Raw genomic sequence first — 50161 nt, 5'->3', positions numbered from 1 at the left:
CTTCGACCCGGCGACCACCGCGCTGGTCATCATCGACATGCAGCGAGACTTCCTGCTGCCCGGCGGTTTCGGTGAGAGTCTGGGCAACGACGTCACCTTGCTGCGCGAGGTCATCGAACCTCTCACCGAACTGCTGGCCTGCGCCAGAGCCGCCGACATCACCGTCATCCACACCAGGGAAGGCCACCTGCCCGACCTGTCGGACTGCCCACCGGCAAAACTGCGGCGCGGCAACCCTTCTCAGCGCATAGGAGACCCCGGCCGTTTCGGTCGGATCCTGATTCGCGGCGAATACGGCCACGACATCGTCGACGAACTGGCACCCATCACCGGTGAGACCGTGATCGACAAACCGGGCAAAGGCGCGTTCTACGCCACCGAACTAGCCGATGTGCTGCAACAGAATTCGATCGCCACCCTGCTCGTGGCCGGCGTGACCACCGAGGTCTGCGTGCACACCACCGTCCGCGAGGCCAACGACCGCGGCTACGAATGTGTGGTCGTCGCCGATTGCGTCGGCTCCTACTTCCCCGAGTTCCAGCGCGTAGGCCTGGCGATGATCGCCGCCCAGGGCGCGATCTTCGGCTGGGTCGCGGACTCCGCGGACGTCATCACCGCACTGACCACCACAGCTCCCGTCACGGCTTAACGAACAGGATCCACCATGTCGGTCGACACGTCGAAAACCACCACCGCACCCGAACCCCCACCGCCACTGGCACTTCCGTGGTGGACCAGGGGCGACACCAATGCCTTCTTCGGACTGGCATTCAACATCCTGGTCAACGTACTCACATTGACCACCCTGACCATCGCCGTGGTGAAGATCCCCAGCACCGATGTGCTCGGCACGGTCTTGCCCGCGCTCGGCGTCGCCCTGGTGCTGGGCAACCTGTACTACATGGTGCTGGCCCGACGCCTGGCCCGCCGCGAGGGACGGTCCGACGTCACCGCGCTGCCCTACGGGCCGAGCGTGCCGCACATGTTCATCGTCGTGTTCGTGGTGATGCTGCCGATCTACCTGGCAACCGGAGATCCGTTGCGGGCGTGGGCCGCCGGCCTCGCGTGGGCCTTCATGATCGGCGTGATCGTGATGATCGGCGCGTTCGTCGGCCCCTACATTCGCAAGGTCACCCCGCGTGCCGCGATGCTGGGCACCCTGGCCGGCATCTCCATCACCTTCATCGCCATGCGCCCCGCCGCGCAGATGTGGGAGGTGGCCTGGATCGGGCTGCCGGTGCTGGCCATCATCTTGATCGGCTTCTTCACCGACGTGAAACTGCCGGGCAATATCCCGGTCGGGCTGGTGGCACTGCTGGTCGGCACCGCGATCGGCTGGATCGGCGGATACATGTCTGTACCCGACGTCGCCCAGGCCGCCGGCGACATCGCACTGGGTCTACCCGATCTGCGCCTGGGTCTGCTGTTCGACGGCCTGAGCAACCTCGCACCGCTTTTGGCCACCGCCATCCCGCTGGGCATCTACAACTTCACCGAAGCGATGAGCAACGTGGAAAGCGCCGCGGCAGCGGGCGACAACTACAACCTGCGCAGCGTGCTGCTGGCCGACGGCTTCGGCGCGGTGATCGGCGCGGGCTTCGGCTCCCCGTTCCCGCCCGCGGTCTACATCGGCCACCCCGGTTGGAAGGATGCGGGCGGGCGCACGGGCTACTCACTGGCCAGCGGCGCGTCCATCGCAATCATGTGTCTCCTAGGCCTTTTCGGTGTGCTGGCGACCCTGCTACCGATCCCGGCGATCGTGCCGATCCTGCTCTACATCGGCCTGCTGATCGGCGCGCAGGCCTTCCAGGCGGTGCCGCGCATCCACGCGGTCGCGGTCGTGGCCGCACTGCTGCCCAACCTCGCGGAATGGGCCGTCACCCAGATCGACAACGCGCTGGCCGCCGCAGGGACTTCGGCGGCCGAGGTCGGTTCGGACGCACTGGGCCAAGCCGGTGTCGTCTACGACGGGCTGAAGGTGTTCGGCTCCGGGGCGGTGCTGGCCGGTCTGGTGCTGGGCGCGATCGTCACGTTCATCCTCGACAAACGATTCCGCGCGGCGGCAGCGGCGGCACTGATCGGCGCGGCGTTGAGCTGGATCGGCCTGATCCACGCGCACGCGGTCGAATGGGCCGCCGCACCCGGCGTAGCGCTGGGATACCTGCTGTTCGCGCTGGTCTGCGCGGCCTACTCGCTGGTGCCCAGCGCGGCAATCCCCGAGGCGGACACGGTCGAAGTGTGACGGGTGGCGACTACCTCAGGACTTGCCTGTCAGGGTCTCGAGGTAGTCGCGAAAGTCGGTGGCCGGATGGCCGGTCAGATGTTGGACCGCGTCGGTGACCTGGTCGAGGTCGCCCTGCGCGATCGCGGTGTAGGTGCTGACCCAGCCGTCGACTTCCCATTTCGGCGCGTTGTACTTCGCACGGGAGGCGTAAGCCTGGTCGACAGTTTGGTCGACGTAACGGTAAGGGCGGCCCAGGATTTCGGTCATGTCGGCGGTGGCGGTGGTGAGATCGAAGGCCCGTGGGCCCGTGACGTCGAAGGTCTGGCCATGATGTTCGGTCGAATCGAGCACTGCCGCCGCACAATCGGCGACGTCGCCGCGGGTCACCGCGGCGACCTTGCCGTCGCCCGCGGGGCCTTCGATCACGCCGTTCTCATCGGCGAAGTGGGGGATGATGTCCTGGTACTGGTTGTCGCGCAGGAAGGTGAAGGCCAGGCCGGAGGCGCGGATGGCTTGTTCGGTGTACCAGTGGTCGCGCCCGAACGTGAAGGTGCTGTCCGGGGCCGCACCGACAAACGACAGGTACACGATTCGTTGCACGCCCGCGTCTTTCGCGGCCCGCACGACCGCGATCTGTTGGTCTGCTCGGTCAGCGCTCTCGGTGGCGGAGACGAAGAAGAAGGTCTGCACACCGTCGAGGGCGGCGGCCACGGTGGTCGGATCGGCGAAGTCGATGGCCGCGGTGGTGGCACCGTCGATCGGGGCCATGTGGTCGACGTTGCGCCCGAGCAGTCGCAACCGCGCGCCGGACAGTGCCAGTAGGTGGGCAACGCGGCCGCCGATATGTCCGCTGGCTCCTGAAATCGCGATCGTCTCCGGCATCGGTCCAGCCTAGGGGCCAGGACGGCCGGAGACCCCGACACGCCGGTGATCGTGCGCGTCGAAGCGACGAACCGGGCAGCAGGTGGTGGAATCGGCGCGTGCGCGTATCCAGTGGAATAGCCGCCTTCGTCGCGGTAGTCACCTTGGCCCTGCCTGCGGGTCCGGCACAGGGTGCTGTGCGGGACACCGCGTGCGGGTCGACCCTGTCGCCGACCGACGTCGCCGAAGTCGCGCGCCTATCGGACACCTCGGCGATCTCCGGCGCCGGCAGTCTGGACCGGCTCGAGGACGCGGTGGCCCGGCATCATCGGATCACCGAGATCCTGGTCGAGCACCGCGATCTGCGGGGGTTGTTCGCGATCGGCCTCGACGGTGTCGAATATGCCGCGGTGATGCCGATGCAGCGCGACCCCGCGGCGTTCGCGGACCGCGAGTACGCGCACGCGATCAGCTTCGACCTGCTGCGTAGATTCCTCGACAACCTGCACGCGGAATTCACCGGCGGCACCGCGGAACCGCAATGGGCGCACTACTTTTCGCTCGCGCAAGACTGTGGTGCCTCGCGCGCCCGCACCGCCATGGCCGGGTACAACGCGCATCTCACTGTCGATCTGACGAACGCGGTGGCGGCGGTGCGCAGCAGGCCGGACAACGCCGGGGACTACTTCAAGATCGTGGCAGGCATCGCCTCGGTCGGTGACGTGATCGTCGACCGCACCAAAGCTGCCTACGGCGCCGACCTCGGCCCACTCTGGCGGTTCTACTTCGTCGGCGAAGGACTGGACCAACTCTTCGGTGCCGGTGTGGCGACCGAACAGATGCTCATCGCCGCAGACCTCGGCGCGAACACCGTGATCTTCACCAACGGCCTAGCCCTGCAAGACCCCGCGTTGGCGCCCGTGATCCGCGCCGAGATCACCGCACTGTGGCAAGCGGGCGACCTGGCTTTCGAAGCATTGGCCCGCATCAACGCGCTGTGAACCCGCTCAGCGGTGGAATCGAATATCGGCGGCAAGTGGGTCGGCACTGATGTCGTCGAGCGAGAGAAGTTGGTGGATCCAGGTGGGAGCCGACACCGGATTCCGGATCAGCGCACGAACCGTAATCGCGGCAACCACCGCCGTGGCCAGCGATTGCCCCCGACCGGTCGCGGACCTGGTCGAACCGTCCGCGGCCCGCGCCAGCGCCACCCACCGATCACTGCTGCCGGGCATGTGCGCCGGCGCCACAGCCTGCAAGAACGGCGCCCACGTCAGAGCCTCCAGGCCGAGCGTGTCCAGCCGAGAATCCAGCCGCAGGTAGGTGCGCACCGGAACCCCGAACTCGCGGGTGAGCCGGTGCTGATCGGCGAAGTCGGCGCGCACCGCCGGAAATGGCCGATACCCGGCATCGTCGGGCAGGGAAAACCGTTGCCGCCCAGTGAAATTGCGGACACTCGTGCCGTCGGCATCGGGAAAGCGCTGTCCGAGAAGCTGATACGTCCAGGCAGTCGCGGCAGGCCCGTGCGCTTCCCCGGAGCCCAGCCCGATCATGATGTCGACCGGCCCACGCTCGTGCGCGAACGCGTCCACGGCCAGCAGAGTCGTGAGCCCAGGCGCCAACCCGACACCGAGCACCACGGGACCCTCGACATCCTCGAGCGCCCGGACATAACCCGAAGTCGCCGAAATATCGACGAACACGGACCCACGCTCGACACAGAGCCTTGCGAGCTGAACATCCTCGGCACCAACACAATTGACCACCACGGTCACCCCCGCGAGCCCGGCTTCGACACTGGCACTGTCACCGATATCGACCACCCGATCCGACCTGCCCGGATCACGCCCCGCAGACTTCACGGAGACCCCCTCGCCCCGCAGCAACCGCACCAGATGCGCCCCGACCGTCCCATACCCGCCCAGCACCAGCACCGTCATCGAAGATCCTCCCGATCGTCGCCTTCGATGCTAACGAGAACGGCCCCGGCTCGCGGCATGAAACCGCAAGGCCGGGGCCGCTTTCCGCAAGAACTACCCCGCGGTCTTCTCCGAGCTACGGATCTCCACGATCGGCAGAATCAACGCGGCAGGCGCACTCGCGGGCACCACCGGCCGGTTCGGCCGAACCGCCGAGATCTTCGCGTACCCCTCGCTCTGCTCGGGCCGAGTATCGACCTCGCCCTTGTTCGGCCAGTACGCCGCCGCGCGCTCGGCCTGCGCGGTGATGGTCAGCGACGGGTTGACGCCGAGGTTGGCCGACACGGCCGCACCGTCGACAACGCTGAGTGTCGGGTACCCGTACACCCGGTGGAACGCGTCGATCACGCCGTGCTCCGGATCGGCACCGATCGCCGCACCACCGAGGAAATGCGCGGTCATCGGCACATTGAACACATCACCCCAGGTGCCACCGGCAACGCCGCCGATCTTCTCCGCGACCCGTCGGGTCACGTCGTTGCCCGCCGGAATCCAGGTCGGATTCGGTTGTCCGTGGCCCTGTTTGGAGGTCAGCTTGCGGCCGCCGAACAGGCCGCGCTTGGTGTAGGTGGTGATCGAGTTGTCCAGGTGCTGCATGACCAGCGAGATGATGGTGCGCTCGCTCCAGTTCTTCACGCTCACGAACCGGAAGAAGGTCAGCGGGTTGGACAGCACCAGCCCGAGGAACCGCAGCCAGCGCGGCACCCGGCCGCCGCCGTCGACCATCAGCGTCTGCAACATGCCCATCGAGTTGGAGCCCTTGCCGTAACGGACCGGCTCGACGTGGGTGTCGGGAGTGGGGTGGATCGACGAGGTGATCGCCACACCCTTGGTGAAGTCCTGGTCGGGCCCCAGCGTCCTGGTCGCGGCGCCGACGATCGATTCGGAGTTGGTGCGGGTGAGCAGACCCAACTGGTTCGACAGCTTCGGCAGCGCACCTTCATCGCGCATCGCGTGCAGCAACTTCTGCGTGCCCAGCGTGCCGGCCGCGAGCACCACGTGCTTGGCGGTCAAAGTCTTGGGCGCCTTGCGAACCCACGCACCGGTGCGCTCGGTGGCCACATCCCACGTGCCGTCGGGCAGCGGCCGCATTGCCGACACCGTGGTCATCGGAATAACCTGCGCGCCGGCCTTTTCCGCGAGGTACAGGTAGTTCTTCACCAGGGTGTTCTTGGCGCCGAACTTGCAGCCGACCATGCAGTCGCCACATTCGACACAGCCGGTGCGCTCGGGCCCGGCACCGCCGAAGTAGGGGTCGGCCTCGGTCTCGCCCGGCGTTCCGAAGAACACGCCCACAGGCGTCTGCACGAACGTTTCGCCCACACCCATGTCCTCGGCCACAGCTTTGAAGATCTCGTCGGCCGGAGTCATGTGGGGATTTGTCACAACACCGAGCATCTTCTTCGCCTGCTCGTAATAGGGCGTGAGCTCGGCGCGCCAGTCGGTGATCTCGCGCCACTGGGGGTCCTGGAAGAACGGCTCCGGCGGCACGTACAGGGTGTTGGCGTAGTTCAGCGAACCGCCACCCACGCCCGCGCCACCCAGGATCAACACGTCGCGCAGCGGGTGGATGCGCTGGATACCGTAGCAGCCCAGCTTGGGTGCCCAGACGAATTTGCGCAGGTCCCAGCTGGTTTTGGGCAGTTCGTCATCGGCGAAGCGGCGGCCCGCCTCGATGACGCCGACCTTGTAGCCCTTCTCCACCAGGCGCAGCGCGGTGACACTGCCACCGAAGCCGGAACCGACGATCAAGACGTCGAAGTCGGTGGTGCGCTCGGACATGGGGGCTCCTCGATCGGTGTCGACAGTGACCTGGGTAACGCTAACGCCGACAGTCGGGACTGTCAAAGTCGGTTCCGAGCCGTCCTATGCTGGTCGGGTGCCCCGATACACCAGAGCGGAACTCGCCGACGTCAGCGGCGTCGCGGCGCGCACCATCCGCTACTACCACTCGCTGGGCGTGCTGCCCAAGCCCGGCCGCGCGGGCAAAGAGGTCGTCTACACCGACGAACACCTCGACCGTCTGCGCGACATCGTGGCCATGCAGGCGCGCGGTCTGCGCCTGGACGCGATCCGCGAGGTGTTCGACACCGAACCGCAGGCCGGTGACTGGCGCACCCTGTTCGACCCGCGCGCGGGCCAGTCCGTGGAACGTTCGTCGCGGGTCGACGACGCCGAACTCATCGCGATGCTGGGCGACCGCGGCACCGACGTGCTCACCGAGTTGATCTCGGCCGGCTACCTCGAGCGCCGCGGGCTGCACTGGTTCATCGAAGACCGCACGATGTTCAAAGCCGCGCTGGTGCTCTATGACGTGGGCACCGACATCACGCTCAGCGGCGAATTGCGCACGCTGATCCAGTCGCGCATCGCCGCCCTGGCCGACGACGTGGTGCGCACGGTGCGCGACGCCGCGGGCACCGGGTACGGCGGCGAGGGCGTCGGCGTGGACCTGAGCCGCTTCCGCGACCGACTGCTGGCGATGGCATGGGAGGTCGGCGGCGCCACCCTCTCCGCCGAGATCGAACGCGCCGCCGCCGAAGACGACACGGTCCGGCACCGTGACCGGGCGCCGGCCGCGAGTGGGCGATGATCGGTGACATGAGCACCGACCAGCCGGGTCCGCGCGCACTGGCCCGCGCGCGCACGATCGCCGACATCAAACGCATCGGCCGCGAGCACCTGGCCACCCACGGCGCCGCGGCGTTGTCGTTGCGGGCGGTCGCGCGTGATCTGGGCGTGGTGTCCTCGGCGGTGTACCGGTACGTGAGCAGTCGCGACGAACTGCTGACCCTGCTGGTGGTCGACGGCTACAACGCGCTGGGCGACGCCGTGGACGCCGCCCTGGCCGACGCGCCCGACGACCCCGCGACCCGTTTCCGTGTCACCGCGCGAACCGTGCGGGAATGGGCGTTGGCCGAACCCGCTTGGTACGGACTGCTTTTCGGCACCCCCGTCCCCGGTTACGCCGCTCCCGCCGACGACACCGAGGCACCGGGCGTGCGCGTGATCGCGACCCTGCTCGGCATCATCGACAGCGCTTTCCGCCGAGGCCAACTGACGTCCGGTCAGGACCTCGCGATCTCCCCGAAGACCTCAGCCGACTTCGCCACGATCCGCGAACAGTTCGGCCTGGCCGCCCCCGACCCCGTCATCGCCGCAGCCCTCACCGCCTGGACCACCCTGTTCGGCGCCGTGAACTTCGACGTGTTCGACATGTACGGCCGCGACACCTTCGCCGATCGCGCGGAAATCTTCGACCTGAATATCGACCAGCTGCTGCGCCTGCTCGGCTTCGTCGTGCCGTGTCCACAAGGAGTGGACCGGTCGGTACGGTAGCGATCTGAAGAGTTCCCGCGGTATGTGGGGAGAGGAATGTGTGAACGGAGGTGCGGCCAGTGAATTCCCGCGAGGAGATCTTGCGCCGAGTCCGTGATGGGCTGCTCGACCTACCCGAGGACGAGCGCCGGGTGCCGCTGCGAAGATCCGCCGGTCGGCACGCGGTAGTGGACCCGACCGAGCGCGCGGAAGTGCTCGGCGGATTCATCGAACGGTTGCGCGAGCACGGATCGGTGGTGCGCACCGTCGACGTCGCGGGCCTGCCCGCCGCGGTCGCCGACGTGCTCTACGGCATGAGCGTGCTGACGGTACTGGCCGCGGTCGAACCCGGTCCGGCCTGGCTGGACCACTGGGCCAGCGCGCCCGGCCACAAGGTCGTGCACGCGGGCTCGGACGAGGTCGAACCCGGCGAGGCGATAGTGCGCGACGCGGTCGCCGGTGACGCGTCGACCGGCTCACTGGCCATGGACCTGCAGGGCGGCCCCACCACGCCGGTGGCCCTGCCACAAGTGTGCGTCGTGCGCGCCGACCGGGTGTTCGTCTCCCTGCCCGAAGCGCTGGACGACCTCGACAAACGCCGCCCCCTGATCTGGCAGGGCGGCCCCGGCGACACCGAATTGGCCCGCCAACTCGTGGTTCTGCTCGTCGAATAGTCAACTTTTGTTCAGAGGTGCTCGAGCGCCGAACCTGTTGAGCGCTGCGACAATTCAGCTCATGATTCTGGTAACAGGAGCGACCGGAAATGTCGGCGCGGAAGTTGTTCGGGCCTTGGCCTCCACAGGAGATGCCGTCACGGCGATGGTGCGTGATCCCGCGAAGGCAGTGCTGCCGGTCGGCGCGCACGCGATCGAGGGCGACCTCACCGCACCGCAGACACTGAACTTCGACGGGGTTCGCGCGGTGTTCCTGCTACCCGGCTATCCCGGAGTCGCGCAGGCTGCCGCCAAGGCGGGCGTGCGGCACATCGTGCAGCTGTCGGGCCTGTCCGCCGCCACTCGCGACACCACCAACGCCGTGACCCGCTACATGGTCGCCTCCGAAGACGAGGTCACCGATTCGGTCGCCGCATGGACCATCCTGCGACCGTGCGCCTTCGCGTCCAACGCCCTGCGCTGGCTTCCTCAACTGCGCGACGGCGACGAGATCCGCGCGCCGTTCCCCACCGTTCGCACGGCCGCGCTCGACCCGCGAGATCTCGGTGCGGTGGCCGCCACGGTCCTGCGCGCCGACAGCCATCACGGTGAAATCCTGTGGCCCACCGGCCCTGTCGCGGTGACACCCGCCGAACAGGTGGCGATTCTGGCCGAGGTGACCGGGCGCGCGCTGACCTGCCGTGGCCTCACCGATGACGAGGCTCGCGCGCAGCTGCTGGAAACAACGCCCGTGGAATACGTGGACGCCTTCTTCGACTTCTACGTCGCCGGCGTCATCGACGAGTCTATTGTTCGCCCGACCGTCGAACAGATCACCGGCCGCTCACCGCACCCTTTCGCCGCGTGGGCAGCTCGCCACGCTGACGCCTTCCGCTGAAGGCGGTCGCAAACTGTTACCCTGGACGGGTTGTCTGAGACCAACAGTCTCAGTTATTCTTGTGGCAACGGTGTGACGGCGCTAACAGCGTGGTGCGCACCCGACGCGAACCGAGGAGGCACCGATGACGCTGACCAAATCGAGCCGTGGTGGATTCATCACCGAGCAGTATCGAGATGCGTTGGCGACCCTGTCGCAGGGGTCCGTCGACCGCAATTTCGATCCGTACCTCGACATTGATTGGGATTCGCCCGAGCTCGCCCTCGACCCCAATGATGTGCGGTGGGTCCTGTCTCCGGAGGCGGACCCGCTGGGTGCCACCCAGTGGTACCGCGACCAGCCGCTGGACAAGCAGATCGCGATCGGCAAATGGCGCACCGCCAATGTGATCAAGGTCGGCGCCGCGTTCGAGTCCATCCTGATCCGCGGGATGATGCAGTACATCATCAAACTGCCCAATGGCTCGCCGGAGTTCCGGTACTGCTTGCACGAGATGACCGAAGAGTGCAACCACATCCAGATGTTCCAGGAGCTGATCAACCGGATCGGTGTCGATGTGCCGGGCATGCGACCGGTGTTCCGAGCGCTGTCACCGCTGATCGGCGTCGCGGGCGGTTACGCGCACACGATTCTGTTCATCGGCATCCTCGGCGGCGAGGAACCCATCGACCACTATCAGAAGGCCTTGATCCGCGAGGGCGCGTCGATGCCGCCGATGGTGTTGCGCACCATGCAAATTCACATCGCCGAGGAGGCGCGGCACATCTCCTTCGCCGGTGACTTCCTCGCCGCGCACGTCGCGCGGATGGGCAAGTTCAATCGTGGCGTGTGCTCGGTGGCCTTCCCGATCGCGATGCGCTGGTTGGCCGGGGAGATCATGGCGCCGGGGAAGTCGTTCGGGCGTGAGTTCGGGATTCCCGACGAGGTGATCGAGCAGGCGTTCTGGAAGTCCGACCACTCCCGCAAGATCCTGTCGGGCTACTTCGGCGACATGCGCAAACTGGCGTACGACCTGGAACTGATGAACCCCACGGCCAAGTGGTTGTGGCGCAAGCTCGGCGTCGACGGACCGGTGTCGCGGTATCGCAGCGAACCCGAACGCAGCGCGCGGCACGCCGCCTGAGATTTCAGATACCGGCGATCAGTCGCGTGATGATCTCGGTCAGCTGCTGATCGGGATCCAGCGTCAGGCCGTGGCGGCGCGCGACGCCGTCGACCACGTGCCAGGCGTAGGAGGCGACCTCCTCGATCAGCTGGTCCCTGGTCAGCGCCGGTTCGGGGTCGTTGGCCCAGCGGGTGACGGTGGCCTCGGTCATCGACACGATGGCGAAGGTCATCGTGTCGACCGAGGTGTCGTCGGTGACGCCGACCACCCCGGCCAGGCCCGAGACCAAGGCCCTGGTCGACGCCGCGATGGTGGCGATCAGGGCACTCATCCCGTCGACATCGGGATCGCTTTCCGACGGTCCGGTGCGCAGGAACTCGCGCAACCGGGGATGGTCCTGGATCCAGCTCACGACACCGTCGATCGTGCGAACCAGGATGCTGTGAATGGAACCCTCGGCGATGTCGAGAGAGTCCTCGATCTGGGCGACGAACCGGTCGGCGATCTCGCTTCTGATCCGGCGATCGAGCTCGTCGCGGCCGGCGAACTGCCGGTAGACCACCGATTTCGCCAGCCCCGCGTGCTCGGCGATCTGCACGATCGGCACCTCGACCCCGGCCGGTGCCTGCTCGATCAACTCGACCGCGGCCAGCACGATCCGCTCCCGGCGGCTGTCGTTGTGCGGCTGCCATCGGGCTTGCCTGCCGCTCACGGCACTGTCGGGACGTGACGCTGCGCTCGACACCCGCCCGAGTGTAGAGCACACATCGCCGCGTCAAACCGCTACCGCGGCACGGAGACCGGATCGGTGCAACTGGCCGGCCCGTCGACCAGCGAACACGGGGCGACGGGGCGCGTTGGTCGGTATTCGGGGCCGACGCCGCCCGCTTCGGTGATCGCGCGGTAGGCCGCCACCGCGTCGGTCGGGGTGCGGGTCAGGGTCGGGTCGGTCAGCACGTCGACGGTGTAGAGGCCGAAACGTGGTGTGTAGGAACCCCATTCGTAGTTGTCGGTCAGGCTCCAGTAGTTGTAGCCCATCAGCGGGATCCCGTCGGCGACCGCGCGCTGCAACCAGTAGACGGTGTCGCGCAACGAATCCGCGCGGGTGTAGCCGTCGGCGCGCGGGCGGCCGTTCTCGGTCGGGATGCCGTTCTCCACGATGTAGAGCGGACGGCCGGGAAACTTCCGCGCGTAATGGTCAAGGGCGTAGTAAATGCCTTCTGGCTGAAGGGGAATCGTCCACAGACGGTCCGGATCGGGGACCTGCAGTTGGGTGGGGGACAGGCCGTAGTAGTAGTCGATGCCGATGTAGTCCAGGCGCGCGGAGATCCGGTCCAGCATCGGTCCGCTGATCGCGTCGTCGACGGCGGGGATGTAGGCGACGTTGCTGGTGACCTGGGCACCGGGCTGTACGGAGTGGATGTAGTCGTAGATGGTGTTGTGCGCCTGGGCGATTCGGTCACCCATGGTGAGCACGTCGGTGATGCCGATCCCGCCGTGCCGCAGATCATTGAGCAGATAGAACGTCGGTTCGTTGAATGTCACCCACAGCGGGTCGGCGCCGGCGAACCGGTCGACGACGCGACGCGCGTTGGTCAGCCAGTTCGCGACGATGCCCGGGTCGCCCCAGCCGCCGCGGTCCGCCGCCCAGCCGGGATACACCCAGTGATCCAGGGTCAACATCGGCCGCATCCCGGCCTCGGTGATCGCGCTGACCACATCGTCGTAGAACTCGAGCGCCGCTTCGTCCCAGACGTCGGGTTGCGGTTGGACCCGCGCCCACTCGATGCCGATGCGGTACACGCGCACACCGAGTTTCGCGGCCAAGGCGATGTCGGAGCGGTAGCGAGTGCGGAAGTCGACCGAGTTCAGATACGGGTCCGCGGTACTGCCGGATTCGACATAGCGGCGCCAATTGCTGTCCGGCGCATCACCTTCGGCCTGGAAGCCGGAAGCTGCTACACCCCAGAGGAATTCGGGCCCCATCGGTGCCAGTTGGGCCGGCGCGGGTGGTCTCGCGAGAGCGGGGGAGGTGCTGGTCGTGAGCAGCACCATGGCGAGGGTGGCGAGGAGTCTGCGACCGGTGGGGGAGGGCATGGCACTCCTGGCGACTAGAGGAAGGGGAGTGGACCCAGTGTGCGACATCGAGATGGTCAGGCGGGGGAAATAGCGCGGAGCGGCGGGGTTGGGAGGCTGTCGAAATTGAAAAATACATCGGCTTACCTAGATATGCGCATCTAAACATGTGTCCGCCGATCGGCCACATTCACGCGCAACAGTCTTCGACATGTTCTCACCAAACCGAGAACTCACCAGCACAGACAGGGAAGGGCCTTGCCCGCGCCGATCGAGTGAGTTGTCTCTCAGCACCCCGTCGTGGGTGGGCGAATCAGGTTCGCTCGAGCCAAGATTCGGGGATGGTTTGGAATCCCTCGCAGCGCCTCGCCCGAGTCATTGCCGCGCAGCCGTGGGCCATGCACGGCGCCGGATTCGTCCTGCCTGCCGAGCGCCTGCTGCGCCGGATCACCAGTGGCCGCCGAGGTGTTCTCGACCTGGCCGGCCTGCCATCGATCGAGATCACCGTGGTCGGCCGCAAGTCGGGCCTGCCGCGCACCACCTCGCTGCTGTGCGTGCCCGACGGCGACGGCTTCTACCTGGTCGGTTCGAACTGGGGCAAGCCCGAACATCCCGCATGGTCGGCGAACCTGCGCGCGGCGGGCACCGCGTCGGCGCGCTTCAACGGCAGCTCCGCGTTCCCGGTGAGTGTCGCGCAGGTGCACGATCCGGAACGGAAGCGCGTGTGGGATCAGGTGGTCGCGTTCTGGCCCGGCTACGAGATGGAATACAAGCTGGCCGCCGGTCGCGAGTTCCGGATCTTCCGCCTGGACCGGATCGCCTGATCAGAGTCCGAGTTTGGTGACCGCGTTGTCTTCGAGTGGGTTCGCGGTGCGGATGTAGCCGTGGACGGTGCGCGGGTTGGACCAGCGGCCCTGGCGCATGATCTCGCGATCGCTGGCGCCGCCGAGCGCGGCCTGGGTGGCGAAGCCGGCGCGCAGGGAGTGTCCGGAGAACAAGTCGGGGTCCAAACCGGCGCGGGCCGCATACCTTTTGACGAGTTCGGCCACTGCCCGTCCGGACAGTGCTGTGTCGCCGATGCCGCCGTGTCGGTTGATCGTGGGGAACAGCGGTCGGTTTTCGTCGACGCTCAGTGGGGTACCGGTGAATCCGTGGCAGCGGTGGATCGTGGTGTCGGCGGTGAGGTTGTTGCCTAACCAGGCACGGACGTCACCGTGCGCGTGAACTTCCAGTAGTCGAACCCAATCCGCGTACGCGCAGATCGGGCACGTGCGCGGGTGCTTTCCGCGGGGTAGGGCGATGCGCTGTTCAGCAACGCCGGTCGGGTCGGTCTTCGTCGTGGGAAGGTGCACCACGAGCAGCGGTTCGCCGGTGGTGTGGTCGGTGCGCGCGTGCACGTCGCTGATCCGAAGCCCGGCGAGCTCGCTGCGACGCAGAGCGCCCGCGAACCCGACCAACAGTGCCAAAGTGTCCCTGCGACGCGCGGGTTCGGTGGGCCAGCCGGGCGCGGGGAGTTCGGCGAGCAGCTGGTCGAGGGTGTGCAGCAGGACCGGTCGTTTGCGGGTCGGCGGGGTGCGGCGCGTGCGACGGATGCCGCGCAGAGTCAGCCGGACAACATCGGATCGAGTAGGCGAGGGCAGTCCGTTGGCGGCATGCACAGCCGCGATGGCGGCGGACTTGCGATCCAGGGTCGCCGGGCTGAATGCCCAAGCGCCGGTTTCGCGTCGCGCGTCCGCGGAGGCGGCCAGATACACGGCCACATCCAGGGGGTCCGCCGGAAGTGCTTGCCGCTGTTCGACCGCGCACCATCCGGCCCAGGCGATCCAGTCGGTGCGGTAGGCGCGCAAGGTGTTCGCCGACTGCGACGCTTCCAGGTAGCGACGAAGCGCGCCTGCCTGGTTGTCGTCGAAACGTTCGCGGACCAGGCGCAATGCGGCGGTGTCGACGAGAACGCTGCGCACTCCCCGGCGCAGTTCGGTCCGCACCTGTTCAGGAAGCACGACCGATGCGTCGCTCACCCTCGCCACTCCTCGCGTGAATCAGTCTGTCGCCGATGACTGCTGGCTGTTCAGCCTAGTCACCGGCGCGACGTCACGGCATTTCCTCGAGTTCGGCGAGCTGGGTGTGGATGTAGGCGGCCAGGCGATGACGGGCCGCGCCGGTGAGGAAACTGGTGTCGCCCAGGCGCGGGAAGTGGTCGTCGACCGCTTCGGGCTGCGCCTGCGTGGCTTCGGGCGATTCGCCGACTAGTTCCAGACGTGCCGGATGTTGCTGGGGGAGAGGAACACTCGGTTCGTCCGGTTGTGTGGTTGCTGCTCCGGTACGTCCCATGCTTGAACCCTAACGTTTTGTTAGGGATTTTCGCTAGTCGGGGGTGCCCGCAACATCCCGGAAGTGCCCTTTCACCTGGCACTTCCGGGATGTGGGTTACCCGCAACTGCCCGGAGTGTCCCGCAACCACCCGGCCAAACCGTGGGACAAATGTGGGAGCGCCAAACACCCATCAGGCCCGCTTCACCGCCCCCGCGCAGCCACCATCGACAACCCACCCGACACCCCCAACAACACCAACGCCGGCCCCGCCGTCCACGCCACGAACACCGAATGGTTCGCAGCCAACCACTGCGGCGCCCACAGCAAACACCACCACACCCACCCCACGAACACGCCCCCCGGCACCAACACCGCGATCATCGAACCCACCGCCCACCCGCCAGCGGTCGCCTGCGGCGGGCTCTCGGTCACAACCCGCCTCAACGCCTTCATCAACAACACCACCACCCCGCACACCATGACCGTAAATCCCAGGGTGAAAACTGTTGTGCCCCAATCATGTAACTGAAACTCGTGCCCAACTTCCACCCGCCCCAAATCCCCGACCCGAGACGCCACCACCATGACCGCGGCCGTGATCGCCGAAAACCACGTCCACCCAATCCGATAGGACCGCTTGTCCGACATCGAGATCAGTAACACCAGCCCCAGCATCCAACAGGCCACCGCATTCAGTAACCCCGACAGTGAATCGGAAAAGTTCGGACCCACCCACGAACGAAAAGCAGGGTCCAGCCACCGTTCAGCAGCCGGGGCCCACACCAGCGAGTACGCCGCACCCACAGTGATCAGCAGCAGGGTATACAAGCGCGACAACCACTTTCGGTGATACTTCCATCTGGTAAGACGCGCGAAACCTACCAACACCGTAAAAACCGCCACAACCACCACCGCCGCAGTGTAAGACGGAAACCGATACACTGTATCGGTGTTCAGCTAATCGAAACCCAAAGCTGACCGCAACGACTTCGTTGTCGGATCATCGGTTTGATCAGGTGTAACACGCTTTTCGGCTTCGGCGATCATCTCGGTAAGGGGCGTATTGAGCAAGTCAGCAACAGCCTTCGTGATGTTCAGTGTGATCGCACGCCCGTCGCTTTCCAGCCGGCGATACGGGTTGGGTTTCATGCCCAAGGCGGTCCACATCTGTTCCTGGGTGACCCCCTGTGCCACTCGACGCTCCGCCAGGACCTTGCCGAACGCACGATTGAGACCGCCTGACCGCTCATTCACTGAACCACCGTACCCACTCGAAGCTGAACAAAACCTCAGCCGAGCAACTTTTTTGCGAACACGGTGCCAAAATGTTGCGGTACCCGATTACCGGGTACTAGTCTCAACTTGAAGCTTTAAACCGGAAGACTATCAGCGAAAGTCGCGGATCGCGGGCCAACCTGTCGGGGGACAGGCCAACGACAACCGCACCGTCAGAAGCAGGAATCAGCATGAGTGACTAGCACACACAGAGGCCACCCGAGCGGCCCAACGGACCTCGGTGACACTCAGCAACCGTGCCGAACAGGTCGGCACAACACCAACTGGCGGACGCGCAGCCGGAGAGGACACGGCCAGCGAAACCGGCAACAACCCTGCAACCGGGGCGCGTGGCGTCACCGGTTGCCGCCGCACACGACTTTCAAGGACGCAGGTCATGGACCCGGACACCGCACTCGGCTACCACGAAGCCCAAACCGAACACATCACCCACGACAACAACCGCCAACTCGCGGCAATGGGAATCGTCATCCGCGACCCCGAAGGCGAAGCCGACCTGTCCATCGACACCCACGGCAGTATGTGGGCGGACATCGGATGCGTCACCGTCCACGCCTCTGGACTGGTCGAACTCTGGCCGCGACTAGGCATCACACCCAACGCAGTCGACCTCTTACGCGGATTCGGTGTCAGCGTCTTCACCGACCCGCCCAACACCGACAGCGGCTGGCTGAACAACGGTGACGGTTGGTCCACAACCGTCACCGCAGCCGCCACAGGATCCATCGCAATCGCCAACGCGGCATAGATCAAGCACAGAGAATAACCACAGAGCACAGAGAAACAACGGAAGGCCCGCAGCCTGCTGCGGGCCTTCCGTTTTGCTTGCTATTTGTTCTTACCGACCCGGCCCTGAGCTCGGTTACGGGTCGTGGACACCGTCGGCTCCGCTTTCGTCCGCTGCGCAGTCCGCAACGCGCCGACCTCATCGCCGGACTCCTCGACGTCACCAATGATCAGATCTCGACGCAGGGATTGCCCTGGCTCCTTCGCCAACTGCTCCAAACGGCCCTGCACCAGTCGAAGTAGCTGCATGTCGCTCAGCTTGGTGATAGTCACACCATTGGTGAGGCCGACCTCGTCAGGTTCGGCATAGCCGGCCGCGACAAGGACCTCGGCGAAAGGCCGGTGGAACACCGTCGCGATATCGCGCAGCTTCTCAACCGACGGCATGACCCCCCTTCGCCAATGCGTGAGCATTCCCTTCTGGGAACCGATCAGTGATGCGAACTCGGCAGAGTTCAGTTTGTGCAGCTTCATCAGCGAGTGGACGTATTCAAGCCACGCCTCACTGTTGTGGGTGGGGGAGTCGGTCACGGGGTGGGCCTTCCCTGGGTCCCGCCGTGTCAATACTGGCGGGTAACGGTGGTTGCTACATCGATCGTATCGGTCCATGCACCCATTTGGGTAGCGGTCATGAGACCCCATCGACATGTCCTAACGGCGCCGCCACCTGATTAGCGCAGGTCATAGCCGGTTTCTGAGATCAACAATTCGTTCATCACATTAAACCCGTCCCCCGCTTGTCGTGGGGTGCAATGCGTTGTACTATCAGTGTCATGCATTAAACCCGCGGTGCAACGCATGACACCCCGGAACGGTGGTTGCAAACCCTCCGGCACCAAAAAGCCCGCCTCCCCCTGCCAGGGAAGACGGGCAGAACCCCACGCCAACGAAAGGAACGAACGTGGTGTCCACACCCGACCTTACCTCAGCAGTCGAGACCGCGAACAGCCTCGTCACCAAGGCAATCGAAGCACAAGACCGCATCGGCTACACCGACAACGACGACCTCGGCGGCGCCGTACTCAACCTCGCCCGAACCGTCACCGCCCTCGCCCGCGAAGTCAAAGCACTCGCCCTCGCCGTCGACTGGCAACAAGGCGTCATCGACGGACAAAGCATGCAACTCACCACCAGGAGCACCCTGTGAACGCCTTCCGCGGACTCATCAACGCCCTCTGGATGGAAACCGCCTGCATCCTCGCCCTCGGCGGATTCTTCGGCTTCCTTGCATGGCTCGTGAATTGGAGCGCCCTGTGACCGCATTGGCCCCCACGGACACCCGCCCCCGCCTCATCGTCCTCCCCGACATCGTCCAAGGCACCGACGACTGGCACAACCAACGCCGCGGCATGGTCACCGCCTCCGTCGTCGGCGACCTCATCACCGTCCGCCGCCTCGCCGCGATCGACTACGACTGCCCCGACTGCCGCGCCCTCGCGAACGAGCCATGCCGAAGCAAAACCCGCGCAGGCGCGCTGATCAAAACCTTGCACGCCGACCGCGCCGAGCTCGCACGCCAGAACACCTCCGTGGTGTTCAAAACCGCGAGCAACGAAACCTCTCGCGGCCTCACTGCCTTGCTTGTCGCTGAACGCATCACGGGCTGGACCGACGCAACGTTCCTGTCCGACGACATGGTGCGCGGCATGGAAGAAGAACCCCGCGCCCGCGACCACTACAGCGAACACTACGCACCCGTCCACGAGACCGGGTTCATGATCCGCGAACACAACGGCATCTGCATCGGCTACTCCCCAGACGGACTCGTCGGCGCCGACGGACTCATCGAAATCAAGTCCAGGCGCTCGAAAATTCAACTCCAACACTTCCTCACCGGAAACATCCCCGCCGACAACATGGCGCAACTCCAATGCGGCCTGCTCGTCACCGGCCGCAAGTGGCTGGACTACGTCAGCTACTGCGGCGGCATGCCGATGGCAGTCACACGCGTCCACCCCGACCCCCGCTGGTTCAAAGCCATCCTCGACGCCGTCCACGCCTTAGAGGAAAACGCTGCCGAGATGATCCGCATCTACAACGAGGCCACCGCCGGACTCCCCACCACCGAACGAGTCCTCGGCGAAATGGACATCGTCTTCTGAAAAACCGCACACCCCAACACAACTCGGCACCGCAAACACTCCGAAAGGCATCACGATGACCACATCCTTCAACCTGGCAGAAACCATCATCCCGAAATCAGACCAACTCAACGCCGAAGACGTCCTTTCCGGGCCGCGCACAGTGACCGTCGAACGCGTCAACGAGGGATCCGCCGAGCAGCCGGTGAACATCCACCTCGTCGAGTTCCCCGGCCGCCCATTCCGGCCATCGAAGACCGTCCGCCGCATCCTCGTAGCCGCATGGGGTGCAGAAGCGGCAGCGTACGTCGGCCGGCGGATGACCATCTACCGCGACCCGACCGTGAAGTTCGGCGGCCAGGAAGTCGGCGGCATCCGAATCAGCCACCTTTCCCACATCGATAAGCGACTCACGCTCGCCCTGACCGTCACCCGCGGCAAACGAGCGCCCTACATCGTCGAACCGCTGCCTGCCGGGCCGCCGCTGATCACCGAAGCCCAGGCACAGGAGATGGCAACCAACATCGAAACCGCCGCCGACCGTGCAGCACTCGACGCGCTCGGTGCACAACTCAAGACGTTCGACCTGGGACAGCACCGGGCCCGACTGGGGCAACTGTGGAAGAACCGGGCCAACACCATCAACACCGCAGCAGGGGAGACACCGCCCGCAGACGACGTCCAAGACGCGCCCGCCGACTACTACGACGGCCCGCCGGAGCAGTGATGGAACTTCGCCCCGACTACAGCGTCGGCACCTGGCTCGCCTACCCAACTTCGGGTGGGCGGGCCGGGGAAGGCGGCGACTGCTACGAAGTCGCCGCGTTCGCCGACGACGAACTCGCCTGCCTCCGCTACTGCAACACCCACGACGGATACAAAGCCGCCTACCTGCTGCCCGGACAAACCCTGCTCCAAGCAGTCAGAGCAATGGAGAACCACCGTGACTAGAGCACGAAAGACACGCTCCGACAAGCACGAACGACGCGAGTGCGGCCGCTGCTCCGCGCCGGTCAAGAGAGCAGAAACCAAGTTCTGCTCGCGTGCCTGCTGGCGGGAAAGCCTGTTCGGCAAACCGAATCCCAACAAAGTAGCCGACCCGGTCGCGCACATCATGAGCCGAGTCGAGAAGCACCCCAACGGCTGCTGGGAATGGACTCAATACCTGGACAAGGACGGCTACGGCTACGGACGGCTCACCGTCCTTGGCGGCGGGTTCCTTGTCCACCGAGCCCTCTACCAACTGCTGGTGGGTCCAGTTGACGACAGCCTGGTCATCGACCACCTCTGCCGAAACACGAAGTGCTGCAACCCAGAGCACCTGGAACCTGTGACTCAGGCCGTCAACATCGACCGCGGATACATGGAGCCACGCAAAGTGGATGCCGCCCACTCTCGAACTCACTGCCGCAACGGACACGCCTACACACCGGAAACCACTCGCAGCACGAAGCCGGGAGAGCGCAGATGCCGAACGTGCGTAGCCGCGTCGTCACAGCGATCTAGGCAGAGGAAGTCCGCCGCATGAACAGCTGGATGCATATGCCTGCCGCTGCGTTCGACCTAGAGACTTCTGGTGTCGACGTGTTCTCTGATCGTGTCGTGACCGGCTGCGTCGCCCGCATTGACGGCGCGAGTGTCGCGTGCCGCAGGTGGCTCGCGGACCCCGGCGTCGAAATCCCCGCCGGCGCGACCGAAGTACACGGCATCACAACCGAATACGCCCAAAAGTACGGGCGCCCGCACCAAGACGTCGTCGACGAAATCGTGGCCGACCTCTACGCGTGCTGGGCCGAAGGACGGTATGTGGCGGTTATGAACGGCAGCTTCGACCTGACGATGCTCCACACCTACCGTCCCGACTTCGAAGTCCGTGGGCTCGTGGTGGATGCGCTGATCGTGGACAAGCACTACGACAAATTCCGGCGCGGCAGCCGGAAGCTGTCCGCGGTCGCCATCCACTACGGCATCAGCCTCGACAACGCCCACGACGCGGAAGCCGACGCGCTCGCCGCGGCACGTTTGGCGTGGAAACTGCCCCGCCTGTACCCCGAGTTGGCGACGTTCACTGCTGACGAGTTGATGGAACGCCAAACCAGCTGGTACCGCGAACAAGCCGAGTCCTATGCCGCCTACCGCGCAAAAAGGGGCGAACCGGCCATCCACATTCCGACCGCCTGGCCGATCCAGGACGCCCCCGAAAGCGAAGCAGCATGACCCACCGCGACGGCGCCTACCTGCTTGCCGCAGGTTACGTCCCCGCCAGCGAAACCCGAACCCGCCTCCAAGAATTCGCGACCGCCGGCGTCATCATGACCCGCCTCGCCGCGGGGATCGGCTGGCACCCCGAAAGCGTCAAAAAAGTTGCCTCCGGACGTAACCGGTACGTCCCCGGACACGTCGCCGACGCTGTCCTTACGCTCACCGTCGACCAAGCCCTGCGCGACTACGGCCCCACCCCGGCACGCCTGGACCCCGTCACCCTCGAACTGCTGCTCGCCGACCGCACCGTGACCGTCGCCTCCCAGGACAAACCCGTCATCGCCGCGGCCCTGCACTCCAAAGGCTGGTCCAAGACCCGGATCTCCCGCACCCTCGCCATGTCCGGCACCAAAGTCAACCAAGCCCTCGGCCAGGTATCGACATGACCAACTGGCTCACCGAAACCCCGCTCCGGCCACCACCAGCCGAAACCGCCGGCGCCAGATTCGCACCACGTCGCATCGACAACTCCGTCCGGTCCCGCCGCGTCGCCGCACCATCCACACCCATCTACCACAGCCGCCGCCACATCAAAATCCAACGCGGCATCCCCGTCCACTCCGTGCCCGCCGTAATCGTGCGCGACCACATCAACACCCTCACCGGCTACGGCTGCAACTACTCGATGATCGCCGCCGCGGCCGGAACATCGACCAGCGGAATCCAAAAAATCGCCACCGGGCCCGCCGTTTACGTTCAACGAACCACCGCCGACGCCATCCTCGCCGTCACCCCAACCCCGCACCCGCTGCAGCGATACGTCCTCGCCATCGGCGCGATCCGACGATTGCGGGCACTCCAAGCCATCGGCTGGACCATGCAAGCCGTCGCCGACCACGCAGGCGAAAAACGAACCACCATCGCCAACCTCGGCCACCACCCCACCATCACCTACGCCCGGTGGAAGCAAGTCGCCGACGTTTACGACCAACTCAGCGGCCAACTCGGCACCAACGACCGCACCCGCAACTGGGCTAAAAAACGTTGCTGGCCAACACCTCTCGCATGGGAGGGCGTCAACATCGACCACCCTGACAGCACCCCGATCCTCGACGCCGAACCCGCCCAAGACACCCTCGACGAAGTCCTGCTCCGCCGCATCCTCGACGACCGCCACACCGGCCCCGTACCGAAAAGGGAACGCCGCGAAGTCCTCAACCTAACCGTCAAGAACGGTTGGACCCACACCCGGCTCGCCCGACTGCTCAACATCAGCGACGACGCCGCCGACCAAGCCCTAGTCAGGCACCGCCGCAAATACGCCAAAGGCGCGGCATGAACACTGCCCTCGCCCCACGCACGATCGACACCAAACGGTACCGGTGGCGCAAAGCCAACAACATCGTCCTCTACACCTCGTCGACGCTAGTGCGCCAACACATCACCGAACTCGCAGCCCTCGACGTCACCCCACAAATGATCGCCTACGTCGTCGACTGCGACCGCCAAGCAATCCAGGCCATCGCCACCAACGCGCGCATCCGGATCGACTTCGCTGCCCGCATCCTCACCGTCTCTCCACACCCACACCCGTCGCAGCGCCACGTCCTCGCAACCGGAGCCCGACGCCGTATCTGCGCGCTGCAGGCCCTCGGCTGGCCACGGCGCATCCTCGGCGAACATCTCGACGTCAACAGCAGCATCATCAGCCAACTCTGCACCCAAACCCACACCAGCTACACGCGGTGGTTGGCGGTGCGGAACCTCTACGAGGAGCTGTCAGCAACCCGAGGCCCCAGCAACCACGTCGCCTCCACCGCGCACCGCGCCGGACACCCACCGCCGCTCGCGTGGGAAGGCTCCGACATCGATCACCCACTCGCACCACCGGACTGGGCAGCCGCCGGCATCACCCTGCGCAACCGATCCGAATGCACCCGCGGCCACCCCTACACGCCCGCGAACACCTGGCGCAGATCCAACGGCAACCGCATCTGCCGCACCTGCAACCGCGCCACCAAACGCTCCCGCACCGCCGCATAAACAGCGCCCCGCCAACCCCGGAAAGGACGGCCACAGGGAATGCCGAAAGACAACCGGACCTTCATCACCCTGGCCGTCGACATGGACCGCCACCCCAAGTTCGCGGCCCTCAACGACGCCCAGAAATGGCTCATCGTCAAAGCCATCATGCACTGCCGCGAGTACCTCACCGACGGCCAGATCAGCCTCCCGGTGTGGAAGAAGATGGGAACGGATCGGAACAGAAAAGCAGTTCTTGCCACCGGTGTGTGTTCTGTAGTTGCAGAACAAAATTGCGTCATCGTCCACGACTACGCGGAGCACAACCAGACCCGCGCAGAGGTCGACGCCGCGAAGGAAAAAGCCAGGTCAGCCGGGCAAAAGGGCGGCCTGAGCAAGGCGGCCAACGCCAAGCGAAACCCACCGCCGAACCCTAGCGAAGGCCTAGCACCTGCTAGGCATCTGCTTAGCGAAAACGTAGCAGAGTTAGAGAAAGAAGAAGAGAACACTACTTACGTACCTAGTGCTGCTTACGTAAGTAACGCGGGCGAGTACGAAAACGGCAACCCCGAACCAACCGTCGAAGCCACCGGTCCCAAGGTGCCGCCCGACGGCTGGAAGATCGTGCGCCAAGCCACCCACGGCCTCTCACAGCCCACCCGCACCGAACTCGCCCTCCAGGCCGCGGCCATGCTCCGCGCCGGAGTCAACGCCGACGACATCCTCGCCGGACTCGAAACCTGGATGGCACGCCCCGACGCCCGCATCGGCCTGTTCCGGCACCTCGTCGACGACGCCGTCAAAACCCGCCGAGCCCCCCTCGCCATGGCCACACCGCTCGCCGCATCCGACCGCAAAGCCCGCGACCAAGCCGCGATCTTCGACGAAGTCCGACGCAAACACGCCACACCCAACCAGTCGCCGCTGCTGCAGATCGTCGACGCCGAACCCAAAACCCTGCCCGCCGTAGACGATTGGAGCGCCACCGCATGACCACCAACCCCATCGAGGTAGCCCAGGCAGTCGTCGACAACCTCCAAAACCACGACCTGTGGTTCCCACGCGTCGGAGCCGGAGCAGTCGAAGCCTGGGCACAACGATTCGCCGAATCCGGGCTCCCCGTCGAAGACCTCCTCGCCGGCGTCAACCACGCCCGCACCCACCACACCCAGGTCTCACAAGCCCGCGCCGACAACCGATCCGAACCCGCCGAACCGTTCCGACCCACCCCCGACCTGATCGTCACCCACGCCCACAAAGCCCGCCGCGCCGTCCTCGCCCAACTCCCCGCCGAACGGATCGCCGAAATGGACATGGCGAACCACCTCCTCCAAGAAATGGGTTTGACCCCCCAACGAGCCCACCGGCTCTCCCGCGACATCGCCCTGTCGCTCGCCCTCGGCCGCACCGCGGTTCACGACCTCACCGACACCGAGATGGCCGAGTTCAAAGCCCTCGTCACCGCCACCAAACAGGCGTCGCTGACCTTCCGGGATCGGCGTCGCGAACTCGCCCAGAAACTCCGCGTCGGCGACCTCTACAACGCAGAAAAGGCAGCCTCATGAACCGGCTTGACATCCCGGAGATTCTTGACCTGATCCGAATCCCCGCCACCGACATCGCCATCACCCACTGGCACACCACCATCGGCCACCTCGACACCGAAACCGTTCGAGAAGCCATCGAAATCCACCAACGCGCGAACACATTCGTGCCCACCGCCCACGAAATCCTCGACATCGCCGGCGACATTCACCGTCGAGACAACCCACCACCCGAACCAGTCAGGAGGCACGCAGTCATGACCGCCTACACGCTCACCGGCGCTCTGAACCATTCGTGCCCTCGATGCGGTGCCAACCCCGGCGACACCTGCACCGCGGTCACCGGGCTGGAAGCGCACGCACCGTGTGTCGCCAGGCTCGTCCGGAAGGTGGTCGCGGCATGAAAACAATCGTTAGCCGACGAAACTGCGTACATGGGACGCAGTTCCCCGAATCTGGTTTGTTGTTCTGCTGCGGTGCGCTGCTCGGCTTCGAGATGGTCGTACGCCCGTCCAGCGTCCACGGTGCGGATCGAACAGGCGTTCGATGGGCATCGGGTAAGGCTGACAATTCTACGGGGCTTCTGGGAGCCGTTCCGGTCGGAGGTGTTCGGTGACCACTCTGGCGCCCGCGCGCACCGCGTCGCACCGGCCCGCCGTCCGTCAGCGTCGGTTCAAGCACGACGAACTGATCGCCGTCGACCTGTTCTCCGGGTTCGGTGGGATCACCCAAGGCATCGAAGCCGCTGGGTTCACGACGATCATGGCCGCGAACCACAACGCCTACAAGGTCGAGGTCCACGAGGCCAATCACCCCGATGCCCAGCATTGGATCGCCGACTTGGTCAATCCCGAGTCGTCGGACTACCACTCGGCACGTGATCTGCCCGCGGGGGACTTGCTCGTCGCTGGTGTCTCGTGTGTGAACCACTCGCAGGCGAACACGAAGAAGGCGTACGAGCAGGGTGCGTCGCTGTTCGATTTGGATGACCCGGATTTCGATGCGCGCGTGACTCGTTCGGAGCGTGATCGGGCGACCGCGAACTGCGTGCTGCACTACGCGGACCAGCACCGGCCGCGCATGATCCTGGTGGAGTGCACCACCGAGCTGGTGTCGTGGGGGCCCGCGATCCCCGGCCGGAAAAAGGTCGGCGATGGGTCGACGTACAGGTGGTGGTTGAAACAGTTCAGCAACCTCGACTACCAGTACCGGGAACTCCGTTTGAACTCGATGTTCTTCGGTGTCCCGCAGTCCCGAGACCGCCTGTACATCGTGTTCTGGCAGAAGCACATGCCCGCACCAGATTTGGATCATTGCCCGCTGTCGTGGTGCCACGCGTGCGACGACGCTGTCGAAGCGGTGTGGTCGTGGAAGACGGGTGTGCCGCCGACCGGTGCCGTCCGATATGGCGCCCAGTATCGGTACACCTGCCGGCGGTGCCGTCGTGAAGTCGTTCCGCCGATGACTCCGTCCGTCGAGGCGCTCGACCTGACCGACCTGGGTTCGAAGATCGGTGACCGGCCGTTGAAGAAGTTCACCGTCGGCGACCACGAAGTGTTGAGCCCGCTCGCTCCGGCGACGATGGCGCGTGCGGAACGGTGCCGGAAACGATTCGCCGACTATCCCGCGATCCTGATGCCCGCCAAGAGCGTTCACGGTGTCGAAAGGTTGCTCGGGCAGCCGATGGCGACGCAGACCAGCCAGCAGGAGACCGGGATCTTGTCGACGGGGATGGCGATGTTCGCGCACCGTCACAACGGCGACGGCCAACACCTCACGCGCCCGATGGACACGGTCACCGCCACCGAAAGTCGCGCGTTGCTGTTCGCCGCGGTCGCTAACTACCAGGGCGCGACCCGTGGCCTGAATGTGCCGTTGCCGACGCAGGCGGCATCGGAAACGCTCGGGTTGATGGCCGGGATCGTGCCGTTTCGGAAGAACACGCGGCCAGCGCTCGGTTCGGAGTCGATGCCGACGATCACCAGTGAGCAGATCCCCGGGCTTTTGACGGCCGAATGGGCTGCGCTGCTCGCCAATCTCACGTTGGAGGAGTGCTACTTCCGGATGCTGCGTGCACCTGAGGTCGGCAAAGGCTGCGGGTTCAATCCCGACTTCGCCGGACAGCCGGGCACATTCAAGGTGTGGGGATCCGCCCGCAACCAGGTCGACGGCTACGGCAACGCGGTCTCGCCGGCGGTAGGGGAGTGGCTCGGGCGTCGGATGCGCCGCAGCTTCCACCGCGAGTAGGTCGCGGCATGAACGGTCTGATCACGATGTGCGCATTAACGCATGTGACATCTTCTCAACCCCCTTCCAACCCGAAACCCGCACAGACTCGGAGCCCGAAATGACCACGCCCATAGTATTTTTGGATACAGAGACCGATGGCCTCCATCCAGGCCGCAAGGTGTGGGAAGTGGCGATGATCCGCCGCGACGACGCCGGCGAACGCGCGATCCAGTTTTTCGTCGACATCGACCTCGACACTGCGGACCCGTTCGGTTTGAAAGTCGGCAGGTTCTACGACCGGCACCCTGTCGGACAGTGGCTGTCGCGTCCGGGTGATCTGTCGCCGTACACGTTGGATCGGCCGCTGCCTGGTGACGACGGCCTGAACATGGTGTTGCCGTACCTCGCCGCGGAACTGGTCGCCCGCTGGACCCATGGTGCTCACATTGTCGGCGCGGTACCGAACTTCGACACCGAGGTGCTCGGCAATCTGTTGCGCGAGAACGGGCTTACCCCGAATTGGCACTACCACCTCATCGACGTGGAGAACCTCGCCGTCGGTTACCTCGCCGGGTTGCGCGCGTCAGGACGGCTCGATACCCCTGATGGCGAGGAGTCGTTGGAGGACAAGGCGTTGCGGCTCGACCGTCTCGCCGCGATCGCGCCGCCGTGGAAGTCTGACAACCTGTCTCGGCTACTCGATGTCGAACCCCCGTCGGAGGCGGAACGGCACACCGCGATGGGTGATGCCTGCTGGGCAATGCGCCTCTATGACAAGATCACCGGCTACGTCGAGCCCGCCTTGGAGGCAGCCGCGTGAGCGACATCGACGAGGCTGCCCTCGAAGCGAGCCTGCAGCGTGCCCTCGACGAGCCGATGCCGACCGAGTTGAAGAAGACGATCGCCGCCCTCATCGAGCCGCACACGATGGACATGTACCTCAAGCATGGTGACGTGATGACCTGTATTCGGGTCGCATTTCCCGTGATTCGTGACTGGCTCGCCGAGCAGGACAAGCCGAAGCCGGTGACCGAGTGACCGCCGAGGAGATCCGCGCCAAAGCGATCGAGCGTATCGCCCACGCGGAATGGGTGGAGCATCACCGGTACGAGATCGCATCGGGTAACCGGGCATGGGAGACAGAACGGGAAGCCTTCCGGGACACCTACCGATGGTGGGCTGCCAGGATGGTCGACGCGCTCGGCGACATGTTCCCTACCGCGGTGGAACACCGGGCGGCCTACGCGGTTTTGGATACCAGCGATCAGGGCATGGTGCAGCGTTACCTCACCGACTGGCACGAGGTGACCGGGTGACCGTCGATGAACTCCTCGCTCTCACCGCCGGCGACCTCGAACTGTTCTACGAGGCCACCCGCCGCAGGTACATGGGTGGGGACAGCGAATACGACAGCCTGCCTGCCCATGTGCGTGGCCTCGCGGAACCTGATGGTGGCCTGCTCGCCATCATCCAGCTCGCCCACCACCGCACCCGCGAACTCGAACGGGTGCGTGAACAGATGCAGCAGGATTACACGGCCATCTCAGCGAAACAGCAACGCGACGCCGAACGCATCCACGCCCTGGAGGCCACTCTGCAAAAGGGGGAGTGGGTGTTCGCAGCCGCCGATGTGGCAGCAGCGAAGCCGACGGGTAGCGGTGTTGACCGGACGATCGTCGCGCCGGGTGCGCTCGCCAAGATGCTCGCCGACACCGACACAGACCCGCCCCCGAAGCTCCGGGAAGCCATCGCGCGCGCCCGCCAACGCAGGGAGAACCCCAATGGGTGAAACCACCGAGATCGACCAGCTCGCAGAACTTCTCCAAGAGGACTGGGGCGATTTCCTCGACTGTGCTGGCACCGACGAAGACATCGACGGCTTCACGTTCGTCACCGACGAGGTGCTGGAGAAGAGGAGCTGGCACACCGTCGAACGCGTCATCGTCCGGGGACCGTCCGGGCAGCACTACGCATTCATCTGGTGGAACCCGCTCACCGAAATTCAGGAACCTGTACCGCCGACGACCGCTAGCCGCCCGCTCGTGACCCCAGTCCGAGCCGTCGAAGAAACCAAGACGATCACCGTCACCCGCTGGGTGACCGAGGAGAACCATGGCTGACCGCTGTGAACAAGAGCTGTGCCGCAACTGGACTGGGTCCGGCTGCATCTGCGAAGTGATGGACATCGACCCCGACGTCGTCAACGAGGAGCACCCATGGTGAGCCTTTGGTGGTCGTTCGCGCTGACGACGATCGGTGTGACCGGTCTGTTCCTCGTCTTCGGGCGCCCGAACTCGCTGATCGGCCCCGTGATCGGTCTGTCGGTGCAGGCCCTGTGGACCGCGTACGCGGTCGCGACCGGCCAATGGTGGTTTCTGTTGTCGGCGTTCACGTACGGCGCCGCCAACATCTACGGCCTGTCGAAGCGGCGGAAGACGGACACCGAGTGAGCCACAGCCTCAACGGCCGCGAATCCCACGAGGAGCCAGCATGACCCGCCGACTGATCCGTACCGTCGCCCAAGCCGACGCCTCACCGCAAGGTTCTGTGGCCGACGACGGGTGGGGCCACCAATACATTCGCCGCGGCGACGCCTGGGTACGCGAGATCTGGATCGAAAGCGCTGAACTCCTCGCTGACGGCCCCGTAGAAACCGAGGACCCCGAATGAGCGTCGTAACGTCCCGTACCCGCACCGTCACCCACCACGAATGGTTGGTGCCCGTCCCCGCCGCGGCAGGCGACTTCCTCGAAGCCGTCGACTTCGCGATGCGCCGGTACCGCGAAACCTTCGGCGCCGGAACCCTTCACGACGACTGGGCGCACATCAGCCACGACGACGAAAACGTCATCATCGGATTCACGACCGAGGAACGAGCATGAACACCCGAACCCGAACCGCTGCAACGGTTCTCGCCCTGTCCCTGTTCGCCGGCGTCGGCGGCACTGCGTGTTCGAAACCGCAGCGTTGGTGTGAGCTGGACCAGGGCGACGTCCTCGTCTCGGACTCGTACTGCGAACAGCAGGTCGCCGGGTACGAGTGGGAGCCCGACCACGACAAACCCAAGCACAAGAAGAAGCCGGTCAAGGCGAAGCCGAAGGCCAAGCACTGATGATCAAGTTCTGTGCCACCTGCGGGCACGCGAGCGCCGGCCACCGGTTCCGGCACGATTTCCAGCCCGCCGAATTGGATCGGACATTGCCGGAACCGGGTTTGGAGATCGGACGCCTGGAGGTGTCGTGCCTGCCCCGCGACCACCCCGAGCGGGTTTTGTTCACGGTCAACGTCGAGTACCGCGGCAATGGGTTGTGGGCAGTCACCCACCTCGGGCGCTGCTACGCCGCCGACGGCAGCCGAGACGTCGAGTCGATCCCGAGCGAGCGGCGTGACGAATGGTTGGCCGCGCACCGTTTCCCGTTCGATCAAGCCCTCGCGTTGGCGAAGCAGATCGCACCGTTCGTGCGCAACGGGCGGTGGGGTGTTGCCGAAGCCCTCGCCGAAGGAGACACCGTCACATGACGATTGAAGAGTTCATCCGGGCAAGGCTCGACGAAGACGAACGGATAGCGCGAGAGTCAGACTCGGGTGATGGTCAATGGGGATTCGACGAGCGTTTCGACCATGTCGGCACGAGCGACGAAACCGTGCACAGCCTCCACCACAGCGAGCACATCGCCCGCCACGACCCCGCCCGCGTGCTGCGCGACATTGCCGGGAAACGGAAGATCCTGGCGAAGCTCGCGGACGCGGGCACTCCTGTCTGGTGGTGGCACCTGCACACCAACGACATCCTGACCGCAATGGCCCAACGATGGGCCGACCACCCCGACTATCTGCGGGCTTGGGAAGAACAGGAATAACTCCCGACGTAATTCCCGTTCCGGCTTGACTCGTGGAGCGACAATCGGGAATGTGAATAACCGAATGGGGGCTTAATTGGCCCTAACACCGTATTACTCCGACGAGTACGTGACTCTATTTCACGGCTCATGCCTCGACCATGACGAATGGTTAACCGCCGACGTCCTAATAACCGATCCGCCCTACGGAATGTCCTACACCGGGCGCGGCGGCGGCAAAACCTTGATCGTCGGTGACGACACCACCGAAATCCGCGACAAAGCATTCCAACGTTGGCAAGAACACAACCCCGACAAACCAGCGCTCATGTTCGGCACCTGGCGCGTACCGCGACCACCCACCCCTAAACTCGTGCTCGTTTGGGACAAAACCGACGGGTCCGGCCCCGGCATGGGCGACCTTTCCTGCGCGTTCGGGTCCTCCCACGAGGAAATCTACCTGTGGGGGAAATGGCCTCGCGGCACCCATAAACGCATCGGCAGTGTCCTGCGCACCAACACCTCACCGTCAGCGTTAGCCCGCAAGATCGGGCACCCCACCCCGAAACCGATCGGGCTCATGGAACTGCTCATCGAACGCTCCGTCCCTGGTGCGACGATCGCCGACCCGTTCGCGGGCAGCGGATCAACCCTGGTAGCAGCCCAAAACCTCGGCCGGAAAGCTGTCGGGGTCGAGCTCGACGAACGCTACTGCGAACTCATCGCCAACCGGCTCGACCGAGGCATCCTCGACCAAGCCGCCTAAGCACACTCCGGGCAGAACGCCACCAACGTGTACCCGTGCTGGCATTTCGCCGCCGCGGCAACCGGGAACCCGCGCCCGTTCAAAAACCATGCCGGGTACGTGTCAACGTCAGCGACGGTCACCGGGCGCGCCAACACCTCCGCCGGCGGTTCCGGGATGTCCCGATGGTGCTCGAACCGGGTCTGCGCATCCTCGGGGCTGCCCGCCCACACCGGCACACCACACGGGTCACACACCCCAGCAAACAGTACGGCACTGTCGGTGTGCATCTTCTGAGTGAAAGTGATGGTGCAATTTGTGCTGGTCATTCCCATTTCCTTGCCGCAGTTTCCGATTGACAAATTCGATACATTGTATCGCTACTGTCTAGCGCTACAAAGAAGCGCTACACAATAGCGCTACAATGTAGCGCTACAAGGTAGCGGAATAGTGTTGCGGTGATGAACTCGCGTCCATCACGAACTCGTGTTTGCTTCGGCGATACGATCACAGACGTGACGGAAGAACTGGACCCACTCCGGGAAGCGAGCCAAAATTTTGTTCGCTTGTCGGAACAAACAGAAGAAGCGAGACAGGAAGTATTCCAACAAATCCTTTCCGCATTACGCAACGGTCAACGACCCGTAGATGTCGCAGATGCATCCCCATTCAAAGAGGCCTATGTTCGTCGCCTCGCCAGAGCCAACGGGATCGACCCCGCCAAACCGCGACATCGCCGTAACAACTGACAGTCGCTGACGCCGCGCGGACCCGATACCCGCGCGGCCAAATTTTCGGGTTTGACTCACGCCCGACAATTGCTGTGTGACCCCAGCGGAAATCCTTAACCTGCCCCTCGAAGACAGCGACAGCGGCGCCGACACCATTCGCGGCTACCTCATCGCACTGCTCGACGTCCTGTGGCAGCAAAAGGAAGGGTTCGGCGGGAAGCGCCCGTTCGGCAATTCAGGTTGGCAGTGGGACCTGTACGAAGCTCTCGGCCGCGGCGGTGTCGTGCCGATGACGCTCGACGAATACGGGTTCATCGAGGACATCGACAACCGCAAATGTGACGCGCTGATCGCGTCGGCCATCAACGCTCTCGAAAGTCCTGGCCGTGACTGACCGCGACATCGACGACCTCCTCGAAGAGTGGCACAGCGGCGACGACCCGCGAGAAATTCACGAATACCTCGGACTCCGCCGATCAAGCTGGGAGGCTTGGGTCGACGACCCCGACCGGTTCGCGAACGCAGCCACGATCGACGAATGCGAAGGGCTCCTCCAGGCCCGCCACACCCCGGGCGAACTGCGCATCGACCACGTCTTCGCGATCGGCGAACTCGCTGACCTCGTGCGCGAACGGCTGCACCGCAGCGCCACAGATCGGGTGTGGCTCCTGATCAACCATGACGAGGACGGCGTCGCCGCGTCGGTGACCGTGGAATGCTGCGACACGATCTGTGTGCGCGACCAGGTCTTCCCGTTGCCGAACCGGAACTTCAGCGCTGTTCGTGACTGGCTGACCACGCCTGTGTCACCGCGCGACATCGTGGACGCCATCGACGAACTCGTCGACTGGCAAATGTCCCAGCACGGCCAGCGCAGCGGCTACGACCACAACGTCAACCAGGCCACCTGCCCGCACGCGTGGTGTGACGCCGACTGGCACGGGCTCGCCATCACCCGACGCATGCAGCAGATGCGACGCCGCGGTCTCGTCGACCCCGAATATGTGTACGCCGACGACGATTCCGACGTGTTGTGCCCCGGATCGGAGTTCGCCGGCGAGTTCACGCCACCCGCCATACCGACCGGCTACGGCGACGGTGGCTGGATCGCGCCAGCGTTCGAGTTCCCGCGCACCTACTACGGCGGGTTGCTGCGCCGTCCGAACCTCACGGCACCTTGGGCGATGTGGCAATTGCCTGACGACCCATTCAACCCGAACGAGTGGCTGGCGACAGGGGAACCGCGGTGGTGGCGATGCGACCAGGTGGAATCGCTCAACGGAGTGGACATCACCTGGACCCGTGTACCCGAGGACTGGGGTTTCTCTGACTGGCGCAGAAGGCTCGGGCCACCTCGGTTGACGCTCCGCATCGGTGGCGAACTCGTCGACGTGCGCCCGTCGCCCGAGGGCAGCCAGTACCGGTACGGCATCGACTCCGAAACGGGCCGCCTGCAATGGATCGAAGTACACGCCACCCACCGGCCGTCAGTAGGGGAGTGGCGGGCCCTCGATGCTGAACCTGAACGACGGATCCCGCTGCCCCCGCTCGTCGCTGTCGGCGCCGAGGACGGCTGGCAGAACCTCGGCACCGTAGACGCGACCGCAATCCGATTCACCCCAGGAGACCAAGCAGCATGACTGACAAGCTCATTCGACTCACCGACGAAGATGGCGACCACGTCTACGTTCGCACCAACGCGATCACCGCCATCGGCCCCAGCGGCAACAGCACCCTGTGCACAGCGATCGGCGTCGACGGCCGGACCATCCTGTGCACCGAACCTGTCGCCGCGGTCCTCGACGCCCTCGACGACTGGGTGATCGAGGTCGACGCAGCATGAGCCGCATCTACTTCCACAGCCCGAGCGGCGACGCCGCGGTTTCCGGTCGCGAGCGCGCCCACTTCGGCCTGATCACCCACGAAACCTGCATCGCGCACCTGATCAACACGGTCGGCAGGTTCAACCTGCGCCGTGTCCTGCACCCCGATAGTTGGGCGTACCAGGCTGCCGACGGTGTTGACACCCGCATGCTGTCGCTCGCGCTCGGCTCATTCGGCGACGACAAAGGCGCTTTCGTGCACAACGGGAAACGTGTCGACCACTGGCACCTGCTGCTGAACACGCTCATCCAGCAGTCCGGCGACAGCATGCGCCTGGCCGCTCGCATCCACGCCCAGTGCGAGGTCCACGGGTACGTCGAGGGCCCCGACCGGGCATGGCTCGCAGACCTTATCGCCGGCGCCCGGACCGATGGTGTGTTCCGCCCCGACATGGGCTGGGAGCCGGTGATCGAGCTGCTCCTCACCCGTGACGACGAACCAGTTGTCATGTCCTACAGCGTGTGCGACTCGTTCCCGAACCCCTGGTCGACCACCTGGACCCCGGAACCCGTCGAACGCACAGACGACGAGGACGAAGAGGACGACGACCGCGAAGCCTGGCACGAGCTGTCGCACGCCGAGCAGTGGACGACTGGCCTCGAATGGTTGCGCGACGAAGCCAACGGTCGCCGGCGCCTCCAGCCAGACACCTGGACCGACTTCGGATTCGGCGAAGGACTCACCGCCGTCGACCTCGCCAACAGCCTCACGCAGGCGACCACCGCGTGAGCATCGCCGAAGCCGACCCCACCTACCTCGACCGGTACGGGAGCCGCGGCCTCGTCCAGTTGATCCCTCCGACATTCCTCCCAGCCAGGAGCACCACCATCGCCACCGACCCGTTCGATACCCCGTACGCGCGCGCCATCCTTTTCGGTTTGCAGCGCAAGCACGTCTACCAGGGCACCGTCGACCCCGCCGAGGTGCAGCGCCGTCGTGTGCGTAACCGTGCCGCCCGCAAAGCCCGCAAGATCACCCGCAACAACTGACCTCACGGAGCTCCTCGCATGAACAAGAAGATCCTCGCCGCATCCCTCACCGCGGTCGCTGCCCTCGCCCTGACCGGTTGTTCGACCGACGCCGATGTCGTGTCACAGAACATCTCGAAGGCCGCCGACCAGTTCGAGATCAGCCGCCGCGTGGTGTTCGTCAACGGCATCACCGACAAGTACCTCCTCAGCATCGAGGGCCGCTGCAACATCGCCGACGACGGCAAACAGCTCGAAGTCGTATGCAAGACGGGCCCGGACGTGTACCGCAAGCACTTTCTCGGGCTTTCGGACAATGTCACCTACTTCGTCGAGCAGACCCAGTCCGCGGCGGCGTCCGCTGACCACTACCGGGTGATCTTCAAGCCTGAGGCGATCGTTCCCGACATCGACCGGCCCTAACCCTCCCGAGGAGCAACCATGACCGACGTCGTCAACCACCCCGCGCACTATTCGACGGGCCGCTTCACCTGTGAATGCATCGCGATCACGCGGCATCTGACGTTCTGCGCTGGCAACGCAGTGAAGTACGTGTGGCGGCACCAGGAGAAGAACGGTGTCGAAGACCTGCGGAAGGCTGCCGTCTACCTGCGCTGGGCTGACGAGGACCGGCGGGTGTCAGTCCACGCTGGGGATGAGTGGATGGTCAACCAGCTCGTCGAGTACCACGTGACCGGCCCGCTGCGTGAACTTCCTAACGCGCCCGAGGTCTATCAGGCGTTGAAGCTGATCGCGGTGGACGACGACTACGTGGGTGCGTTGCTGCTTGTGGAGCAGGCCATCGCTGAGTTCGACCAGGATCAGCCGGTCGTCGAATCCCTCACGGATGCGTGACACTTTTGCCCAGTAAACAGCAGTTGCGTGCTGAGATCGCCGAGTGGCAGGCCGCGTACGGTCGTCTCGCCCGCGAGTATGTCGACGCCGCCGAACGGGTGGTGTTGCCCGCCGACCAGGCTGACCCTGCGCCGAAGCTGGCCGAGGCCGCGACGAAACCGCGCGCCTGCGAGATGGGCTGGGTGACCGCCAAATACAGCGGCCCCGAAACGTTCCTGATCAACCAGCCCACCGCATCCGACGACGGTCTGCGTGAAGCCGCGTGCGGATGCCGGGTGCCTGAGCACATGCTCTACGTCAACGGGCGCGCCGAGTGTGTCGACTGCCAGCCGAAGTGTTCAGGAAATTCGGGGATTCCGTGCGGTACGGAAACCAGCAATTTCCCGAACATCGAGAAGGCGTCGTGATCTACGAGAGCTGGATGGCGTCCCTCGAAGAAGGCAAACAGAAATATGTGGACGCTCAACGCTACAACGCGGAGACCCTCGAAGCCGCTGATGCCGCGTTCGCTGCCCTTCCACTCGCTGGGATGACCCGCGAATGCCCGAAGTGTCGGTTCGGGATGCTCACCTACCGGTACACCACCTGCTATTGGCCGTTCGGGGCATGGCGCACACGCAACCCTCTGGCACAGCACCTACTGATGGTGGTGCCGTCACGCGAGTTGATCGTCCGCAACTGTCCGCAGTGCGGTGCGAACACGTTCGAGCGGCCCGCCGACAGCGTCGATGACTACGAGGAGACAGCGTGACCGCGATGACTGATTGGCAACCTGGCCGCTGGTACCGGATCAACCAGCCTGACGGGCGGCTGTGGTGCGAGACAAGCGACCGCGACGAGATCCAGCGCGAACACGAGAAGACCGGTTGGCCGATCTACCGGTTCTGGCAGCGCACCGACAGCGAATGGCGGCCCGAATGAGCATCGCAAGGCACTGTGATCGCGACGGATGCGACTCCTGGAAACGGATCGACCCCGAACTGATGGTGTGGGGCGGCCCGAGGTGGATCACCGTCGACCTCGGCGACGACGACCTGCGCCACTTCGACACCCTCGACTGCCTCACGCATTGGGCGGCAGCACACAGCATTCCCACCGAAACCTACGGAGCCTGACCATGGGACTGTTCACCCGCAACACCACCACCGCCGACCTCGCGATCGAAATCCACGCCGCGGCACGCACCGTCACCCTCGTCAAAGGCAACGGGCCCGCGGTCGCCCGCGACTATGTGCAGACCGCCGGCGGTGTCGACCTGGCGAAGAAGTTCGACAAGGCCGGAATCAGCCTGTCGAAAGCCGGTTTGGACGGGATCCGCGCCGAGGGCGTGATGATCCTCGACCACTCCGGCAGCATGCACTCGGGCTACCAGTCGGGCATGGTCCAAACCCTCGTCGACCGGGCGCTCGCATTCGCACTGCAGATCGACGTCGACGGCCGCATTCCCGTCATCCCGTTCGACTCGAAGGTGTGGCCGACCGTCGAGGTAGACCTGAACAACTTCCGGGACGTCGTGAACCGCAGCATCTTCCGCCCGCAGCAGATGGGCGCAACCTACCTCGCCCGCGCCCTGCAGGTCGTGCTCGACATGGCGAAGACCACGACCGCCCCGATCTACCTGATGATCGTCACCGACGACGACCCGTCCGACCGCGACCAGGTGACGCAACTCCTGCAGGAATTGAAGCGGTACCCGGTGTTCGTCAAAGTCCTCAGCCTGGTGAAGGCGCCGTACTGGAGCAAGATGGACAAGCTCGTCGTGCCCAGCCTGATCGACAACCTCGACGCCAAACAAGTCCTCAACCCCGCCAGCGTCACCGATCTCGCGTTCGCCGACATCATGGTCGACGAATGGAAGACCTGGGTGCACAACGCCAACGCCGCCGGCATCCTCGTGTGAAGCGGCTCCTCGTCACCGGTTCCCGGAACTGGACTAACCGGCCCATCATCTACGAATCGCTCCGGCTCGCATGGCGGCACCTGCAACGCGACGAACCGAACGATGTGCCGATCACTCTCGTCCATGGTGCGGCGCAAGGTGCCGATACGATCGCCGCCGAAATGTGGGCTAACAGGAGCGTTTGGTATGGCCGACGACCTCCTGTTGAACCGCACCCGGCCGACTGGGACCACTGCGATCCGACCTGTCGGCACGCACCGCGGTACCGACGCGACGGCACCCGGTACTGTTCGGCCGCCGGACCGCGCCGCAACCTGGAAATGATCGCCGCTGGCGCCGACCTGTGCCTGGCCTTCCCGCTCGGCCGTTCGATCGGCACCCAGCACTGCATCAGACACGCCCGCGCCGCCGGAATCCCCGTCTGGGAATGGGGACTCGGCGGCCGAGCGAGTTAGCGTGCACACGGGCTGAGTGTCATAGGCGCACCGTATCTTCGCAGCATGGAAATTCTCGGTTCGGCGATCCTCTTGATCGGATCCCCAATCGCAATCGTGTCGGGCCTCATCGCGCTGGTTGCGCTGTACCTGAAATTCACGGACGAGCCGCGTCCTGGATGGTTCTTCCTTGTCGACAACGGACGCCACGAAGTGATCAACGGCAAGCGCACTGCGACGGTCGGGATGCGGATCATCGGGGGAGCCACCGTCTACGAGCCCAAAGTTCGCGTATGGGGGCCGGCCGCGGTGACATTCGAAACTGAGCACACAGCCCCGAAGCTGACGTGCGAGAGTGACCCCATGGAAGTCACTGTCAAGTACCTGTCAGGGGAAGTGCCGTGGGTCGGGATCACTTGGGACCGGCCGTTGCGTGGTGGAGGCCGTATCCAACGAGCAACACGTGTGCAGGTTGAAACCCATGAGTATCAGCGATGGGAGTGGCATCGGGTCCGGAACTGGTTTCGAATCGGTGCGCCGAGCGGCAGCTGGAAGTCGTTGCCTGTCAACAGCAAACGGGGTTCGTTCCTTGTTGAGCAGTCGAGCCGTGACCGTCAAACGATCGACGGTAATTCGGTAGAACCGCTTTCGATTTGGGGAAGCACCGGGATTTGACTCTCCAAGAGCTGGACATGCAACGAACGACCCCCGGAGCCGCCTCTCGGGCTCCGGGGGTCGCGCTCACCCCAATCTTCGTGTGACGGAAGAACCGGGGGAGAACCTGGGTGTCAGGTCACTGGTTCCGGCGGTCGAGGGCGGTGAACCCACCCGAACGGCGCGGGGACGACCAGCCACCACCGCCGAACCTGGCCGCTGACACCTCAGCGTCGGCACTGGATCCGCCGGACACGTCCGCGGAGTCGCCCGCATTGCCGTCGGGGCCAGCGTGATTGAGGTTGTGCATTAGGTCATCTCCTTCATTGGTGGGGGTGACGCTTCGGGGAGCGCGTACGACTGGGCGTACGTGCATTCAGGGGCGACGAGGTTCACGTCCGCGATACAGACGAGCCGGTCGGGGACTTCGTCGCTGAAATGGGCAAGTGACGGGGCGAAAACGGCTTCGGCCATGTATCTCCGAACCACGTTGATCAGCCGTTGAATCGGGTCGTCGGTGTGCTCTGAATAGGTGACGAATTTGACCAGGGTGTATCCGTACCGGGCCGCGAGGGCCTTGATCGCGGCCCTGTCCCATTCCTCGGTCCGGCCGGAAACATCGGATCGCAAATACCCGATCGCGGACGGTTTCATTCGACTGGCTCTAGCGTGTCGATCACCGGTTCTAGCGTGTCGATCCCGGCCTTGGTGGGCCACCACCGGTCATGGCGTTGGGTTTGGCGCCGACGCAGCATCCCCTTGGCGTGAAGCCGCTCCAAGTACTGTCCGGTGTGAAATATGTTGTGCTGCAGCGTGTTTGCCAGGTCCTCGGTGGTGCACCCGGTGACGGGTTTGTCCCACAATGTCACCGCGGCAAGGAAAAGCCGTTCGCACTTGGTCAGGGCCGCCTGTTCGGTGGTCATGACGTCGCTCCGACCTTTTCGGCACGCTCATCCAAAACCATCCGGTTCAACTCCACCAGGGTGGTGCGTGCACGGCGCCGGCACCGGCAGGTGTCGACCCCGCATTCCAAATGGACCTGCATCGCCCGGTGGGCTTGCTGCGCGGTGAGCGGGCCGGGGTCGCGGTTGCACATCAGCAGCGAATCCGATTGAAATAACGTGCGACTGGTCAGCATTGGACCACCTAGAGTGAGAGATGCCAGAAAGTTGGTAGCGGCCAACACCGGCGATTCAACGATCGAACCGGGATCGGCCGCACAACCAACCTTGCTGCGCCGCAACAATCCTCGGAAGACCACGCAAGTACACGATCACCCACACCCGGTACACGCCCGGTACACGCAGGTACACAACCCCTTACGACGAAGCCCAGGAGTCGACTATGAATGCATGGACCGGCGCCGACGCAGCCGACCTCCGCACTGCGCTCGACCTGTCGTACGACCGCTTCGCCGTCCGCGCCAACATCCACATCAACACCATCAAAAAATGGTGCAAACGCGGAACCACTATCACCCTCACCATCGAACACAGCCACCAACTCGACAAGGTCCTCGCCGCGGCAACACCCGCACAGCGAACCCTGTTCACCACCCTGCAGACCCGGCGCGCTCTCGCACCCACCACAGCCGACCCCGACCCAGGCGTGTGGACATCCACGTGCGAGGACGTCACCGACGACCTCGCACGGAAGGACCTCCTCGTGGATCGCCGCGAAGCCGCAACAACCCTGTTCGGAGTTGTCGTCGGCACCTACCTGCTCGAACCGCTGGAACACTGGTTGCTGCGCCAACAAAACCGTCACGACGCGGCACCGATGATCGTCGGTACAGGGATGCAGGAACTCGACGAGCTCGAACAAGCGGCCCGCCTGTTCCGAGAGTGGGACGACAAGTTCGGCGGCGGGTTGCGTCGCAAAGCCGTCGTCGGACAGCTGTCGGAAGTGAACGACATGATCGCCGCCACAACCAACTCCGCGACCAAGCAACGCCTCGGGCATATCCGCGCCCTACTCGCCGAGACCGCGGCCACCATGTCATGGGACAGCGGCGAGCAGCACACCGCGCAGGGCTACTACATGCTGTCGATCCGGTCAGCACGCGAAGCCGACGACCCGGCACTATTCGCGAACGGGCTCGCCGGCCTGGCCCGCCAAATGCTGACCCTCGAACCCGTCGGTGACGGTGTTGACCGGATCGCCTACCAACACGCTCGCGCCAGCGACGCCCTCGAACTCGTACGATTGGCTCAGGAAACAGTCGGCGCGTTCGTTACCCCGACCATTCGTGCGCTGCTATGCACACGTGAAGCATGGGCATATGCCAGGCTCGGTCGCCCCTCAGCGTTCTACCGGGCTGCAGGCCGGGCCCGCACCGAATTCGCCAACTCTGGTGGCGACGACCCCTATTGGGTGCACTACTTCGACGCCGCCGAACTCTCCGGGACCCTCGGAGGGCGGTTGCTCGAACTCGCCCGCACGGAGTCCAGGTTCGCCGAGGAGGCAGCCGAAGCGATCGGGTCCGCGATCTCGTTGCGGCGCCCGGACCGGTGGCGGTCCTCAGCGTTGGATCGGCTGGGGATCGCCGAGGCGCGTCTCATCCAGGGCGAGTACGCGGAAGCGCGCCGCCTGGGCGAGGTGGCGTTGGCCGATGTCAGCCGGACCGGTTCGCACAGGGTTCAGGCCAAGCTCGCTGAGGTGCACACGCGGACAGCCGATTGCGGTACCAGTCGACCGGTGACCGAGTTGCGGGACATGCTGCATCCGCTGATCCTGTCCCCGGCATGATGGACACCATGAGGATCAGCGTTACCGGGCACATGAACATCACTGTCGACACCGTGCCACTCGTGAGGGCGGCGATTACCGAGCTGCTCGGCAACCCGTCCGATCTTGTTGGGGTGTCCTGCATCGCCCGCGGCGCTGACAGTGTGTTCGCGCAGGCGGTTCTCGATGTCGGTGGCCGGCTGGAAGTTGTGTTGCCGTCACGGGATTACCGGGAAGCGAAGGTGAAACCTGACCATCTGGTGCAGTTCGATGCGTTGGTCGGGCGGGCGTCGGTGGTGCGGGTGATGGACTTCGACACTGCGGGCCGTGAAGCCTATGAGGCGGCGAACGACGCGCTCACCGTCGGTGTGGACAGGATGGTCGCGGTATGGGACGGGCAAGACGGCCAGCGTGCCGGTACTGGCACCGTGGTTGCCTTGGCGCGGGAGCGGGGTGTCCCGGTGGATGTGGTGTGGCCGACAGGGGCGGCGCGCGACTAGCGGGCGCGTCGTTCGTCGAATACCTGGTGGTCGCACACGGCGGTGACGGGTGGCCACATGATCACGGTGTTGCACCGCCTGCAGGCGTAGGTGCGGTGGTAGCCGTCGACCGCGAGGCAGGCTTGTGTGCCGACGAGTACCCGCCTAGGGCTGAGCGAATGCCCGTTAGGGCAGGTGACGGGGGAGGGATGCGCCCATCCGCCGCGCACCGCGTAGAGGCGGTCCGGGTTGAGACCGGTTGTCGACCCGAGACTCCAGAGGATCGAACGCACATTCGAAATTGTACCGTTCAGTATGGCAGGTTGCCCAGGTAGCGGTCGAGGTCGGTCGGCGGCGGATTCCGGGCACGGTCCAGCATCGTCCGCATCCGCCCCAACACCGCAACCGACGACTCGCCCGGTCGGAACTCCACGTGCGGCATCCGCAGGATTTCCAACGCGGACCGCACATCATGCAAGCCCGGTGGCTCCGACATCTCGGCGACGAGCTGCCGATGCAACTGCTCGGCTGTGAACGCGGTGTCCGGTTCGATCATGTCGATCACCGCGGCCATGATGGTCGCCTCGTCCGCTGAGATCGGGTCGTCGTCCACAGGTCGAAGTCTAAATGGCCGATCCCGGATCAGTCCGAAATGTCGGGAACCCTCAGCCCTTCGCCCGCGTCCAACCAGGCATGGACCCCGAACTGCGCGCCGCACTCATCGAGTCCGGCCACAACCCCGACGACCCCGCCATCCTGCAACGCCTCGCCGACGTCGACCGCGGCCTAGCGATCCTCCGCAAACACTGGCACCACTTCGACCGCCGAACCCCGTAGAATCGGCTCCGCCAACCAAACAGCTACGAGCAAGCAGCCGAATGCGCGGCCGATTACCCAATCACGAACGCCCCCACTCTGTTTGGAGTGGGGGCGTTCGTCGTACCAGGGCTATTCGGCGGGAACCATGAACGTCGTCCTCGCCGGCCACGGGTACGTACCCGGTGTTTCTTCGACGGCCTGGATCAACACCCGCTCCGGATCGCCCATGTACTCGACTTCCAAAACCTGAAACACCGTCTCACCATTCGCGTGTAGTCGCACATGCGCACCAACCTCGAAACTCATTGCCTCAGATTAGCTGGACCAGCCGACATATCCCTCGCACCTGCGCTAACTGTCGAACTGGTCCAAACTCGACGTCAACGTCCCACCCGCATCCGAGACCGTGCACGAGAACCTCATCACCGCCATATCCATCCCCGCCCGACCCTTACCCTGCGCAGTCCCAGCAACCAACCACCCCGTCGCCGTCTTCACCGGGTCGGCAACAATATTCACCGGCCGCTGATCAGCAATGTACTCATCCTCGACCCGCCCCCGGCACAACTCTAACGCGTACGGCCCATCGAGCTGCCGATACGAATCGAAAGTCGGCTCCACGAAACCCGGCTGGCAGGTGCGTCCCGTGTTCCACGCGACCGTCGACATGCCCGCTGCGCTGAGCCCGGTCTGCGCCGCGCCGAGCTGACCGACAGCGATCTTCCCGACACCCAACCGGTTCGCTGGCTTGGTGGGGTCGTAGTCGATCGCACAGTCGATCATCACGTGGTACCCACCGTTGGGGCGGGTCGCGATGAAGTTGTCCGCGATCTGTTTGAACGCTGGCCCGATCGCGACAGTGTCATCGGTGGTGACGAGCATCGTCAGCTTCTTGCCGTCTTCGCGGAGCTCGTACGTTGCCGGCGTCACAGGTGCTGGCGCGGGCACGGGGGTTGAGGTGCGGGTCGTCGTCGTAACGACCGGGGGCGTAGTTGCGGCGGCCTTGCTGGTCTCGGTGTTCGTGCTGCCGCCGCACCCGGCGAGCGTCACCGCGCCGACGGTGAGACTGATGGTCGCGGCGAGCTTTGTCAGGCCGTTCACTGGTTCCCCTTGGGATTGCTGCGCATGGAAACGCTATCGGCAGCCGATGGCGCAGTGTTAGCTTCGGCCCAAACGCGGAGGGTCCCGAAGTCATTGTCGGTCAACCCGATTGCCGGGTGGACGTGGTGCAGCAGGGCGGCGCCATCGTGGTAATGCTCGGTGAACCGGCGGTCTCGGTTGGTGATGTCGTCGTCGACCCACGCGAATGGGCGACTCGCGGCGTGCTGGATCAGCTCGGCGGTTTTCCAGAACGTCCCATCCGGGCCGAACCGACCTGGCGACTTCCACTCGACGACGGGCAGCTCTGGCAGGCCGATCAACGGACTGATCATCGTGTTCGCTTCGTGCTCCCACGTCGTCGCCCAGACCAGGTCGAACACATCGACCAAGCCGAGCAGCGCGGGCCCGTGCTCCGGGTTCAACCACACCCGCAACGGTTTCACCCTCGCCGGCGGGGTATTCGGGTGCCGTTCCAGCCACGCCGCGGGCGTCAGCCGATGGGTTTCGTACCCGACGGGCCGCTTCTCCGGCTTTGCCGCGTACGGGTTGAGTACCCCATCGACATCGAGGTACAGCAACGGTTTCGACATCACGCAGCCCTCCTTGCGAGCATCCGCGCCTTCCGCTGAGCATCGGTCGGTTCCGCCCAGCCGTGCCAGTTCACGCCCGGCGCCCACCGCTGCAAGTGCTCGCTACGGTCAACACCGCAAAAGCAGCAACCGTTCGGGGACGGCAGGCTCTTCTCACTCGCCACGACAGGTCACCTCGGCACGGTCGATCAGGTCTTGGTCGTCGACGCAGTAGGCGGTGCGCGGGTTGTCTGCGTGGACGAGGACCAAGCGGCGGGCGCGGGTGATCATCTCAGGGCTGATGATGTCCTTCGTCACGGCGGACAGTGCAGGCGCGACGTGGCTGAATAGGACATGACCGTCGGTGATGTCGTACGGCCACACCATCGCCAAACAGTCAGTGAACGTGCCACCGTCGGTGTAGGTGCCGGTGATCTCCCAGATCGAGCCGGGCTCAGCCGTCAGCCACGGCATCCGCGCGGCGATCTCCAGATTGATTGGGTCAGGCATTGTCGGACTCCTCGGTGGGGTTGAGCAGGACGGTGACGGGGTAGGCCATCGTGTGGCTGTCACGGTCGTCGCGGTCGGTGCCCGTCTCCCACCAACCGGCCGGGCGGCCCTTGTCGAGCTCGTCGGCGAGGTTGTCCATGTCGCGGGTGTAGACGCGCCCACGGTCGTCCCGGATCACGGCGGCCAGGTCGTTGCGCCCGTCCATGTTGGCGTCGAGCAGGGCCTGTGCAGGCTGGAGCACGTCGAGCTCGTCGGCGGTCTCGATCTTGCGGGTTGGTGGACGCCAGCCAGCAGCCAGGACGAGATCGACCACGCCCCGAAAGAACGGCGCCAGGAACGTCTGCCCGTGGCCGCGCTGCGAAACCGCATCGAGAACCTCGGTCAGGGCGTCGCGTTCACTCATCGGACCCACCCGCCTTGCCGTCAAGGATGGCGAGCACAGCGCGGCCGTCAGCGACCAGCTGCCCCACGAGCGGGTTGATGTCCCCGGGCTGGTTCGCCCACTGGGCAGCAAGGGCGCGGATGGCGTCGAGGGTGGCCCGCATTTCGGCGGTCGGGTCGTAGCGGTCTTCCTCGGCCTCGAAATCACCGAGCTCGACCTTGGACGCGCACTGCCAGCACAGGCCAGTGTCGAGATCGGCGTACGCGTCCTCGATGGCCTCCTCCCTGGATTGCCCAGTATTGGGGATTCTGACGGTGGTGCTCGCGGAGGCGAGGAAGGTGATGCGGTGCGGTTCACTCATCGTTGTCTCGATTCTCTTGCGGTTGAGGATGTTTCGGCTTGCGCTCGTAGGTCTTGCCGGACGGGATCGGTTGCGCGGCCGACGATTTGCGGAGCTCATGCCGGTGCCGCCACGCAGCGAGGTCGGGGCGCTCGGCGGGCTTGTCAGGTGTCGTCATGACCGACTCCAGCCCGCTTCCTCCAGGATTCGGATCGTCAATTCCGACAGAGCGAGAACCTTCATGCCGTCATCGGCCACGAGCGACATTGGCTGTTCGGCGATCTGCTTTCGCCACAAGCGGGCGATTTCGACCGTCACGTCAACACGCGACTTCAGAGCCGCCGTCAGGTCCAACTGCTCACTCATCGACGTCAGCCTCGGGTTTCCTGTTCCACCACGGGAACCAGCCAGACCGCTCGTGCAGGTCGCACCCCCGGATGCCCCAGTCGCACAGGGCTTCGCGCGGGTGAGCGAGCCAGAACCGCACGGTGGTCATGCCGCACCACCGAACGGGATTTTGGTGATGCTGAAAACCACGACCCAGTCCTTGCGCGGAGTGCGGGCATACAACGCGCTCACGTCCGGGTCGAAACGGCCTGGGCGATGGAACTGCAGCGTCGGGTGTCGGTCGTGAACCCATTCCCGTGCAGCGGCTTTCGTCGCAGTCACAAGGACCGGGTTGTCACGGCAGCTACGCAGGTCGGTCACCAACCACACGTGCTTCACTGTTCGGCCTCCCAAACATCGGAGTCGATCGGCCGCCACTCGATGTCGGCGACCTCGGCACGCCAGTCCTGTGGTCGGCCACGCTTCGCGGCGTGCCTGTTCGCGTCCTCGACCGACCGACGGGCACTCTGCTCGTTCGGCGAAGCAACCTCGACCAGGACGTTGTAGGCGTCCGTGCCGAGAACCCGGTAGATACGGGGCATTTCAAACTTCCGTTCGTGTGATGGTTTGGGTGCAAGACGGACCGGGGTTCCAGGAGTGGAAACGGCCGTTGTCGACGTTGAAGCCGAACCGGTCACCTTGGTCAGAACGCCGACCGTGGTGACTCGACGCTCCCCGGTCATCGGGTGCGCAGGGTTGAACACGCGGGTGATGCGCACCTTGTCGCCGGCGTGGAGGTCGGTGTGGTCGACATTCATGGTGCGCACCTTCCAGCGGGGGACCGGGGCTAGTAGCGGGCGGCGTGGGCCAGGATCGACGCGAGGTGCTCGGCCATCACGTGCTGCAGAGCGCCGAACGTGGATTCGAGGTGTTCGGGCATGAACCCGCGCACGGTCGCACCGCACATGCAGTCGACGACGACCTCGTTCGTGCCAGGCTCGTCGAACGGTGACACCTGGGTCACCGTCTCGATCACGTGCTCACGCAACAGGGCCACGGTCGCTGCGCGGTGTGCGGCGACGACCTCGTGTGCTTCGGGCCGGGTGTCAGCGTTGGGGTACGCGCGCCGGAACGCCGCCTCGGCGTCGTCGTGACGGTCCCACGCAGACCGCCACTCCCTGTCGTGCCAGGTGTTCCACCGCTCCTCCCGGTCGGCATGGCAGTCCATGGGTTCGGATTCGCGGGCTTCGTCGACGGTGCCGCAGGCGTCGAGCAGGTCCAGTGCCGCGGCGAGCTGGTGACGGGAGGCGGTGGTGATCGTGGTGGTCATGGTGTGGGCCTTTCAACGGGTGGGGTGGGGGACGTTGAGCTGGGTGCGGATCTGGTGCTGGTACCAGCGGATGGCGTCCCAACGGATCGCGATCATGTCGGCCACCGTCGGCTCGGACGGGCGGACAGTGCGGGCGGGGGTGATGATGCGGCCGAACACGCCTCGGCGCTCGGGGACGGTGGTCGGCGTCCCGGTGTAGTCGTCGCCGCGGGTGCGGGCAACGGCCTGCAGGTGTTTGATCTCGGCGAAGGTTGCGTGCATGTCGTCACGCATCTGGTCGACGGTCATCGTGTTGCCCTTCCGGGGTGGGTGTGTTGGCGGGGTCGGTGGGGGAGCGTCGGTGATCCCTTGCCGCACACCGTTGTGCGGTGACCCCGCCAACAGGTTCTAGGTCGCGACGAGGTGGGCGGTGCGCTGGTAGGCGGCGAGACCGTCGCGGATGACCGGCTCGGTGGGGTTGTAGGCCAGCACCTGGCGGGGACGACCGGTTACGACCTTCCAGACCTGCACGGGCTCGCGGCCGTGGGCGGCGAGGTAGGCGGCCTTGACCTTCTTGCCTGCGTGGCTGGCGTAGCGGCGGACCAGGTCGGCGTCGGCGCCGAGGTCGGCGAGTACCTGGGAGATGGTGACGAGCCCGCGGGCGCGCAGGGCGCGGTTCAGGAAGGTGTCCAGGGCGGCGCCGATGCGGGTGCGGATGATGCGGGCCGCAGCGATACGGGCGGCGCGGCTGCGGGTGTAGAGGGTGGCGGTGGGGTTCATGGGGTGCCTTCCTGGTCACTGCGGTGTGACACCAACGGTACCGGCAGAGTGCAATGCATGCAACCCCTGGTTTATGTCATTAAACCGTTACCAAACCACCTGCAGTCCCATCGCGACCTCACAAATAGCCAGGTAGAAGCCCTATTGCGAGGTCCGCGCTCCAGGCAACTCCGCTTCAAAGCCTTCGAATAGTCACCGTCACGGCGAAATCCGTTCAACGAAACAGTGCAATACATGCGACACACGCGGTACATTCATTGCACCGAACACCACCGGCTGCCACCGGACCAACGAAAGGGAGACGAGATGACCACCACGGACCCCCGCCCCACCTGCGGACACGAAGACTGCGACGCCTGGCTCGCCGGCGATGGCACCTACACCACCTACTGCCTGCTCACCGCGGGCCCGCTGGAGGTGGCCGCATGAGCACCACCGCCGCGATCGCCCACCTCATCGGCGCCAACGCCCGCGACTTCACCGGGATCGCCTCCACCACCACCGCTTTCGTCGACGAGTGCGACGAGTGCAACCACACCGCCCTGGTCCACATCGAAGCCGAACACACCCACCGCCGCGGCAACTGGACCGAAACCCTCGCCTACTGCCTCGACCACGCCGCCGAAGCGATCTGGGCGCTCGACATGGCCGACGCAGCCTCGATCACCGTCACCGTCCCCGCGATGCTCCTCACCCCCACCGCCCTCGCGGCCTAACCGGAAGGACCGACCGATGCTCACAGAAAACCAGGCCCGCGAAGCCCTCGGCCTCCCCGAGAAGGATCCCCGCATCGACTTCCAGATCGACTGGGATGGAAGCGAATTCAAAGGCTCCGACTGCGGCTACATCACCCACGGACCCGCCACAGCCGCCGTGTTCATCGACTGGACCCGGCCCGGCTACGACCCCGACACAGACCGGCCGAACTCGCTGACCTTGGACGAGGGCGAGTACTGCTGGGAGCACGCAATTGCCGAGATCGCCGAAGCGCTCAACGAAACGGCGCCGTTCGCCCACGACGACGACGTGTTCATCAGGGTCGTGGTCAACGGCTGGTACCTCCGCTACGCCATCCCGGCCCAGGTCGCGGCATGAACCGGGTCGACGAGCGGGGCGAAACCCTCTACGGGGGCCCCCCACCCCGAGACACCGACCGGGGCCAGGTGGAAGGCCACTCCCCGAACCGCCACCACCCCCAGCATAATAGGGGGAACCCCAACA

The 50161-nt window shown here is 65.1% G+C and carries 86 protein-coding genes; 56 read left to right on the top strand and 30 right to left on the bottom strand.

Going from position 1 to position 50161, the window contains the following annotated elements; translation table 11 throughout:
- Both ACFWU5_RS16970 and ACFWU5_RS16965 read left to right on the top strand, forming a co-directional pair.
- Window positions 1-649: cysteine hydrolase family protein (locus ACFWU5_RS16970; RefSeq protein WP_379267868.1), on the top strand; the 649-nt coding region annotated here is incomplete at its 5' end.
- A gap of 15 nt (window positions 650-664) precedes the next feature.
- Window positions 665-2242: a regulator gene (locus ACFWU5_RS16965; RefSeq protein ID WP_379267867.1), complete on the top strand. Its 1578-nt coding sequence runs from the start codon at window positions 665-667 to the stop codon at window positions 2240-2242.
- A 15-nt stretch (window positions 2243-2257) separates the two neighbouring features.
- On the opposite strand, the gene ACFWU5_RS16960 is transcribed toward ACFWU5_RS16965, so the two are convergent.
- Window positions 2258-3106: an SDR family oxidoreductase gene (locus tag ACFWU5_RS16960; RefSeq protein ID WP_379267866.1), complete on the bottom strand. Its 849-nt coding sequence runs from the start codon at window positions 3104-3106 to the stop codon at window positions 2258-2260.
- Between the two features lie 98 nt (window positions 3107-3204).
- Between ACFWU5_RS16960 and ACFWU5_RS16955 the strand changes: the two genes are divergently transcribed.
- Window positions 3205-4086, top strand: a complete 882-nt coding sequence (locus ACFWU5_RS16955; protein WP_379241909.1) for a DUF5995 family protein — start codon at window positions 3205-3207, stop codon at window positions 4084-4086.
- A 6-nt stretch (window positions 4087-4092) separates the two neighbouring features.
- Here the strand turns inward: ACFWU5_RS16955 and ACFWU5_RS16950 are convergent, their stop codons facing one another.
- Together ACFWU5_RS16950 and ACFWU5_RS16945 are read right to left on the bottom strand one after the other, a co-directional pair.
- Window positions 4093-5025, bottom strand: coding sequence for an NAD-dependent epimerase/dehydratase family protein (locus ACFWU5_RS16950; RefSeq protein WP_379241910.1), 933 nt, complete (start codon window positions 5023-5025; stop codon window positions 4093-4095).
- A gap of 93 nt (window positions 5026-5118) precedes the next feature.
- Window positions 5119-6846: a GMC oxidoreductase gene (locus tag ACFWU5_RS16945; RefSeq protein ID WP_379267865.1), complete on the bottom strand. Its 1728-nt coding sequence runs from the start codon at window positions 6844-6846 to the stop codon at window positions 5119-5121.
- 97 nt (window positions 6847-6943) lie between these two features.
- Between ACFWU5_RS16945 and ACFWU5_RS16940 the strand changes: the two genes are divergently transcribed.
- The 5 genes from ACFWU5_RS16940 to ACFWU5_RS16920 all read left to right on the top strand — a co-directional run bounded on the left by ACFWU5_RS16940 (window position 6944) and on the right by ACFWU5_RS16920 (window position 11056).
- Window positions 6944-7657, top strand: coding sequence for a MerR family transcriptional regulator (locus tag ACFWU5_RS16940; protein WP_379267864.1), 714 nt, complete (start codon window positions 6944-6946; stop codon window positions 7655-7657).
- Window positions 7658-7665: 8 nt separating this feature from the next.
- Window positions 7666-8403 carry a TetR/AcrR family transcriptional regulator gene (locus ACFWU5_RS16935; protein ID WP_379267863.1) on the top strand — a complete coding sequence of 246 codons (738 nt, stop codon included), beginning with the start codon at window positions 7666-7668 and terminating at the stop codon, window positions 8401-8403.
- Window positions 8404-8462: 59 nt separating this feature from the next.
- Window positions 8463-9056 carry a hypothetical protein gene (locus ACFWU5_RS16930; protein ID WP_379267862.1) on the top strand — a complete coding sequence of 198 codons (594 nt, stop codon included), beginning with the start codon at window positions 8463-8465 and terminating at the stop codon, window positions 9054-9056.
- A gap of 61 nt (window positions 9057-9117) precedes the next feature.
- Window positions 9118-9933: an NAD(P)H-binding protein gene (locus ACFWU5_RS16925; RefSeq protein ID WP_379267861.1), complete on the top strand. Its 816-nt coding sequence runs from the start codon at window positions 9118-9120 to the stop codon at window positions 9931-9933.
- A 124-nt stretch (window positions 9934-10057) separates the two neighbouring features.
- The gene (locus tag ACFWU5_RS16920; protein ID WP_379267860.1) at window positions 10058-11056 is read left to right on the top strand and encodes a diiron oxygenase; all 999 of its coding nucleotides are present in this window, start codon (window positions 10058-10060) and stop codon (window positions 11054-11056) included.
- Window positions 11057-11060: 4 nt separating this feature from the next.
- On the opposite strand, the gene ACFWU5_RS16915 is transcribed toward ACFWU5_RS16920, so the two are convergent.
- Both ACFWU5_RS16915 and ACFWU5_RS16910 read right to left on the bottom strand, forming a co-directional pair.
- Window positions 11061-11783 carry a TetR/AcrR family transcriptional regulator gene (locus ACFWU5_RS16915; protein WP_379267859.1) on the bottom strand — a complete coding sequence of 241 codons (723 nt, stop codon included), beginning with the start codon at window positions 11781-11783 and terminating at the stop codon, window positions 11061-11063.
- Between the two features lie 38 nt (window positions 11784-11821).
- The gene (locus ACFWU5_RS16910; RefSeq protein ID WP_379267858.1) at window positions 11822-13135 is read right to left on the bottom strand and encodes a family 1 glycosylhydrolase; all 1314 of its coding nucleotides are present in this window, start codon (window positions 13133-13135) and stop codon (window positions 11822-11824) included.
- Between the two features lie 320 nt (window positions 13136-13455).
- Between ACFWU5_RS16910 and ACFWU5_RS16905 the strand changes: the two genes are divergently transcribed.
- Window positions 13456-13938: a nitroreductase family deazaflavin-dependent oxidoreductase gene (locus ACFWU5_RS16905; RefSeq protein ID WP_379267857.1), complete on the top strand. Its 483-nt coding sequence runs from the start codon at window positions 13456-13458 to the stop codon at window positions 13936-13938.
- Here the strand turns inward: ACFWU5_RS16905 and ACFWU5_RS16900 are convergent, their stop codons facing one another.
- The 4 genes from ACFWU5_RS16900 to ACFWU5_RS16885 all read right to left on the bottom strand — a co-directional run bounded on the left by ACFWU5_RS16900 (window position 13939) and on the right by ACFWU5_RS16885 (window position 16681).
- A complete protein-coding gene (locus ACFWU5_RS16900) occupies window positions 13939-15132 on the bottom strand; it encodes a site-specific integrase (RefSeq protein WP_379267856.1) in 1194 nt (397 codons plus the stop codon).
- Between the two features lie 73 nt (window positions 15133-15205).
- Complete coding sequence (locus ACFWU5_RS16895; protein ID WP_379241921.1) at window positions 15206-15445, bottom strand: hypothetical protein; 240 nt, start codon at window positions 15443-15445, stop codon at window positions 15206-15208.
- Between the two features lie 183 nt (window positions 15446-15628).
- Window positions 15629-16339 (bottom strand): hypothetical protein, encoded by a 711-nt coding sequence (locus ACFWU5_RS16890; protein ID WP_379267855.1) that lies wholly within the window; start codon window positions 16337-16339, stop codon window positions 15629-15631.
- Between the two features lie 45 nt (window positions 16340-16384).
- Window positions 16385-16681 carry a helix-turn-helix domain-containing protein gene (locus tag ACFWU5_RS16885; protein ID WP_379267854.1) on the bottom strand — a complete coding sequence of 99 codons (297 nt, stop codon included), beginning with the start codon at window positions 16679-16681 and terminating at the stop codon, window positions 16385-16387.
- A 418-nt stretch (window positions 16682-17099) separates the two neighbouring features.
- Between ACFWU5_RS16885 and ACFWU5_RS16880 the strand changes: the two genes are divergently transcribed.
- Window positions 17100-17471, top strand: a complete 372-nt coding sequence (locus ACFWU5_RS16880; RefSeq protein ID WP_379267853.1) for a hypothetical protein — start codon at window positions 17100-17102, stop codon at window positions 17469-17471.
- 80 nt (window positions 17472-17551) lie between these two features.
- On the opposite strand, the gene ACFWU5_RS16875 is transcribed toward ACFWU5_RS16880, so the two are convergent.
- Entirely contained in the window at window positions 17552-18040 is a 489-nt protein-coding gene (locus ACFWU5_RS16875) for a hypothetical protein (protein WP_379267852.1), read from the bottom strand.
- A gap of 370 nt (window positions 18041-18410) precedes the next feature.
- Here ACFWU5_RS16875 and ACFWU5_RS16870 point away from each other — a divergent pair, with 370 nt between their 5' ends.
- From ACFWU5_RS16870 to ACFWU5_RS16750, 25 genes are all read left to right on the top strand, one after another.
- Complete coding sequence (locus ACFWU5_RS16870; protein ID WP_379267851.1) at window positions 18411-18656, top strand: hypothetical protein; 246 nt, start codon at window positions 18411-18413, stop codon at window positions 18654-18656.
- A gap of 106 nt (window positions 18657-18762) precedes the next feature.
- Window positions 18763-19611: a lambda exonuclease family protein gene (locus ACFWU5_RS16865; RefSeq protein WP_379267850.1), complete on the top strand. Its 849-nt coding sequence runs from the start codon at window positions 18763-18765 to the stop codon at window positions 19609-19611.
- Window positions 19612-19666: 55 nt separating this feature from the next.
- Window positions 19667-20317 carry a hypothetical protein gene (locus ACFWU5_RS16860; RefSeq protein WP_379267849.1) on the top strand — a complete coding sequence of 217 codons (651 nt, stop codon included), beginning with the start codon at window positions 19667-19669 and terminating at the stop codon, window positions 20315-20317.
- A complete protein-coding gene (locus ACFWU5_RS16855) occupies window positions 20317-20541 on the top strand; it encodes a hypothetical protein (RefSeq protein WP_379267848.1) in 225 nt (74 codons plus the stop codon). The genes ACFWU5_RS16860 and ACFWU5_RS16855 overlap by 1 nt, the downstream gene beginning before the upstream one ends.
- Before the next feature lie 163 nt (window positions 20542-20704).
- Window positions 20705-21118: an HNH endonuclease signature motif containing protein gene (locus ACFWU5_RS16850; protein WP_379267870.1), complete on the top strand. Its 414-nt coding sequence runs from the start codon at window positions 20705-20707 to the stop codon at window positions 21116-21118.
- A complete protein-coding gene (locus ACFWU5_RS16845; protein ID WP_379267847.1) occupies window positions 21115-21807 on the top strand; it encodes an exonuclease domain-containing protein in 693 nt (230 codons plus the stop codon). The genes ACFWU5_RS16850 and ACFWU5_RS16845 overlap by 4 nt, the downstream gene beginning before the upstream one ends.
- Window positions 21804-22238, top strand: coding sequence for a hypothetical protein (locus tag ACFWU5_RS16840; protein WP_379267846.1), 435 nt, complete (start codon window positions 21804-21806; stop codon window positions 22236-22238). The genes ACFWU5_RS16845 and ACFWU5_RS16840 overlap by 4 nt, the downstream gene beginning before the upstream one ends.
- Window positions 22235-23131, top strand: a complete 897-nt coding sequence (locus ACFWU5_RS16835) for a hypothetical protein (protein WP_379267845.1) — start codon at window positions 22235-22237, stop codon at window positions 23129-23131. Before ACFWU5_RS16840 ends, ACFWU5_RS16835 begins: the two co-directional genes overlap by 4 nt.
- Window positions 23128-23835: a hypothetical protein gene (locus ACFWU5_RS16830; protein WP_379267844.1), complete on the top strand. Its 708-nt coding sequence runs from the start codon at window positions 23128-23130 to the stop codon at window positions 23833-23835. The genes ACFWU5_RS16835 and ACFWU5_RS16830 overlap by 4 nt, the downstream gene beginning before the upstream one ends.
- A gap of 39 nt (window positions 23836-23874) precedes the next feature.
- Window positions 23875-24807, top strand: a complete 933-nt coding sequence (locus ACFWU5_RS16825; RefSeq protein ID WP_379267843.1) for a hypothetical protein — start codon at window positions 23875-23877, stop codon at window positions 24805-24807.
- Window positions 24804-25379, top strand: coding sequence for a hypothetical protein (locus ACFWU5_RS16820; protein WP_379267842.1), 576 nt, complete (start codon window positions 24804-24806; stop codon window positions 25377-25379). The genes ACFWU5_RS16825 and ACFWU5_RS16820 overlap by 4 nt, the downstream gene beginning before the upstream one ends.
- Window positions 25376-25762, top strand: a complete 387-nt coding sequence (locus ACFWU5_RS16815) for a hypothetical protein (RefSeq protein ID WP_379267841.1) — start codon at window positions 25376-25378, stop codon at window positions 25760-25762. Before ACFWU5_RS16820 ends, ACFWU5_RS16815 begins: the two co-directional genes overlap by 4 nt.
- Before the next feature lie 208 nt (window positions 25763-25970).
- Entirely contained in the window at window positions 25971-27605 is a 1635-nt protein-coding gene (locus ACFWU5_RS16810) for a DNA cytosine methyltransferase (RefSeq protein WP_379267840.1), read from the top strand.
- 100 nt (window positions 27606-27705) lie between these two features.
- Complete coding sequence (locus ACFWU5_RS16805; protein ID WP_379267839.1) at window positions 27706-28407, top strand: hypothetical protein; 702 nt, start codon at window positions 27706-27708, stop codon at window positions 28405-28407.
- Window positions 28404-28625 (top strand): hypothetical protein, encoded by a 222-nt coding sequence (locus ACFWU5_RS16800; protein ID WP_379267838.1) that lies wholly within the window; start codon window positions 28404-28406, stop codon window positions 28623-28625. Before ACFWU5_RS16805 ends, ACFWU5_RS16800 begins: the two co-directional genes overlap by 4 nt.
- A complete protein-coding gene (locus tag ACFWU5_RS16795; protein ID WP_379267837.1) occupies window positions 28622-28903 on the top strand; it encodes a hypothetical protein in 282 nt (93 codons plus the stop codon). Before ACFWU5_RS16800 ends, ACFWU5_RS16795 begins: the two co-directional genes overlap by 4 nt.
- Window positions 28900-29376, top strand: coding sequence for a hypothetical protein (locus ACFWU5_RS16790; protein ID WP_379267836.1), 477 nt, complete (start codon window positions 28900-28902; stop codon window positions 29374-29376). Before ACFWU5_RS16795 ends, ACFWU5_RS16790 begins: the two co-directional genes overlap by 4 nt.
- Window positions 29369-29707 carry a hypothetical protein gene (locus ACFWU5_RS16785; RefSeq protein WP_379267835.1) on the top strand — a complete coding sequence of 113 codons (339 nt, stop codon included), beginning with the start codon at window positions 29369-29371 and terminating at the stop codon, window positions 29705-29707. Before ACFWU5_RS16790 ends, ACFWU5_RS16785 begins: the two co-directional genes overlap by 8 nt.
- A 96-nt stretch (window positions 29708-29803) precedes the next feature.
- Window positions 29804-30037 (top strand): hypothetical protein, encoded by a 234-nt coding sequence (locus tag ACFWU5_RS16780; RefSeq protein WP_379267834.1) that lies wholly within the window; start codon window positions 29804-29806, stop codon window positions 30035-30037.
- 40 nt (window positions 30038-30077) lie between these two features.
- Window positions 30078-30257 carry a hypothetical protein gene (locus ACFWU5_RS16775; RefSeq protein WP_379267833.1) on the top strand — a complete coding sequence of 60 codons (180 nt, stop codon included), beginning with the start codon at window positions 30078-30080 and terminating at the stop codon, window positions 30255-30257.
- Window positions 30254-30469: a hypothetical protein gene (locus tag ACFWU5_RS16770; protein ID WP_379267832.1), complete on the top strand. Its 216-nt coding sequence runs from the start codon at window positions 30254-30256 to the stop codon at window positions 30467-30469. Before ACFWU5_RS16775 ends, ACFWU5_RS16770 begins: the two co-directional genes overlap by 4 nt.
- Window positions 30466-30699, top strand: a complete 234-nt coding sequence (locus ACFWU5_RS16765; RefSeq protein ID WP_379267831.1) for a hypothetical protein — start codon at window positions 30466-30468, stop codon at window positions 30697-30699. The genes ACFWU5_RS16770 and ACFWU5_RS16765 overlap by 4 nt, the downstream gene beginning before the upstream one ends.
- Entirely contained in the window at window positions 30699-31106 is a 408-nt protein-coding gene (locus tag ACFWU5_RS16760) for a hypothetical protein (RefSeq protein WP_379267830.1), read from the top strand. Before ACFWU5_RS16765 ends, ACFWU5_RS16760 begins: the two co-directional genes overlap by 1 nt.
- Window positions 31103-31447 (top strand): DUF6221 family protein, encoded by a 345-nt coding sequence (locus tag ACFWU5_RS16755; protein ID WP_379267829.1) that lies wholly within the window; start codon window positions 31103-31105, stop codon window positions 31445-31447. The genes ACFWU5_RS16760 and ACFWU5_RS16755 overlap by 4 nt, the downstream gene beginning before the upstream one ends.
- A 190-nt stretch (window positions 31448-31637) precedes the next feature.
- Entirely contained in the window at window positions 31638-32192 is a 555-nt protein-coding gene (locus tag ACFWU5_RS16750) for a DNA methyltransferase (protein WP_379267828.1), read from the top strand.
- Here ACFWU5_RS16750 and ACFWU5_RS16745 read toward each other — a convergent pair.
- A complete protein-coding gene (locus ACFWU5_RS16745; protein WP_379267827.1) occupies window positions 32189-32500 on the bottom strand; it encodes a hypothetical protein in 312 nt (103 codons plus the stop codon). The genes ACFWU5_RS16750 and ACFWU5_RS16745 overlap by 4 nt on opposite strands.
- A gap of 186 nt (window positions 32501-32686) precedes the next feature.
- Here ACFWU5_RS16745 and ACFWU5_RS16740 point away from each other — a divergent pair, with 186 nt between their 5' ends.
- The 15 genes from ACFWU5_RS16740 to ACFWU5_RS16670 all read left to right on the top strand — a co-directional run bounded on the left by ACFWU5_RS16740 (window position 32687) and on the right by ACFWU5_RS16670 (window position 39618).
- Complete coding sequence (locus ACFWU5_RS16740; RefSeq protein ID WP_379267826.1) at window positions 32687-32920, top strand: hypothetical protein; 234 nt, start codon at window positions 32687-32689, stop codon at window positions 32918-32920.
- Window positions 32921-32996: 76 nt separating this feature from the next.
- Entirely contained in the window at window positions 32997-33296 is a 300-nt protein-coding gene (locus tag ACFWU5_RS16735) for a hypothetical protein (RefSeq protein WP_379267825.1), read from the top strand.
- Window positions 33289-34542 (top strand): hypothetical protein, encoded by a 1254-nt coding sequence (locus ACFWU5_RS16730; protein WP_379267824.1) that lies wholly within the window; start codon window positions 33289-33291, stop codon window positions 34540-34542. The genes ACFWU5_RS16735 and ACFWU5_RS16730 overlap by 8 nt, the downstream gene beginning before the upstream one ends.
- Entirely contained in the window at window positions 34539-34745 is a 207-nt protein-coding gene (locus ACFWU5_RS16725) for a hypothetical protein (RefSeq protein WP_379267823.1), read from the top strand. Before ACFWU5_RS16730 ends, ACFWU5_RS16725 begins: the two co-directional genes overlap by 4 nt.
- Window positions 34742-35515, top strand: coding sequence for a hypothetical protein (locus tag ACFWU5_RS16720; RefSeq protein ID WP_379267822.1), 774 nt, complete (start codon window positions 34742-34744; stop codon window positions 35513-35515). The genes ACFWU5_RS16725 and ACFWU5_RS16720 overlap by 4 nt, the downstream gene beginning before the upstream one ends.
- Window positions 35512-35775, top strand: coding sequence for a hypothetical protein (locus ACFWU5_RS16715; RefSeq protein ID WP_379267821.1), 264 nt, complete (start codon window positions 35512-35514; stop codon window positions 35773-35775). The genes ACFWU5_RS16720 and ACFWU5_RS16715 overlap by 4 nt, the downstream gene beginning before the upstream one ends.
- A gap of 18 nt (window positions 35776-35793) precedes the next feature.
- Entirely contained in the window at window positions 35794-36177 is a 384-nt protein-coding gene (locus ACFWU5_RS16710; RefSeq protein ID WP_379267820.1) for a hypothetical protein, read from the top strand.
- Window positions 36178-36195: 18 nt separating this feature from the next.
- Window positions 36196-36609, top strand: a complete 414-nt coding sequence (locus tag ACFWU5_RS16705) for a DUF3310 domain-containing protein (protein WP_379267819.1) — start codon at window positions 36196-36198, stop codon at window positions 36607-36609.
- Entirely contained in the window at window positions 36606-37016 is a 411-nt protein-coding gene (locus ACFWU5_RS16700; RefSeq protein WP_379267818.1) for a hypothetical protein, read from the top strand. Before ACFWU5_RS16705 ends, ACFWU5_RS16700 begins: the two co-directional genes overlap by 4 nt.
- Complete coding sequence (locus tag ACFWU5_RS16695; RefSeq protein ID WP_379267817.1) at window positions 37013-37360, top strand: hypothetical protein; 348 nt, start codon at window positions 37013-37015, stop codon at window positions 37358-37360. Before ACFWU5_RS16700 ends, ACFWU5_RS16695 begins: the two co-directional genes overlap by 4 nt.
- Window positions 37357-37530 carry a hypothetical protein gene (locus ACFWU5_RS16690; RefSeq protein ID WP_379267816.1) on the top strand — a complete coding sequence of 58 codons (174 nt, stop codon included), beginning with the start codon at window positions 37357-37359 and terminating at the stop codon, window positions 37528-37530. The genes ACFWU5_RS16695 and ACFWU5_RS16690 overlap by 4 nt, the downstream gene beginning before the upstream one ends.
- Window positions 37527-37724 (top strand): hypothetical protein, encoded by a 198-nt coding sequence (locus tag ACFWU5_RS16685; protein ID WP_379267815.1) that lies wholly within the window; start codon window positions 37527-37529, stop codon window positions 37722-37724. Before ACFWU5_RS16690 ends, ACFWU5_RS16685 begins: the two co-directional genes overlap by 4 nt.
- Window positions 37725-37726: 2 nt before the next feature.
- Complete coding sequence (locus tag ACFWU5_RS16680) at window positions 37727-38509, top strand: VWA domain-containing protein (RefSeq protein ID WP_379267814.1); 783 nt, start codon at window positions 37727-37729, stop codon at window positions 38507-38509.
- Window positions 38461-38964: an SLOG family protein gene (locus tag ACFWU5_RS16675; RefSeq protein WP_379267813.1), complete on the top strand. Its 504-nt coding sequence runs from the start codon at window positions 38461-38463 to the stop codon at window positions 38962-38964. Before ACFWU5_RS16680 ends, ACFWU5_RS16675 begins: the two co-directional genes overlap by 49 nt.
- A gap of 45 nt (window positions 38965-39009) precedes the next feature.
- Complete coding sequence (locus ACFWU5_RS16670) at window positions 39010-39618, top strand: hypothetical protein (RefSeq protein ID WP_379267812.1); 609 nt, start codon at window positions 39010-39012, stop codon at window positions 39616-39618.
- A gap of 118 nt (window positions 39619-39736) precedes the next feature.
- Here the strand turns inward: ACFWU5_RS16670 and ACFWU5_RS16665 are convergent, their stop codons facing one another.
- Genes ACFWU5_RS16665 through ACFWU5_RS16650 form a run of 4 tightly spaced genes read right to left on the bottom strand, consistent with a single transcriptional unit; the run spans window position 39737 to window position 40735 of the window.
- On the bottom strand, window positions 39737-39907 hold the full coding sequence (locus ACFWU5_RS16665; RefSeq protein ID WP_379267811.1) for a hypothetical protein: 171 nt from the start codon (window positions 39905-39907) through the stop codon (window positions 39737-39739).
- Window positions 39907-40251 carry a hypothetical protein gene (locus ACFWU5_RS16660; RefSeq protein WP_379267810.1) on the bottom strand — a complete coding sequence of 115 codons (345 nt, stop codon included), beginning with the start codon at window positions 40249-40251 and terminating at the stop codon, window positions 39907-39909. The genes ACFWU5_RS16665 and ACFWU5_RS16660 overlap by 1 nt, the downstream gene beginning before the upstream one ends.
- Complete coding sequence (locus ACFWU5_RS16655; RefSeq protein WP_379267809.1) at window positions 40248-40520, bottom strand: hypothetical protein; 273 nt, start codon at window positions 40518-40520, stop codon at window positions 40248-40250. The genes ACFWU5_RS16660 and ACFWU5_RS16655 overlap by 4 nt, the downstream gene beginning before the upstream one ends.
- Window positions 40517-40735 carry a hypothetical protein gene (locus ACFWU5_RS16650; protein ID WP_379267808.1) on the bottom strand — a complete coding sequence of 73 codons (219 nt, stop codon included), beginning with the start codon at window positions 40733-40735 and terminating at the stop codon, window positions 40517-40519. Before ACFWU5_RS16650 ends, ACFWU5_RS16655 begins: the two co-directional genes overlap by 4 nt.
- 206 nt (window positions 40736-40941) lie before the next feature.
- Between ACFWU5_RS16650 and ACFWU5_RS16645 the strand changes: the two genes are divergently transcribed.
- A complete protein-coding gene (locus ACFWU5_RS16645) occupies window positions 40942-42345 on the top strand; it encodes a hypothetical protein (protein WP_379267807.1) in 1404 nt (467 codons plus the stop codon).
- Window positions 42342-42824 carry a hypothetical protein gene (locus tag ACFWU5_RS16640; RefSeq protein ID WP_379267806.1) on the top strand — a complete coding sequence of 161 codons (483 nt, stop codon included), beginning with the start codon at window positions 42342-42344 and terminating at the stop codon, window positions 42822-42824. The genes ACFWU5_RS16645 and ACFWU5_RS16640 overlap by 4 nt, the downstream gene beginning before the upstream one ends.
- Here the strand turns inward: ACFWU5_RS16640 and ACFWU5_RS16635 are convergent.
- Both ACFWU5_RS16635 and ACFWU5_RS16630 read right to left on the bottom strand, forming a co-directional pair.
- The gene (locus ACFWU5_RS16635) at window positions 42821-43096 is read right to left on the bottom strand and encodes a hypothetical protein (RefSeq protein WP_379267805.1); all 276 of its coding nucleotides are present in this window, start codon (window positions 43094-43096) and stop codon (window positions 42821-42823) included. The genes ACFWU5_RS16640 and ACFWU5_RS16635 overlap by 4 nt on opposite strands.
- 17 nt (window positions 43097-43113) lie before the next feature.
- Window positions 43114-43416 (bottom strand): hypothetical protein, encoded by a 303-nt coding sequence (locus tag ACFWU5_RS16630; RefSeq protein WP_379267804.1) that lies wholly within the window; start codon window positions 43414-43416, stop codon window positions 43114-43116.
- An 80-nt stretch (window positions 43417-43496) separates the two neighbouring features.
- Between ACFWU5_RS16630 and ACFWU5_RS16625 the strand changes: the two genes are divergently transcribed.
- A complete protein-coding gene (locus ACFWU5_RS16625) occupies window positions 43497-43640 on the top strand; it encodes a hypothetical protein (RefSeq protein ID WP_379267803.1) in 144 nt (47 codons plus the stop codon).
- A gap of 111 nt (window positions 43641-43751) precedes the next feature.
- Here ACFWU5_RS16625 and ACFWU5_RS16620 read toward each other — a convergent pair whose 3' ends face one another.
- From ACFWU5_RS16620 to ACFWU5_RS16560, 13 genes are all read right to left on the bottom strand, one after another.
- Entirely contained in the window at window positions 43752-43928 is a 177-nt protein-coding gene (locus ACFWU5_RS16620) for a hypothetical protein (protein WP_379267802.1), read from the bottom strand.
- Between the two features lie 45 nt (window positions 43929-43973).
- Window positions 43974-44723, bottom strand: a complete 750-nt coding sequence (locus tag ACFWU5_RS16615; RefSeq protein ID WP_379267801.1) for a hypothetical protein — start codon at window positions 44721-44723, stop codon at window positions 43974-43976.
- Window positions 44720-45313: an HAD domain-containing protein gene (locus ACFWU5_RS16610; protein WP_379267800.1), complete on the bottom strand. Its 594-nt coding sequence runs from the start codon at window positions 45311-45313 to the stop codon at window positions 44720-44722. Before ACFWU5_RS16610 ends, ACFWU5_RS16615 begins: the two co-directional genes overlap by 4 nt.
- A 153-nt stretch (window positions 45314-45466) precedes the next feature.
- Window positions 45467-45802: a hypothetical protein gene (locus ACFWU5_RS16605; RefSeq protein ID WP_379267799.1), complete on the bottom strand. Its 336-nt coding sequence runs from the start codon at window positions 45800-45802 to the stop codon at window positions 45467-45469.
- Entirely contained in the window at window positions 45795-46205 is a 411-nt protein-coding gene (locus ACFWU5_RS16600) for a hypothetical protein (protein ID WP_379267798.1), read from the bottom strand. Before ACFWU5_RS16600 ends, ACFWU5_RS16605 begins: the two co-directional genes overlap by 8 nt.
- A complete protein-coding gene (locus ACFWU5_RS16595) occupies window positions 46198-46545 on the bottom strand; it encodes a hypothetical protein (protein WP_379267797.1) in 348 nt (115 codons plus the stop codon). Before ACFWU5_RS16595 ends, ACFWU5_RS16600 begins: the two co-directional genes overlap by 8 nt.
- Complete coding sequence (locus ACFWU5_RS16590; RefSeq protein ID WP_379267796.1) at window positions 46538-46702, bottom strand: hypothetical protein; 165 nt, start codon at window positions 46700-46702, stop codon at window positions 46538-46540. The genes ACFWU5_RS16595 and ACFWU5_RS16590 overlap by 8 nt, the downstream gene beginning before the upstream one ends.
- Window positions 46699-46890 carry a hypothetical protein gene (locus ACFWU5_RS16585; RefSeq protein WP_379267795.1) on the bottom strand — a complete coding sequence of 64 codons (192 nt, stop codon included), beginning with the start codon at window positions 46888-46890 and terminating at the stop codon, window positions 46699-46701. The genes ACFWU5_RS16590 and ACFWU5_RS16585 overlap by 4 nt, the downstream gene beginning before the upstream one ends.
- Before the next feature lie 126 nt (window positions 46891-47016).
- Window positions 47017-47250 (bottom strand): hypothetical protein, encoded by a 234-nt coding sequence (locus ACFWU5_RS16580; protein ID WP_379267794.1) that lies wholly within the window; start codon window positions 47248-47250, stop codon window positions 47017-47019.
- Complete coding sequence (locus ACFWU5_RS16575) at window positions 47247-47669, bottom strand: hypothetical protein (protein WP_379267793.1); 423 nt, start codon at window positions 47667-47669, stop codon at window positions 47247-47249. The genes ACFWU5_RS16580 and ACFWU5_RS16575 overlap by 4 nt, the downstream gene beginning before the upstream one ends.
- Before the next feature lie 29 nt (window positions 47670-47698).
- Window positions 47699-48181, bottom strand: a complete 483-nt coding sequence (locus ACFWU5_RS16570) for a hypothetical protein (protein ID WP_379267792.1) — start codon at window positions 48179-48181, stop codon at window positions 47699-47701.
- A 12-nt stretch (window positions 48182-48193) separates the two neighbouring features.
- Window positions 48194-48469, bottom strand: a complete 276-nt coding sequence (locus tag ACFWU5_RS16565) for a hypothetical protein (RefSeq protein WP_379267791.1) — start codon at window positions 48467-48469, stop codon at window positions 48194-48196.
- 99 nt (window positions 48470-48568) lie between these two features.
- Complete coding sequence (locus tag ACFWU5_RS16560) at window positions 48569-48940, bottom strand: hypothetical protein (RefSeq protein ID WP_379267790.1); 372 nt, start codon at window positions 48938-48940, stop codon at window positions 48569-48571.
- A gap of 306 nt (window positions 48941-49246) precedes the next feature.
- Between ACFWU5_RS16560 and ACFWU5_RS16555 the strand changes: the two genes are divergently transcribed.
- Genes ACFWU5_RS16555 through ACFWU5_RS16545 form a run of 3 tightly spaced genes read left to right on the top strand, consistent with a single transcriptional unit; the run spans window position 49247 to window position 50035 of the window.
- On the top strand, window positions 49247-49369 hold the full coding sequence (locus ACFWU5_RS16555; protein WP_379267789.1) for a hypothetical protein: 123 nt from the start codon (window positions 49247-49249) through the stop codon (window positions 49367-49369).
- Entirely contained in the window at window positions 49366-49656 is a 291-nt protein-coding gene (locus tag ACFWU5_RS16550; RefSeq protein WP_379267788.1) for a hypothetical protein, read from the top strand. The genes ACFWU5_RS16555 and ACFWU5_RS16550 overlap by 4 nt, the downstream gene beginning before the upstream one ends.
- 16 nt (window positions 49657-49672) lie before the next feature.
- Window positions 49673-50035: a hypothetical protein gene (locus tag ACFWU5_RS16545; RefSeq protein ID WP_379267787.1), complete on the top strand. Its 363-nt coding sequence runs from the start codon at window positions 49673-49675 to the stop codon at window positions 50033-50035.
- Window positions 50036-50161 lie beyond the last annotated feature (126 nt).

The sequence above is a fragment of the Nocardia sp. NPDC058640 genome, assembly GCF_042716995.1.
Lineage (GTDB): Bacteria > Actinomycetota > Actinomycetes > Mycobacteriales > Mycobacteriaceae > Nocardia.
This window is presented reverse-complemented; position numbering and strand designations above follow the sequence as displayed.

What these genes read in the sequence shown, in the direction of transcription:
- ACFWU5_RS16965 (WP_379267867.1), top strand. Translation starts at nt 665, where the DNA reads ATGTCGGTCGACACGTCGAAAACCACCACCGCACCCGAACCCCCACCG.
- ACFWU5_RS16960 (WP_379267866.1), bottom strand. Translation starts at nt 3,106, where the DNA reads ATGCCGGAGACGATCGCGATTTCAGGAGCCAGCGGACATATCGGCGGC.
- ACFWU5_RS16950 (WP_379241910.1), bottom strand. Translation starts at nt 5,025, where the DNA reads ATGACGGTGCTGGTGCTGGGCGGGTATGGGACGGTCGGGGCGCATCTG.
- ACFWU5_RS16945 (WP_379267865.1), bottom strand. Translation starts at nt 6,846, where the DNA reads ATGTCCGAGCGCACCACCGACTTCGACGTCTTGATCGTCGGTTCCGGC.
- ACFWU5_RS16935 (WP_379267863.1), top strand. Translation starts at nt 7,666, where the DNA reads ATGAGCACCGACCAGCCGGGTCCGCGCGCACTGGCCCGCGCGCGCACG.
- ACFWU5_RS16925 (WP_379267861.1), top strand. Translation starts at nt 9,118, where the DNA reads ATGATTCTGGTAACAGGAGCGACCGGAAATGTCGGCGCGGAAGTTGTT.
- ACFWU5_RS16920 (WP_379267860.1), top strand. Translation starts at nt 10,058, where the DNA reads ATGACGCTGACCAAATCGAGCCGTGGTGGATTCATCACCGAGCAGTAT.
- ACFWU5_RS16910 (WP_379267858.1), bottom strand. Translation starts at nt 13,135, where the DNA reads ATGCCCTCCCCCACCGGTCGCAGACTCCTCGCCACCCTCGCCATGGTG.
- ACFWU5_RS16905 (WP_379267857.1), top strand. Translation starts at nt 13,456, where the DNA reads ATGGTTTGGAATCCCTCGCAGCGCCTCGCCCGAGTCATTGCCGCGCAG.
- ACFWU5_RS16895 (WP_379241921.1), bottom strand. Translation starts at nt 15,445, where the DNA reads ATGGGACGTACCGGAGCAGCAACCACACAACCGGACGAACCGAGTGTT.
- ACFWU5_RS16880 (WP_379267853.1), top strand. Translation starts at nt 17,100, where the DNA reads ATGGACCCGGACACCGCACTCGGCTACCACGAAGCCCAAACCGAACAC.
- ACFWU5_RS16860 (WP_379267849.1), top strand. Translation starts at nt 19,667, where the DNA reads ATGACCACATCCTTCAACCTGGCAGAAACCATCATCCCGAAATCAGAC.
- ACFWU5_RS16855 (WP_379267848.1), top strand. Translation starts at nt 20,317, where the DNA reads ATGGAACTTCGCCCCGACTACAGCGTCGGCACCTGGCTCGCCTACCCA.
- ACFWU5_RS16850 (WP_379267870.1), top strand. Translation starts at nt 20,705, where the DNA reads ATGAGCCGAGTCGAGAAGCACCCCAACGGCTGCTGGGAATGGACTCAA.
- ACFWU5_RS16845 (WP_379267847.1), top strand. Translation starts at nt 21,115, where the DNA reads ATGAACAGCTGGATGCATATGCCTGCCGCTGCGTTCGACCTAGAGACT.
- ACFWU5_RS16840 (WP_379267846.1), top strand. Translation starts at nt 21,804, where the DNA reads ATGACCCACCGCGACGGCGCCTACCTGCTTGCCGCAGGTTACGTCCCC.
- ACFWU5_RS16835 (WP_379267845.1), top strand. Translation starts at nt 22,235, where the DNA reads ATGACCAACTGGCTCACCGAAACCCCGCTCCGGCCACCACCAGCCGAA.
- ACFWU5_RS16830 (WP_379267844.1), top strand. Translation starts at nt 23,128, where the DNA reads ATGAACACTGCCCTCGCCCCACGCACGATCGACACCAAACGGTACCGG.
- ACFWU5_RS16825 (WP_379267843.1), top strand. Translation starts at nt 23,875, where the DNA reads ATGCCGAAAGACAACCGGACCTTCATCACCCTGGCCGTCGACATGGAC.
- ACFWU5_RS16820 (WP_379267842.1), top strand. Translation starts at nt 24,804, where the DNA reads ATGACCACCAACCCCATCGAGGTAGCCCAGGCAGTCGTCGACAACCTC.
- ACFWU5_RS16815 (WP_379267841.1), top strand. Translation starts at nt 25,376, where the DNA reads ATGAACCGGCTTGACATCCCGGAGATTCTTGACCTGATCCGAATCCCC.
- ACFWU5_RS16805 (WP_379267839.1), top strand. Translation starts at nt 27,706, where the DNA reads ATGACCACGCCCATAGTATTTTTGGATACAGAGACCGATGGCCTCCAT.
- ACFWU5_RS16785 (WP_379267835.1), top strand. Translation starts at nt 29,369, where the DNA reads ATGGGTGAAACCACCGAGATCGACCAGCTCGCAGAACTTCTCCAAGAG.
- ACFWU5_RS16780 (WP_379267834.1), top strand. Translation starts at nt 29,804, where the DNA reads ATGGTGAGCCTTTGGTGGTCGTTCGCGCTGACGACGATCGGTGTGACC.
- ACFWU5_RS16775 (WP_379267833.1), top strand. Translation starts at nt 30,078, where the DNA reads ATGACCCGCCGACTGATCCGTACCGTCGCCCAAGCCGACGCCTCACCG.
- ACFWU5_RS16770 (WP_379267832.1), top strand. Translation starts at nt 30,254, where the DNA reads ATGAGCGTCGTAACGTCCCGTACCCGCACCGTCACCCACCACGAATGG.
- ACFWU5_RS16765 (WP_379267831.1), top strand. Translation starts at nt 30,466, where the DNA reads ATGAACACCCGAACCCGAACCGCTGCAACGGTTCTCGCCCTGTCCCTG.
- ACFWU5_RS16760 (WP_379267830.1), top strand. Translation starts at nt 30,699, where the DNA reads ATGATCAAGTTCTGTGCCACCTGCGGGCACGCGAGCGCCGGCCACCGG.
- ACFWU5_RS16755 (WP_379267829.1), top strand. Translation starts at nt 31,103, where the DNA reads ATGACGATTGAAGAGTTCATCCGGGCAAGGCTCGACGAAGACGAACGG.
- ACFWU5_RS16750 (WP_379267828.1), top strand. Translation starts at nt 31,638, where the DNA reads ATGTCCTACACCGGGCGCGGCGGCGGCAAAACCTTGATCGTCGGTGAC.
- ACFWU5_RS16745 (WP_379267827.1), bottom strand. Translation starts at nt 32,500, where the DNA reads ATGACCAGCACAAATTGCACCATCACTTTCACTCAGAAGATGCACACC.
- ACFWU5_RS16725 (WP_379267823.1), top strand. Translation starts at nt 34,539, where the DNA reads ATGACTGACAAGCTCATTCGACTCACCGACGAAGATGGCGACCACGTC.
- ACFWU5_RS16720 (WP_379267822.1), top strand. Translation starts at nt 34,742, where the DNA reads ATGAGCCGCATCTACTTCCACAGCCCGAGCGGCGACGCCGCGGTTTCC.
- ACFWU5_RS16710 (WP_379267820.1), top strand. Translation starts at nt 35,794, where the DNA reads ATGAACAAGAAGATCCTCGCCGCATCCCTCACCGCGGTCGCTGCCCTC.
- ACFWU5_RS16705 (WP_379267819.1), top strand. Translation starts at nt 36,196, where the DNA reads ATGACCGACGTCGTCAACCACCCCGCGCACTATTCGACGGGCCGCTTC.
- ACFWU5_RS16685 (WP_379267815.1), top strand. Translation starts at nt 37,527, where the DNA reads ATGAGCATCGCAAGGCACTGTGATCGCGACGGATGCGACTCCTGGAAA.
- ACFWU5_RS16680 (WP_379267814.1), top strand. Translation starts at nt 37,727, where the DNA reads ATGGGACTGTTCACCCGCAACACCACCACCGCCGACCTCGCGATCGAA.
- ACFWU5_RS16675 (WP_379267813.1), top strand. Translation starts at nt 38,461, where the DNA reads ATGGAAGACCTGGGTGCACAACGCCAACGCCGCCGGCATCCTCGTGTG.
- ACFWU5_RS16670 (WP_379267812.1), top strand. Translation starts at nt 39,010, where the DNA reads ATGGAAATTCTCGGTTCGGCGATCCTCTTGATCGGATCCCCAATCGCA.
- ACFWU5_RS16665 (WP_379267811.1), bottom strand. Translation starts at nt 39,907, where the DNA reads ATGCACAACCTCAATCACGCTGGCCCCGACGGCAATGCGGGCGACTCC.
- ACFWU5_RS16660 (WP_379267810.1), bottom strand. Translation starts at nt 40,251, where the DNA reads ATGAAACCGTCCGCGATCGGGTATTTGCGATCCGATGTTTCCGGCCGG.
- ACFWU5_RS16655 (WP_379267809.1), bottom strand. Translation starts at nt 40,520, where the DNA reads ATGACCACCGAACAGGCGGCCCTGACCAAGTGCGAACGGCTTTTCCTT.
- ACFWU5_RS16650 (WP_379267808.1), bottom strand. Translation starts at nt 40,735, where the DNA reads ATGCTGACCAGTCGCACGTTATTTCAATCGGATTCGCTGCTGATGTGC.
- ACFWU5_RS16645 (WP_379267807.1), top strand. Translation starts at nt 40,942, where the DNA reads ATGAATGCATGGACCGGCGCCGACGCAGCCGACCTCCGCACTGCGCTC.
- ACFWU5_RS16640 (WP_379267806.1), top strand. Translation starts at nt 42,342, where the DNA reads ATGATGGACACCATGAGGATCAGCGTTACCGGGCACATGAACATCACT.
- ACFWU5_RS16625 (WP_379267803.1), top strand. Translation starts at nt 43,497, where the DNA reads ATGGACCCCGAACTGCGCGCCGCACTCATCGAGTCCGGCCACAACCCC.
- ACFWU5_RS16620 (WP_379267802.1), bottom strand. Translation starts at nt 43,928, where the DNA reads ATGAGTTTCGAGGTTGGTGCGCATGTGCGACTACACGCGAATGGTGAG.
- ACFWU5_RS16610 (WP_379267800.1), bottom strand. Translation starts at nt 45,313, where the DNA reads ATGTCGAAACCGTTGCTGTACCTCGATGTCGATGGGGTACTCAACCCG.
- ACFWU5_RS16605 (WP_379267799.1), bottom strand. Translation starts at nt 45,802, where the DNA reads ATGCCTGACCCAATCAATCTGGAGATCGCCGCGCGGATGCCGTGGCTG.
- ACFWU5_RS16600 (WP_379267798.1), bottom strand. Translation starts at nt 46,205, where the DNA reads ATGAGTGAACGCGACGCCCTGACCGAGGTTCTCGATGCGGTTTCGCAG.
- ACFWU5_RS16595 (WP_379267797.1), bottom strand. Translation starts at nt 46,545, where the DNA reads ATGAGTGAACCGCACCGCATCACCTTCCTCGCCTCCGCGAGCACCACC.
- ACFWU5_RS16590 (WP_379267796.1), bottom strand. Translation starts at nt 46,702, where the DNA reads ATGACGACACCTGACAAGCCCGCCGAGCGCCCCGACCTCGCTGCGTGG.
- ACFWU5_RS16585 (WP_379267795.1), bottom strand. Translation starts at nt 46,890, where the DNA reads ATGAGTGAGCAGTTGGACCTGACGGCGGCTCTGAAGTCGCGTGTTGAC.
- ACFWU5_RS16575 (WP_379267793.1), bottom strand. Translation starts at nt 47,669, where the DNA reads ATGAATGTCGACCACACCGACCTCCACGCCGGCGACAAGGTGCGCATC.
- ACFWU5_RS16570 (WP_379267792.1), bottom strand. Translation starts at nt 48,181, where the DNA reads ATGACCACCACGATCACCACCGCCTCCCGTCACCAGCTCGCCGCGGCA.
- ACFWU5_RS16565 (WP_379267791.1), bottom strand. Translation starts at nt 48,469, where the DNA reads ATGACCGTCGACCAGATGCGTGACGACATGCACGCAACCTTCGCCGAG.
- ACFWU5_RS16560 (WP_379267790.1), bottom strand. Translation starts at nt 48,940, where the DNA reads ATGAACCCCACCGCCACCCTCTACACCCGCAGCCGCGCCGCCCGTATC.
- ACFWU5_RS16555 (WP_379267789.1), top strand. Translation starts at nt 49,247, where the DNA reads ATGACCACCACGGACCCCCGCCCCACCTGCGGACACGAAGACTGCGAC.
- ACFWU5_RS16550 (WP_379267788.1), top strand. Translation starts at nt 49,366, where the DNA reads ATGAGCACCACCGCCGCGATCGCCCACCTCATCGGCGCCAACGCCCGC.
- ACFWU5_RS16545 (WP_379267787.1), top strand. Translation starts at nt 49,673, where the DNA reads ATGCTCACAGAAAACCAGGCCCGCGAAGCCCTCGGCCTCCCCGAGAAG.